Source organism: Streptomyces typhae, from assembly GCF_009755605.1.
Taxonomy (GTDB): Bacteria; Actinomycetota; Actinomycetes; order Streptomycetales; family Streptomycetaceae; genus Streptomyces; species Streptomyces typhae.
In genome coordinates this window covers 514817-572487 of record NZ_WPNZ01000001.1, presented here as the reverse complement: position 1 = coordinate 572487, position 57671 = coordinate 514817, and the positions used below count along the sequence as shown (strand labels likewise).

At 72.7% G+C, this 57671-nt stretch carries 43 protein-coding genes and 1 riboswitch (1 of these 44 cut by a window edge); of the genes, 30 read left to right on the top strand and 13 right to left on the bottom strand.

Going from position 1 to position 57671, the window contains the following annotated elements; translation table 11 throughout:
- Positions 1-515 precede the first annotated feature (515 nt).
- A complete protein-coding gene (gene guaA, locus GPA10_RS02445; RefSeq protein WP_343040214.1) occupies positions 516-2096 on the top strand; it encodes a glutamine-hydrolyzing GMP synthase in 1581 nt (526 codons plus the stop codon).
- 77 nt (positions 2097-2173) lie between these two features.
- On the opposite strand, the gene GPA10_RS02440 is transcribed toward guaA, so the two are convergent.
- Positions 2174-2653 carry a pyridoxamine 5'-phosphate oxidase family protein gene (locus GPA10_RS02440; RefSeq protein WP_157163987.1) on the bottom strand — a complete coding sequence of 160 codons (480 nt, stop codon included), beginning with the start codon at positions 2651-2653 and terminating at the stop codon, positions 2174-2176.
- Between the two features lie 235 nt (positions 2654-2888).
- Between GPA10_RS02440 and GPA10_RS02435 the strand changes: the two genes are divergently transcribed.
- The 3 genes from GPA10_RS02435 (at position 2889) to GPA10_RS02425 (ending at position 5922) form a co-directional block, all read left to right on the top strand.
- Positions 2889-3683 (top strand): class II aldolase/adducin family protein, encoded by a 795-nt coding sequence (locus GPA10_RS02435; protein ID WP_157163986.1) that lies wholly within the window; start codon positions 2889-2891, stop codon positions 3681-3683.
- A 220-nt stretch (positions 3684-3903) separates the two neighbouring features.
- Positions 3904-5175 carry a hypothetical protein gene (locus tag GPA10_RS02430; RefSeq protein ID WP_343040213.1) on the top strand — a complete coding sequence of 424 codons (1272 nt, stop codon included), beginning with the start codon at positions 3904-3906 and terminating at the stop codon, positions 5173-5175.
- A gap of 219 nt (positions 5176-5394) precedes the next feature.
- Positions 5395-5922, top strand: a complete 528-nt coding sequence (locus GPA10_RS02425) for a DoxX family protein (RefSeq protein ID WP_157163985.1) — start codon at positions 5395-5397, stop codon at positions 5920-5922.
- Between the two features lie 514 nt (positions 5923-6436).
- Here GPA10_RS02425 and GPA10_RS02420 read toward each other — a convergent pair.
- Entirely contained in the window at positions 6437-7792 is a 1356-nt protein-coding gene (locus GPA10_RS02420; RefSeq protein WP_157163984.1) for a PspC domain-containing protein, read from the bottom strand.
- Positions 7793-8147: 355 nt separating this feature from the next.
- Between GPA10_RS02420 and GPA10_RS02415 the strand changes: the two genes are divergently transcribed.
- Complete coding sequence (locus tag GPA10_RS02415; RefSeq protein WP_157163983.1) at positions 8148-9440, top strand: ATP-binding protein; 1293 nt, start codon at positions 8148-8150, stop codon at positions 9438-9440.
- Complete coding sequence (locus GPA10_RS02410; RefSeq protein WP_157163982.1) at positions 9437-10273, top strand: LuxR C-terminal-related transcriptional regulator; 837 nt, start codon at positions 9437-9439, stop codon at positions 10271-10273. Before GPA10_RS02415 ends, GPA10_RS02410 begins: the two co-directional genes overlap by 4 nt.
- A gap of 82 nt (positions 10274-10355) precedes the next feature.
- On the opposite strand, the gene GPA10_RS02405 is transcribed toward GPA10_RS02410, so the two are convergent.
- Positions 10356-10727 (bottom strand): ATP-binding protein, encoded by a 372-nt coding sequence (locus GPA10_RS02405; protein ID WP_246258622.1) that lies wholly within the window; start codon positions 10725-10727, stop codon positions 10356-10358.
- 222 nt (positions 10728-10949) lie between these two features.
- On the opposite strand from GPA10_RS02405, the gene GPA10_RS02400 reads away from it, so the two are divergent.
- Positions 10950-11759 (top strand): helix-turn-helix domain-containing protein, encoded by an 810-nt coding sequence (locus GPA10_RS02400; RefSeq protein ID WP_343040212.1) that lies wholly within the window; start codon positions 10950-10952, stop codon positions 11757-11759.
- Positions 11756-11938 (top strand): DUF397 domain-containing protein, encoded by a 183-nt coding sequence (locus GPA10_RS02395; RefSeq protein ID WP_157163980.1) that lies wholly within the window; start codon positions 11756-11758, stop codon positions 11936-11938. Before GPA10_RS02400 ends, GPA10_RS02395 begins: the two co-directional genes overlap by 4 nt.
- Positions 11939-13067: 1129 nt before the next feature.
- On the opposite strand, the gene GPA10_RS02385 is transcribed toward GPA10_RS02395, so the two are convergent.
- A complete protein-coding gene (locus tag GPA10_RS02385) occupies positions 13068-14156 on the bottom strand; it encodes a C40 family peptidase (RefSeq protein ID WP_343040211.1) in 1089 nt (362 codons plus the stop codon).
- A gap of 464 nt (positions 14157-14620) precedes the next feature.
- On the opposite strand from GPA10_RS02385, the gene GPA10_RS02380 reads away from it, so the two are divergent.
- A complete protein-coding gene (locus GPA10_RS02380) occupies positions 14621-14974 on the top strand; it encodes a hypothetical protein (protein WP_157163979.1) in 354 nt (117 codons plus the stop codon).
- Positions 14975-15031: 57 nt separating this feature from the next.
- Here GPA10_RS02380 and GPA10_RS02375 read toward each other — a convergent pair whose 3' ends face one another.
- Positions 15032-16297 carry a C40 family peptidase gene (locus GPA10_RS02375; RefSeq protein ID WP_157163978.1) on the bottom strand — a complete coding sequence of 422 codons (1266 nt, stop codon included), beginning with the start codon at positions 16295-16297 and terminating at the stop codon, positions 15032-15034.
- A gap of 8 nt (positions 16298-16305) precedes the next feature.
- Positions 16306-16467, bottom strand: a riboswitch (cyclic di-AMP (ydaO/yuaA leader).
- 330 nt (positions 16468-16797) lie between these two features.
- Here GPA10_RS02375 and GPA10_RS02370 point away from each other — a divergent pair.
- Entirely contained in the window at positions 16798-19359 is a 2562-nt protein-coding gene (locus GPA10_RS02370) for an ATP-dependent DNA helicase (RefSeq protein WP_157163977.1), read from the top strand.
- A gap of 112 nt (positions 19360-19471) precedes the next feature.
- Here the strand turns inward: GPA10_RS02370 and GPA10_RS02365 are convergent, their stop codons facing one another.
- Positions 19472-21163, bottom strand: coding sequence for a M23 family metallopeptidase (locus tag GPA10_RS02365; RefSeq protein WP_343040210.1), 1692 nt, complete (start codon positions 21161-21163; stop codon positions 19472-19474).
- 314 nt (positions 21164-21477) lie between these two features.
- The gene (locus GPA10_RS02360; protein ID WP_157163975.1) at positions 21478-22332 is read right to left on the bottom strand and encodes an esterase/lipase family protein; all 855 of its coding nucleotides are present in this window, start codon (positions 22330-22332) and stop codon (positions 21478-21480) included.
- Between the two features lie 474 nt (positions 22333-22806).
- Here GPA10_RS02360 and icmB point away from each other — a divergent pair, with 474 nt between their 5' ends.
- A complete protein-coding gene (gene icmB, locus GPA10_RS02355) occupies positions 22807-23223 on the top strand; it encodes a coenzyme B12-dependent isobutyryl CoA mutase small subunit (RefSeq protein WP_058848182.1) in 417 nt (138 codons plus the stop codon).
- 573 nt (positions 23224-23796) lie between these two features.
- On the opposite strand, the gene GPA10_RS02350 is transcribed toward icmB, so the two are convergent.
- Positions 23797-25425 carry a DUF5691 domain-containing protein gene (locus tag GPA10_RS02350; protein WP_058848183.1) on the bottom strand — a complete coding sequence of 543 codons (1629 nt, stop codon included), beginning with the start codon at positions 25423-25425 and terminating at the stop codon, positions 23797-23799.
- A gap of 112 nt (positions 25426-25537) precedes the next feature.
- On the bottom strand, positions 25538-26923 hold the full coding sequence (locus GPA10_RS02345; RefSeq protein ID WP_157163974.1) for an SWIM zinc finger family protein: 1386 nt from the start codon (positions 26921-26923) through the stop codon (positions 25538-25540).
- A 222-nt stretch (positions 26924-27145) separates the two neighbouring features.
- Between GPA10_RS02345 and GPA10_RS02340 the strand changes: the two genes are divergently transcribed.
- The 5 genes from GPA10_RS02340 (at position 27146) to sucD (ending at position 35303) form a co-directional block, all read left to right on the top strand.
- The gene (locus GPA10_RS02340; protein ID WP_241845009.1) at positions 27146-28333 is read left to right on the top strand and encodes an ATP-binding protein; all 1188 of its coding nucleotides are present in this window, start codon (positions 27146-27148) and stop codon (positions 28331-28333) included.
- Positions 28330-30864, top strand: a complete 2535-nt coding sequence (locus tag GPA10_RS02335) for a DUF5682 family protein (protein WP_157163972.1) — start codon at positions 28330-28332, stop codon at positions 30862-30864. Before GPA10_RS02340 ends, GPA10_RS02335 begins: the two co-directional genes overlap by 4 nt.
- Before the next feature lie 734 nt (positions 30865-31598).
- On the top strand, positions 31599-32741 hold the full coding sequence (locus tag GPA10_RS42050; protein ID WP_157164205.1) for a VWA domain-containing protein: 1143 nt from the start codon (positions 31599-31601) through the stop codon (positions 32739-32741).
- A 472-nt stretch (positions 32742-33213) separates the two neighbouring features.
- A complete protein-coding gene (gene sucC / locus GPA10_RS02325) occupies positions 33214-34395 on the top strand; it encodes an ADP-forming succinate--CoA ligase subunit beta (protein WP_058848187.1) in 1182 nt (393 codons plus the stop codon).
- 23 nt (positions 34396-34418) lie between these two features.
- The gene (gene sucD / locus GPA10_RS02320) at positions 34419-35303 is read left to right on the top strand and encodes a succinate--CoA ligase subunit alpha (protein ID WP_058848188.1); all 885 of its coding nucleotides are present in this window, start codon (positions 34419-34421) and stop codon (positions 35301-35303) included.
- Between the two features lie 182 nt (positions 35304-35485).
- Here the strand turns inward: sucD and GPA10_RS02315 are convergent, their stop codons facing one another.
- On the bottom strand, positions 35486-36874 hold the full coding sequence (locus GPA10_RS02315) for a helix-turn-helix domain-containing protein (protein ID WP_157163971.1): 1389 nt from the start codon (positions 36872-36874) through the stop codon (positions 35486-35488).
- Positions 36875-36993: 119 nt separating this feature from the next.
- Here GPA10_RS02315 and GPA10_RS02310 point away from each other — a divergent pair, with 119 nt between their 5' ends.
- Positions 36994-38844 (top strand): cell division protein PerM, encoded by a 1851-nt coding sequence (locus GPA10_RS02310; RefSeq protein ID WP_198351483.1) that lies wholly within the window; start codon positions 36994-36996, stop codon positions 38842-38844.
- Positions 38845-39159: 315 nt separating this feature from the next.
- Here the strand turns inward: GPA10_RS02310 and GPA10_RS02305 are convergent, their stop codons facing one another.
- Complete coding sequence (locus tag GPA10_RS02305; RefSeq protein WP_157163970.1) at positions 39160-40170, bottom strand: hypothetical protein; 1011 nt, start codon at positions 40168-40170, stop codon at positions 39160-39162.
- A gap of 248 nt (positions 40171-40418) precedes the next feature.
- Between GPA10_RS02305 and purN the strand changes: the two genes are divergently transcribed.
- Positions 40419-41078, top strand: coding sequence for a phosphoribosylglycinamide formyltransferase (gene purN, locus GPA10_RS02300; RefSeq protein ID WP_058848191.1), 660 nt, complete (start codon positions 40419-40421; stop codon positions 41076-41078).
- Positions 41075-42694, top strand: coding sequence for a bifunctional phosphoribosylaminoimidazolecarboxamide formyltransferase/IMP cyclohydrolase (gene purH / locus GPA10_RS02295; protein WP_343040209.1), 1620 nt, complete (start codon positions 41075-41077; stop codon positions 42692-42694). Before purN ends, purH begins: the two co-directional genes overlap by 4 nt.
- Positions 42695-42769: 75 nt before the next feature.
- Here the strand turns inward: purH and GPA10_RS02290 are convergent, their stop codons facing one another.
- Positions 42770-43477, bottom strand: coding sequence for an RDD family protein (locus tag GPA10_RS02290; protein ID WP_157163969.1), 708 nt, complete (start codon positions 43475-43477; stop codon positions 42770-42772).
- Positions 43478-43724: 247 nt separating this feature from the next.
- Between GPA10_RS02290 and GPA10_RS02285 the strand changes: the two genes are divergently transcribed.
- From GPA10_RS02285 to GPA10_RS02245, 9 genes are all read left to right on the top strand, one after another.
- Positions 43725-44579 (top strand): bifunctional methylenetetrahydrofolate dehydrogenase/methenyltetrahydrofolate cyclohydrolase, encoded by an 855-nt coding sequence (locus tag GPA10_RS02285; RefSeq protein WP_157163968.1) that lies wholly within the window; start codon positions 43725-43727, stop codon positions 44577-44579.
- 253 nt (positions 44580-44832) lie between these two features.
- Positions 44833-45429: a DUF3017 domain-containing protein gene (locus tag GPA10_RS42155; protein WP_425505660.1), complete on the top strand. Its 597-nt coding sequence runs from the start codon at positions 44833-44835 to the stop codon at positions 45427-45429.
- A gap of 443 nt (positions 45430-45872) precedes the next feature.
- Complete coding sequence (locus GPA10_RS02275; protein WP_058848195.1) at positions 45873-47042, top strand: sensor histidine kinase; 1170 nt, start codon at positions 45873-45875, stop codon at positions 47040-47042.
- The gene (locus tag GPA10_RS02270; RefSeq protein WP_107450243.1) at positions 47039-47734 is read left to right on the top strand and encodes a response regulator; all 696 of its coding nucleotides are present in this window, start codon (positions 47039-47041) and stop codon (positions 47732-47734) included. The genes GPA10_RS02275 and GPA10_RS02270 overlap by 4 nt, the downstream gene beginning before the upstream one ends.
- Positions 47735-48211: 477 nt before the next feature.
- A complete protein-coding gene (locus GPA10_RS02265) occupies positions 48212-49585 on the top strand; it encodes an XRE family transcriptional regulator (protein WP_157163967.1) in 1374 nt (457 codons plus the stop codon).
- 392 nt (positions 49586-49977) lie between these two features.
- On the top strand, positions 49978-50967 hold the full coding sequence (locus GPA10_RS02260; protein ID WP_157163966.1) for a malate dehydrogenase: 990 nt from the start codon (positions 49978-49980) through the stop codon (positions 50965-50967).
- Between the two features lie 187 nt (positions 50968-51154).
- A complete protein-coding gene (locus GPA10_RS02255; RefSeq protein WP_157163965.1) occupies positions 51155-53059 on the top strand; it encodes a hypothetical protein in 1905 nt (634 codons plus the stop codon).
- A gap of 50 nt (positions 53060-53109) precedes the next feature.
- Positions 53110-53490 carry a hypothetical protein gene (locus tag GPA10_RS02250; protein WP_058848200.1) on the top strand — a complete coding sequence of 127 codons (381 nt, stop codon included), beginning with the start codon at positions 53110-53112 and terminating at the stop codon, positions 53488-53490.
- Between the two features lie 2 nt (positions 53491-53492).
- On the top strand, positions 53493-54296 hold the full coding sequence (locus GPA10_RS02245; RefSeq protein ID WP_157163964.1) for a hypothetical protein: 804 nt from the start codon (positions 53493-53495) through the stop codon (positions 54294-54296).
- Between the two features lie 6 nt (positions 54297-54302).
- Here the strand turns inward: GPA10_RS02245 and GPA10_RS02240 are convergent, their stop codons facing one another.
- On the bottom strand, positions 54303-55796 hold the full coding sequence (locus GPA10_RS02240) for an MFS transporter (RefSeq protein ID WP_157163963.1): 1494 nt from the start codon (positions 55794-55796) through the stop codon (positions 54303-54305).
- Positions 55797-55892: 96 nt separating this feature from the next.
- Here GPA10_RS02240 and GPA10_RS02235 point away from each other — a divergent pair, with 96 nt between their 5' ends.
- Positions 55893-56945 (top strand): LysR family transcriptional regulator, encoded by a 1053-nt coding sequence (locus tag GPA10_RS02235; protein ID WP_425505643.1) that lies wholly within the window; start codon positions 55893-55895, stop codon positions 56943-56945.
- 108 nt (positions 56946-57053) lie between these two features.
- A protein-coding gene (locus tag GPA10_RS02230; protein WP_157163962.1) for an aldehyde dehydrogenase family protein crosses the window boundary here: on the top strand, positions 57054-57671 show its 5' portion. Its footprint extends 912 nt past the window's final position; the window shows 618 of its 1530 coding nt (coding positions 1-618); its start codon is at positions 57054-57056; its stop codon lies off the right edge, out of view.

Here is a 57671-nt window from a genome sequence, read left to right as displayed (position 1 = left end):
GCTCCTCGATCGGTTCGCGGGGCCCCGGAGCGGCGACTGTGCCCGGAAACGACAGGACGCCCCGGGCCTTGTCGGCCCGGGGCGCCTGGGAAGTCGCTTGTCGTTACGTCAAGCAGCTCGACCATGGCAGCCGGCGGGCCGGGTGCCATAGGTAAAGACGGAGGTCGAGTGCGTACGCATGGCGGGGAGTGTACTCCAGGGGCCGCCTCCCGGGGGTCGGGAGCCCGACGGCACGGTCCGTGAGCCCGCCTGCAAGGGCCGTGAGCCCGCCCGCAGGGTCCGGAAGCCCGCCCGCAAGGGCTGGAAGCTTTTCCGTAGGCTCCGTGAGCCAGCCCGCAAGGCCCGCGACCCCACCCGCACCGGCCCCCGGGAGCGCTGCGGGCACCCTCCGCCCGGCGCCTGGGAGCGCTGCGGGCACCCTCCGCCCGGCGCCTGGGAGCGCTGCGGGCACCCCCCGCCCGGCCCCCGTTAGAATCGGAACCACATACCCCTTGCTCACCGCCGGAAGGCAAACCGTGCCAGTAGCGCCGCCCGCCGCCCCCGACACCGTCCTGGTCGTCGACTTCGGAGCGCAGTACGCCCAGCTCATCGCCCGTCGCGTCCGTGAGGCCCGGGTCTACAGCGAGATCGTGCCGAGCACCATGCCGGTTGCCGAGATGCTCGCCAAGAACCCCGCGGCGATCGTCCTCTCCGGCGGCCCCTCCTCGGTGTACGCCGAGCACGCCCCGACGGTGGACCGCGCCCTCTTCGAGGCAGGCGTCCCCGTCTTCGGCATGTGCTACGGCTTCCAGCTGATGGCGACGACCCTCGGCGGCACGGTCGACAACACCGGCGCCCGTGAGTACGGCCGTACGCCGCTGCACGTGTCCAAGTCCGGCTCCACCCTCTTCGAGGGCACCCCCGACGAGCAGTCCGTGTGGATGTCCCACGGCGACGCGTGCAGCGCCGCCCCCGAGGGCTTCACCGTCACGGCCTCCACGGACGTCGTCCCGGTCGCCGCCTTCGAGAACGACGAGAAGAAGCTCTACGGCGTCCAGTACCACCCCGAGGTCATGCACTCCACGCACGGCCAGCAGGTCCTGGAGCACTTCCTCTACCGCGGCGCGGGCCTCACCCCTGACTGGACGACGGGCAACGTGATCGACGAACAGGTCGCCGCCATCCGTGACCAGGTCGGCACCAAGCGTGCCATCTGCGGCCTGTCCGGCGGCGTGGACTCCGCGGTCGCCGCCGCCCTCGTACAGAAGGCCATCGGCTCGCAGCTGACCTGCGTGTACGTCGACCACGGCCTGATGCGCAAGGGCGAGACCGAGCAGGTCGAGAAGGACTTCGTGGCCGCCACCGGCGTGCAGCTGAAGGTCGTCGACGCCCAGGAGCGGTTCCTCGCCGCGCTCGCCGGGGTGTCCGACCCCGAGGAGAAGCGGAAGATCATCGGCCGCGAGTTCATCCGCGTCTTCGAGCAGGCCCAGGCCGAGATCGTCGCCGAGGCCCCGGGCGACCAGCCGGTGGAGTTCCTGGTCCAGGGCACCCTGTACCCGGACGTGGTCGAGTCCGGTGGCGGCACCGGCACCGCCAACATCAAGTCCCACCACAACGTGGGCGGCCTCCCCGAGGACCTCGAGTTCCAGCTCATCGAGCCGCTGCGCAAGCTCTTCAAGGACGAGGTGCGCATGGTCGGCCAGGAGCTCGGCCTGCCCGACGAGATCGTCCAGCGCCAGCCCTTCCCGGGCCCCGGCCTCGGCATCCGCATCGTCGGCGAGGTCACCAAGGACCGCCTCGACCTGCTCCGCGAAGCCGACGCCATCGCCCGCGAGGAACTGACCGCGGCCGGCCTCGACCGCGACATCTGGCAGTGCCCCGTCGTCCTGCTCGCCGACGTCCGCTCCGTCGGCGTCCAGGGCGACGGCCGCACCTACGGCCACCCGATCGTGCTGCGCCCCGTCTCCTCCGAGGACGCCATGACGGCCGACTGGTCCCGCCTGCCGTACGACGTCCTGGCCCGCATCTCCACCCGCATCACCAACGAGGTCGCCGACGTCAACCGCGTCGTCCTCGACGTCACGAGCAAGCCGCCGGGCACCATCGAGTGGGAGTAGTCCCCACGGCCGGGGCCTGCTCCTCGGCCTGAACGCCGGTGCCGCCGGCCCCGATGCGGGCGGCGGCACCGGCGTTCTCACGTCCGCCTGGTCTTCTTCAGCGGCCGCCCCGGTCGCCAGAGCTGCACCGCCAGATACTTCTCCTCCTCGATGTACGTCCGCACGACCTCCGTCAGCTCCGTGCGGAACAGGTGGAACGCCTCCGGCTCCGGCGGCCGCACCTCGTCCGTGTACGACGCGACCGTCTCCCGGTCCCGCACCTCCACCGCCCGCCCCGCGATCCGCACGTCGCCGCCCGCCATGCCCGTGCCCGCCCCCGGATTCGCCTGCAACGCGAACCGGCCGTCGCGGCGCAGATCCAGTGCCTTCAGCGAACCCGGCATCATCCCGAGCCACAGCTCCCCGTTCAGGAACCGCACTTCCAGGCCCGTCGTACGCGGCGACCCGTCCTTGCGCAGCGTCGCCAGGACATGGTGCGTGAACTGTCCGAACCGGTCCTCCACGGTCCGCGCCAGCTCCGGTTCCGCGGCCGAGAAAGCCGCCCAGTTGTTCGTCATACGGCAACCGTGACAGCGAAACCAGACACCCACTGGCCCCATTTCCGCACCGTCCCCGCCGCGGCACCCGCCCCGCACCCGTCCCGCCCCGGTTCCTGGCTCCTGTCCCGCGAGGTCCCCTTACTCCTGTCCCGGGCGACCCCTTTGCTCCTGTCCCAGGAGACCCCTGTTGCCCTGCACTGACCGGCGGTAACTTCCGCTCCGTACGACCAGGGATGCCAGAGACGGAGGACCCATGCAGGCGCCCACACCGATACCCGTCGAGCGGTTGCAGTTCGCGATGCCGCCGGTGCACGAGACGCCGGAGGACGAACGGCGCCACCGCAAGGAGCGGCTCGCCGGTGCCCTCAGGATCTTCGGGCGCCTCGGGTACGAGGACGGCGTCTCCGGGCACATCACCGCCCGCGATCCCGAGTACGACGACTGCTTCTGGGTGAACCCGTTCGGCATGCCCTTCCGGCACGTCACCGTCGGCGACCTCGTCCTCGCCAACGGCGACGGCCAGGTCGTCGAGGGCCGCCACCACGTCAACCAGGCCGCCTTCACCGTGCACGCCCAGGTGCACCGCGCCCGGCCCGACGCCGTCGCCGTCGCACACTGCCACTCCACCTACGGCCGCGCCCTCGCCGCCCTCGGCGAACTCCTCGAACCGATCACCCAGGAGTCCTGCGCCTTCTACCAGAGCCACGCCCTGTACGACGCCTACACCGGCGTCACCGTCGACGCCGAGGAGAGCCGCCGCGTCGCCGCCGCCCTCGGCGACCACGACGGCCACAAGGCCCTGGTCCTGCGCAACCACGGGCTGCTCACCATCGGGGGCTCCGTCGACGCCGCCGCCTGGTGGTTCATCTCCATGGAGCGCTCCTGCCGGGTCCAGCTCGCCGCACGCGCCGCCGGCCGCCCCGTCCTCATCGGCCACAAGGACGCCGTCGAGACCCGCGAACAGCTCGGCAGCGACCTCGTGGCCTGGATCAACTACCAGTCCCTGTGGCAGGACATCAGCCGCAGCGAACCCGACCTGCTGACCTGAACCGCCTCCCGCCGCCGCACGCGCGTACCACACCGGCCCCCTCGTCAACCAGCGGATCGCCGGACCACCCGCGCTGACCTGACCCGTGGAACACGCACAGGCGTCCGTGCGGCACAATTCCCAGACATCGCAAGGAAGTTCACGGACGCGCGCCCGAACGGAGATCCGGACGCGCATCCCGCGGTGACTTCGGTCAAGGGTGGGGAAGGCGGCGTACGCGGTGGCGGTGCAGGAAGCCAGGCAGGGGGCCGGGGTGCACGGGGGTGGTTGCGCGTGCGGTGGCAGCCCGCACGGGGCGCGCGAGGGGCACCGGCGCGCCGTCTCCGAATTCCTCGCCAAACGGGACGAGTTGGCAGCCGGGCAAGGGGTGCCCGCGGCCGTCGTGCACTCCGCGGGCGCGTCCCGCCAGTGGGTGTCGGACGAACTGACCCAGTCCGCGCGGGTCGTCGCCGAACGCAGCCGTGCCGAGGGCGACGCCTGGCTCGCCCGCCTGTGGCCGCGCACACTCGCCGTCGTCTGGGCCGCCGTCGTCGGCCTCCTGCTCGTCCAGTCCCTCACCGCCATCGGCACGGGCTGGACCCCGGCGCGCACGGCCGGACTGCTCGCCGCCCTCCTCGTGGGCATCGCCCTCAGCGGCGCCGCGTACCTGCACCGCGCTCGCGGCGGCGTCCTCGCTCCCGTGATCGGCGAGGACAACCGGCTCTCCACCTCCCGTGCCGTGGCCGCCTGCTGGGTGCTGTTCGTCGTCTTCGCCGTGCTCGTCCTCGCCTGCGAGCTCGCCGCTGCCTCTGGCCACGGCGCCCGCGACGAACTCGTCGACGGGCTCCGGCTCGGCCGCGCCGCGGGGCTCGTGACCGTCCTCGCCGTCGTCTGCGGCGTCGCCGTCCTCGTGCGCCGCGTCGTCGGCCTGCGCGTCCTCGGCCAGCGGCTCCAGAAGGTGCGCGCCGACCGGCCGCGCGCCGCCGACCTGCTCACCGACGACGCGGGCCGCGGCCACTTCGCCGACATCCAGTACGTCCTCGTCAGCGCCGTCGCCGTGGTCTTCGTCGCCGTCCGGCTCGCGCGCCGCCCCGAGCAGCTGCCGGACCTGCCCTGGGGCCTCGCCCTGCTGGTACTCGTGTCCGCCGCCACATACCTGGCCGGCAAATACGCCGAGGGCGGCCGACCCGTCATCCTCTCCGTCGTCCGCTCCCGCGAGGCCGGGGACCTGGACGCGCCGATCCGCACCGGCGATGACATCGAGATCCGCGGCGCCGGCTTCGTCCCACCCGGTGCCGGCAGCGCCGACCGCCTGGCCAAGATGGCCGTCCGCATCGGCACCGTCCACGTCCACGTGCCCCTGGTACCCGTCCCCGGCGGCTTCACCAACCCGACGGACTCCGTCCTGACCGTGCCCGTCCCCGTCGACGTCGAACCCGGCCGCGTCGACGTCCAAGTGATCACCGCGGCCGGCGCCGAGACCAACCGCTGCACCATTGACGTCACCGACTGACCGAACCGCACCCCTGCCCGCACCACAGTCCCCACCGCGCCAAATGGACGCATGCCCTCCCCCCTCCCTGCGCTCCCGAACTCCCTGGACCCGTCACGGCCTCGTGAAAGCCGCCGAGGAAACCGCCGCACACCACTGAGCGGCGGCACCCTCCCCTCCGTATCGTCAGTTGACCAGGCAACGGCCGAGGCACGGACAGCGGAGAGGCGGCGGACAGCGATGGCTCACGGCATGCGCACGGACAGCCACAGCAACTACGTCAGGCGGAACGACTGGCGGGAGAACGCCACCCGCTACGCCCTGCTCCCGCTGAGGATCTTCCTCGGCGTCACCTTCATCTACGCGGGCCTCGACAAGATCACCGACAGTGCCTTCATGAAGGCGAACGGCACCGGTTCCCTCGGCGAGACCATGCGCGGCGTCCGCGACCTCGCCGCCTTCCCCGAACTCGTCGACCTCGGCCTGAAGAGCCCCGTCGGCTTCGGCTACGCCATCGCCTTCGGTGAACTCGCCGTCGGCATCGGCATCCTGATCGGCCTGTTCGCCCGCATCGCCGCACTCGGCGGCGCTCTGATCTCCCTCAGCCTCTGGCTCACCATGAGCTGGCACGAAGAGCCCTACTACTACGGCAACGACCTCCCTTACCTGATGGCCTGGCTGCCCCTGATCCTCGCCGGAGCGTCCTATCTGTCCGTCGACGCCTGGCTCGCGGAGCGCCGCAACTCCAGGGGCCTCGGCCTGGGCTAGCCCGCCTCGGCCTGCGCCCGGCTGCCTCGGCCTGCGCCCGGCTGCCTCGGCCTCCGTCCGGTCGACCCGACCGCCTCGGCCTCCGGTCGACTCGGACTGCGTCGAGCTGCCTGGGTCCCCGCCAGGGCCTGGGCCCGAGTGCCGTTAGCCCGCGCCCGGACCGGCTGTCGGCGCTCTGCCCGGCCCCTCCGGGGGTATCACCGCGTCCTCCGGTCCATCCGGGGGTCTCACCGAGCCCCCTGCCTCCGAGTCAGCCGTCGAGTCGGGCGTCGAGCCAGCCGTCGAGTCGGCCCGGGTCCCGTCCTGGGAGCCCGCCCGGGGCCCGGACCGGGGACCACGGCCTCTGCGTATGAGGTGGGCCGTGGCCGCCGCCATCGCCGCGAGGAACATACCTCCCGCCACCATCGGGATGATCGCGAACCAAGGGGTGTCCCACAGGCCACCTGCGTCTCCCGCGTACACCAGGCCGGTCAGGGCCAGGGCGACACCCGCGACCAGCCTGCCGGGCTGGAACTCATGACGCAGCACGTGCCACCTCCACCTGTCCGACGCCGACTTCGAGCCGCAGCTCGATCGTGCCGCCGTCCTTCGTGCCCCGTGGCGGGGCGAGGGTCTTCGTCTCCGTCCGACCGGGGGAGACGTCCACGTCCTCGCTCCTGTCGTCAGGAAGCTGGATGTCACCGACGCCCACCTCGGCCCGCAGCCTCACCTCGGCGTCCTTCGGGACGATCACCTTCAGCTTGCCCGCACCGACCTCGACCCCCGTCTTCAGCGTCTGGCCCTTGCGCAGGTCGATCCGGCCCAGGTCCAGCGTGCCCACGCCCGTCCCCAGCTCGTACTTCGGGCGGACGTCCGCCGTGGCCGCCGGACGCCAGTCCGTGCGTATCCAGTCCGTGGTGATGCTCTTCGGCAGGGCCGCGGAGCAGGCGACCAGGGCGGCGACGATCAGTGCGAGCACGATCGAGCCCGCCCCCGTACGCCCGAGGAAGGAACTGATCATCAGGCCGACGCCGAGTACGGCGAGCCCACAGGCCAAGCCCATCTGCAGACTCGTGCCGAGCGGCTGGTCCTCCCAGGTCAGGGCCGTGCCGAGCGCGATCGCGAGCACCATCGCGAGGAACACCCAGCCGCCGATCCAGCGGGGGCCGCGCGGCCTGCGCGGTCCCGGTGGGCCGGTGGGCACCGGCCCCGGGGTCCACCGGCCCACGGGGGCGTGTGGCGCGTCCGGCTGATACTCCACCGCGACCGGCGCCGGACCCCAGAAGTAGTTCGGCACCCCTTCGTGCGAGCCGCCCTTGGTGAGGGGGTCGCGCCACCAGGACGGGGCGCCCGCCACCGGTGGGGCCAACGTCTCCGGCGGCGCGTCCGCCACGGCTTGGGCGGCCACCGGGTCCGGGTCGGGGGTGCCGCGCTGCTGCGACCAATAGCCCGCGCCTGCGAGCAGGAGGGCGAGGACGGCGGCGAAGGTCAGGGCGCTGCTGTTGTTCAGCAAAGTCAGGAAGACGCCGCAGCCCACTAGGGAGAACAGCACGGCCGTCAGCGCGTGGCCGTCCACGCGGCCGGTCAGCAGGCGGCGCGCCTCGTTCTCCTCCTCTTCCTCGTACGGGATGAACAGCCACGCGAAGCCGTAGAACACCAAGCCCAGGCCGCTGGTGACCGCGAGGACCGCGAGGCCGATGCGGAAGATCACCGGGTCCATGTCGCAGTGCCGACCGAGGCCCGCGCACACGCCGCCCAGCTTGCGGTGCCGGCGGTCGCGGCGGAACTTGCGCTCGCGCACGGCCTCCGGCCCGCCCGGCTCCTCGGCCGGGGCGGAGAGATGGTCGCGCGGCGGGGCCTGCGGGCCCGGCGCGGGCTGCTGATCTGTCATGACTCCATGGTGACCGCCGACGGCGCCCCGCGGCAGGCGGGACGACCCTGGCCGAACCCTGAAATCACCCCTGACCGTCCCGGAGCGCCTGCCCCGATCAGGCCCGGACCAGGCCGCCGACCAAGACCCCGGTGCGGCCTCGGTCCGGCTGCGATCCGGATCCGAGACCAAGCCCGGGCCAGGCCGCCGACCAAGGCCCCGGCGCGGCCTCAAACCGGATCCGCTCCGGCTCCGATCCGGGGCCGATCCGGCTCCGATCCGGCCCACGGCGCCCGCGAGGCAGACGCGGAGATCAGGGGAGTCTCGGGGCTCGACCCTGATGCCCCCGCCTGCGCCCACGTGTGAATATCGGAGCATGCCGGAAGCCGCAGCTGTACCCATCGAAGACGAGCGGCCGCTGCGGAAGCTCTATCGCAGCGGCGAGGGCCGCCTGCTCGGCGGGGTCACACGTGGCCTCGCCGGGCACCTGGGCCTGCCCGTCATCTGGGTGCGGATCATCTTCATCGGCCTGTTCCTCGCCAACGGCCTCGGCGCCCTGCTGTACGCCGCGTTCTGGTTCTTCGTCCCGCTGGGCGTGGGCGGCGTCGGCTCGGCGGCCCAGCGGCAGAACGTGGTGACGACGGAGACGGCGCCGGACGGCCGCCGCAGGCTCGTCGCACGCAAGCCGGACAAGGGCCAGATAGTCGCGCTCCTCGCGATGGTCGTCGTCGCCGTGGTCTTCGTCGGCAGCGTGGACCTGGGCGGCCCGACGCAGGCGTATCTGTGGCCCACCTTGTTCGTCGCCGCGGGCGTCGCGCTCGTCTGGCGGCAGGCGGACAACGCACGGCGCGCCCGCTGGATGGAGGTCGGCCGAAGACGCCGCACGCTGAACATCGCGCGCACCGCCGCCGGTGTGCTCCTCGTCGGTGTCGGCGTCTCCGGCATCTTCGTCCTGCGCGGCTCCGCCTCCGACCTCGGGGCCGCACTCCAGGCCGCGCTCGCCGTCCTCGTCGGTATCGCGCTGCTCGCGGGCCCCTATCTCGTCCGCATGACCCAGGACCTCTCCGAGGAGCGGCTGATGCGTATCCGAGCGCAGGAGCGCGCGGAAGTCGCCGCGCACGTGCACGACTCGGTGCTGCACACCCTCACGCTGATCCAGCGCAACGCGGACAGCGCCGGGGAGGTGCGCCGCCTCGCCCGTGCCCAGGAGCGCGACCTGCGCGCCTGGCTGTACAAGCCGGAGGGCACCGGCAAGGACGAGGCGGAGGAGCCCGACACCCTCGCCGAGGCGGTCCGGCACAACGCCGCGGAGGTGGAGGACAAGCACGGCGTTCCCATCGAGGTGGTCGTCGTCGGGGACTGCCCGCTCGACGACAGACTGACGGCGCAGATGCAGGCCGCGCGGGAAGCGATGGTGAACGCCGCCAAGTACGGTGGCGAGGGCGGCGCGGTGCAGGTCTTCGCCGAGGTCGAGGGGGAGACGGTCTTCGTGTCCGTGCGCGACCGCGGGCCGGGGTTCGATCTGGATTCCGTGCCCGACGACCGCATGGGCGTACGAGAATCGATCATCGGCCGTATGCAGCGCAACGGCGGTACGGCGCGGTTGCGCGCGGTGCCGGGCGGCGGCACGGAAGTCGAGCTGGAGATGGAGAGGACGGCGGCGACATGAGCGACGCGACCGAAGCGGGTGGGTCCGCCGGAGCGGGCGGGACCGCGGAGCCGACGGGGACGGCGGGCGCGGTGGACCCGGCTGCCGGAGCCGGTGCGGTTGCCGGGGCGAGTGGTGCTGCCGGGGTGAGCGGTGCTGCCGGGGCCAGCGGGGCCGTCGAGGGCGGGCCGGGGCGGCTGGTGAAGGTGGTGCTGGTCGACGACCACCGGATGTTCCGCACGGGAGTGCAGGCGGAGATCGGCCAGACGGCACGCACCGGTGTCGAGGTGATCGGGGAGGCCGCCGACGTGGACCAGGCGGTCACGGTCATCACGGCGACGCGCCCCGAGGTGGTGCTGCTCGACGTGCATCTCCCGGGCGGCGGCGGGGTCGAGGTGCTCCGCAGGTGCGCGCCGTTGATGGCGGACGCGGAGAGCCCGGTGCGGTTCCTCGCGCTGTCGGTGTCGGACGCGGCCGAGGACGTCATCGGAGTCATCCGGGGCGGCGCCCGCGGCTATGTCACCAAGACGATCACCGGCACCGACCTGGTGGACTCGATCTTCCGGGTCCAGGAGGGCGACGCCGTGTTCTCGCCGCGGCTCGCCGGTTTCGTCCTGGACGCCTTCGCCTCCACGGACGCGGCGCCGGTGGACGAGGACCTGGACCGCCTCACACAGCGCGAGCGCGAGGTGCTCCGCCTCATCGCGCGCGGGTACGCGTACAAGGAGATCGCCAAGCAGCTCTACATCTCCGTCAAGACGGTCGAGTCGCATGTGTCGGCGGTCCTGCGGAAGCTCCAGCTGTCGAACCGGCACGAGCTGACGAGGTGGGCGACGGCACGGCGCCTGGTCTGACCGCAGCGCCACGTCCTTGGCGTGACGGCAGCGCCCCGTCCCCGGCGTAACGGCAGAGTACGTCCCTGGCGTGACGGCAGAGCTACGTCCCCGTTGTGGTCCCCGGTGCGACGGACAGTTCGAACCAGACCGTCTTGCCGATGCCCTCCGGGCGAGGTTCCGCGCCCCAGTCGTCCGACAGGGCTGCCACCAGGGTCAGGCCTCGGCCCGTCTCGTCCTCCGGGGAGGCTTGCCTCGGCGTGGGCAGCGCCGCGTTCGCGTCCGTCACCGCGATGTGCAGGCGGCCCGCCTTCAGTACGCAGCGCGTCCAGATCTCCCTGCCCGGGGGGACCGTCGCGTGACGGTACGCGTTCGTCATCAGCTCGCTCAGGAGGAGGGTTGCCGTTTCCGTGGTGTCGGGTGCCAGTTCCCATGACGTCGCCTGTTCCCGCAGGAGCGTTCTGGCCCTGCTCATGCTCCTCGCGTGGCGTGGCAGGCGCCATTCGATGTCCCGGGGGAGCGGGTCGGGGCGGGGCGTGACCCCTCGTGACGGCGTCGGCATGCGCGGCTCGTTCCTTGCGTGTGAGCTTTCGTCGTTTGCACAGTTCACAGTGGCCGCTCGCGCGTAGCCTCGGGGGTATCGGCGCGGGTACAGAGGGTAGTTGTACCTGGCGGGAACCCAGGTGAGGTGGGCTCTGTGAGCGAGACGAACTGCCAGCCGCCGGCCGCGTGGCGGTACTGCGGCAGCCAGATCAAGCTGTGGCGCGCGGAGGCGAGCGTCTCGCGGGCGGCGCTTGCCGATGAGGCCGGGTACGACTGTGAGTACGTCAAGTCGATGGAGAATGGGCGGCGGCGGCCGACGTTGCGGTTGTTGCAGGTGGCGGACCAGATGTGTGGTGCACGCGGGAAGCTGACCTCTGCGCAGGAGTACCTGAAGCCCGAGAAGTTCCTCTCGTACTCCGAGGACTTCATGCGGTACGAGGCGGAGGCCATCGTTCTGAGCTCCTACCAGTCCCTGCTGATTCCAGGTCTGTTGCAGACCCCGGGCACAGTGCGGGCCTACCTCAACGCGCATTATCCGCCGCTGGATGACGAGACCTTGGAGGAGCGCCTCGCGGGCCGCCTTGAGCGGCAGTTGTTGCTGGAGCAGCGAACCAGGGCGTTCAGCTTCGTGATCGGTGAGACTGTGCTGAGGAACCAGGTCGGCACAGTAAAGGAGTGGCGGGAGCAACTGTCCCGCCTCTTGGAGGTAGGAAGCGCCCGCAACGTCACCATTCAAGTGTTGCCGCTTTGCGGGGCTGGGCCGGAACTCGACGGGCCATTTGTGCTGCTGGAGACCGCCGAACATGAAGTGCTCGTCTTCGAGGAGGGGCAGGCGACAGGCAGGTTGTATGCAGACACGGATAAGGTCAGCTCCGTAGCCCAGCGCCATGCCATGATCCTCCGCAAGGCGCTGAACCCCGAGGGTTCGGCCCGTCTCATCGGTAAGTTGACGGAGGAGCTATGACCGCCCAGCTGATGTGGTTGAAGTCCAGTTACAGCAGCACGGGCGGCGGCGAGTGCATCGAAGTCGCCGCCTGCACCCACTCCATACGCGTCCGGGACTCGAAGCTCGGGTCCCGGAGCCCCCAGCTTCGGCTCCCCGCCGACGCCTGGGCCCGCTTCGTCGCGTACGCGCGGAGCTGAGCCCCGGGCTTCGGAGTTCGAGGGTCGGGAGTCGAGCGCCTTCTGTAGGGATTGGGGGTTGGTACCTGCCAACCACCCTCCCTCCCCAACTGCCGCTCACCGCACCGCGCGTGACGTTTCGTGACCGGCTTGCCACGCGGGGTCGCCAACCTCTAGGTTCGCGGCAACAAGCAAACGACCCCGACCGGGTGCTACCAACACCCGCCGGGGTCTCACCCCAAGATCGGAACGAGATCTCGTGGCTTACGAAAACTCTAACGTCGCCCTGCCCGCCTCCGCACACCCCATGGCCAAGCCTGGGTACGGCAAGCGCTCCGCGCGCGGGCAAGCGCCGATCCCGGCCCGCGACTTCGCGCACCTCCGCCCCCGCGAGGCCTACCTCGCCGCCTTCGTCGACCGGCTTCCCGAAGGCGCCGCCATAGACGCCAAGACCCTCGCCAAAGTGCAGCCCCTCTACGGCCAGCAAGCCGTCCGTACCGCCCTCAACGAGCTGTCCCGCACCGGGCACCTGCGGCGCGTACGGCGACTCCTCACCGGCGTGGGCGACGCCACCACCGGTACGCGCTGGGTGTTCCGCACCTACTGGTCCCGTACCGCACAGGACGACGAGTGGTGGAACCAGTACCTCGACGGTGACGCGGACGGTCGCGACGGCGCGCGCGACGACGTGCGCGACGGCGCACCGGACGTACGAGAGGCGCGCGCGACGGGCCCCACGCCGCCCCCGCCACCCGCGTACGGCACGTCACCCACGTACGGCACGTCACCCGCGTACGACACCCTCGCCCTCCTCGGCCACCGCACCCCGGAGCTGACCCTCTCCGCCGCCGACTGCGCCGCCCTGGAGGGCCTGGCCGCCGCGTGGCTCGACAGGGGCGTCACCACCGATCACCTCACGCGCGCCCTCACCACGGGACTCCCCGGCCAAGTCCACGCCCCCCGCGCCTTCCTCCAGCGGCGGCTCCTCGACAAGATGCCGCCGACGCTTCCACCGCCGGTGCCGGAGCCGGAGCCGCGCACGCGTCGCGCGATCATGGAATGCACGGACTGCGGGGTACCGGGCCGCCCGGAGGCCCTGCCCGGCGGGCTCTGTCGCGCTTGCCGCAACCCGGTCGGCGAACAGCCGGGCTCACGCGACCCGCGCGGCCCCCGCGAACGGCATCTCGTCGATCGGGGCGAGACGTACGGGCGCGCTCGGGTTCGGGGCGTGGATCATTTTGCCGTCGCCGACGTACAGGCCGACGTGGCTGATGCCCGAGTAGAAGAACACCAGGTCACCGGGGCGTAGCTCGGTGCGCGAGACGCGTCGGCCCGTGTCGATCTGGGCGTAGGTCGTGCGGGGCAGGGAGACGCCCGCGGCGCGGTAGGCGGCCTGGGTGAGGCCGGAGCAGTCGAAGGCGTTGGGGCCGGTGGCGCCCCAGACGTAGGGGCTGCCGAGGGCGTTGTAGGCGTAGGAGACGGCCGCTGCGGCACGGGAGCCGGGCGCCTTGGTGCCGCCGGGGGCACCGTCGGGCGCGGTGCCGCGGGCAGCCGCGCGTGACGCCCTGGCGGCTTCCGCGGCCGCTCCCGTCGAGCCGTCCCGCCCGCTGCCGGTCACGCGGGCGCGCTCCTTCTCGGTCAGGCGGGCGAGCAGCCGCTTGGCCTCGCCCAGCTTCCCGGTCACGGTCTTCTTGTGCTTCCTCAGGTCCGCTTGGCGGGACTTGAGGTCCGTGAGGGTGTCGTCGGCCTCGGTGCGGAGCTGGTCGAGGGCCCGCATCTGCTGCCGTACGCCGGTGATCTGGGCGGCTTGGCGGTGCCCGGCGCGGTCCGCGCGGGAGGCCCGGTCGAGGTAGGTGTCGGGGTCGGAGGAGAGCACGAGCTGCATGGACGGGTCGATGGCGCCCGTGCGGTACTGCGCGGTGGCGAGGGAGCCGAGTCCCTGGCGCGCGGTGTTGAGCCGGTCCGTCTTGCGGGCGGCTTCGTCGCGGAGGTCATCCAGAGCCGTTTCGGCGCGGTCGGCCTTCTCCTTGGCGCCGTTGTACTTCTCGGTGGCGACCTCCGCCTCGCGGTAGAGCTGGTCGACCTTGGCCTTCACCTCGCCGGGAGTGGGGCGGGGGTCCGCGTGTCCGGTGCCTTCGAAGGCGGTCGCGGTGGCGGCCGACGCGAGGGCGAGGGTGGCGGCCGTACGGGCCGTATTGCCGCTGAGCGAGCGCTGCTTGGGCTTACGGTGCGCTGCCACGGAGGCTCCACGTCCTTCCTTGCGGGGCGGGGCCGTCGTGGGCCCGGCCCGTCCTTGGTGGCCGGGGTCCGGTACTGGTCCGGCGGCGTCCGGTACCGGTCCGGCGACGTCCGCACAGGGGAGACGGGACGCCGCCGGACTTTCTCGGCGGAGGCGGCCGGCTGCCGTCCCTGGTCCGGACGGCGGTGGGGAGCCGGTCACCTGGCAGAGGACGTTAAACTCGCTGTCACCTCATCGTGACCCGTTGTGCGCTAACGGCAGATGTGGCGCACGGGCTGAACGGATACGAGCGGCCTGCCCCGGTTTCCCGGACGGGTTACGTGATGAGCGTGACCGATGCGGCGCTTGTGGTCCGCTGGTCGCTGGGGCCGTGGTACCTGAGCCGTGACACCGGACTGAGGCCGCCTCGTGAGCGAGCTGCCCCGCGCGTCCCGTCCCGCGGGGCGAGAATTAGGCTCCGCCTCATGGACGTACTCATCCATCTCTTCGTCGGCCTGCACATCATCGGCATCGCTTCGCTCCTGGGCGGCTTCCTGACCCAGATGAAGGCGATGGGCGAAGGCACGGCCCGGTTCAGCCCCGCGATGCTGCACGGCGCATTGACCATGTTGATCACAGGCGTCGCTCTGGTCGGGCTCAATCAAGCTGACGACAACACGGTCAACAACGTCAAGATCGGCATCAAGCTTGCAGTGTTGATCGTGATTCTCGGTCTTGTGTACGTGAAGCGGGACGAGGAGAAGGTGGACAAGACGATGTTCGCCACCGTCGGTGCGTTGACGGTGGCGAACATCTTCATCGCTGTCCTGTGGACGTAGCCGTCCTGTGGATAGCCGTCCTGTGGGTGTAGCCGTCCTGCGGACGCGGGGGGACTTCTATGCCGGGCGCACCACACTGTGGATCGGCATGTAGTAGATCGACTCGATCCGGACGTTCGCACCGGGCTTGGGGGCGTGGATCATCTTGCCGTTGCCGATGTAGATGCCGACGTGGCTGATGTCGTCGTAGAAGAAGACCAGGTCACCGCGTTTGGCGTTCGACGTCGAGACGGTCGTGCCCGACTTCACCTGGTCCCAGGTGGTGCGCGGCAGGGAGATGCCCGCCGTCTTCCAGGCGGCCTGTGTGAGGCCGGAGCAGTCGTAGGAGTCGGGGCCCGTGGCGCCCCACACGTAGGGCTTGCCCATCTGCTGCTCCGCGAAGGCGATCACCTTCTCGGCCTTCGTCGCGTAGCTGCCGTCGGTGCTCCCCGAGCCCGAACCGGAACCGGTCCCCGAGCCCGACCCCGTACCCGAGCCGGTGTCCGCGCCGGGACCCGAGCCCGCACCGGACCCGGACCCCTGGTCCTGGTCACGGTCCTGGTCCTGTCCCTGCTCCCGTTCCCGCTCGCGCCGCTCCGCGGCCTCCTCCGCCTTCCGCTCCCGCTCCGCCTCCGCCTGCTTGCGCGCGAGCTCGGCGGCCTTGCGCTTGGCGGCCTCCTTCTTCCGCTTCTCGATCGCGGCGAGGCGCGCCTTCTCCTCGGCGGTCAGCTTCGACAGGAGTGAGCGTGCCTCGGTGAGCTTGGTCTGGACGGTCCGCTTGCTCGCCTGTAGGTCGTCGCGGGAGTCCTGAAGCGTCCGCAGGCTCTTGGCGGCCTTCGCGCGCTGCTTGGTCGCGGAGACCTGCTGCGTCTGGTAGTCGTCGACCGCCTTCTTCTGGCGGTTGGTGAGCCGGTCCGCGAGGTGGTTCTGGTCGAAGAAGCCCTTCGGGTCGTCGGCGAGCAGCATCGTGGCGGTCTCGGAGACGGCTCCGGTCCGGTACTGCGCGGCGGCGAAGGAGCCGAGCTCCCGGCGGGCCTCGTTCAGGCGGTCCGTGCGCTTGGCCACGTCGTCCAGGAGACGGTCGACCTTCTTGCGCTGCTTGTCGGTGCTCTCCTTGGCGGAGTTGTACTTCTGCGTGGCCACACCGGCCTGGTGGTAGAGGTCGTCGACCTTCTTCTGCACCTCTTCGAGGCTCGGCTTGCCGGGCGCGGCGGGGGCGGACGGCGCGGCGTGCGCGCTCTGCGAGAGCAGGGCCACCGACGTCAGGGCGGCCGTGGTGATGCCGAGTGCGGGGGTCGTGCGGATGCGGGCCGGTCGGCTGCGCGGCTTGCGGTGCGACGCCAAGACTGGCGACTCCTTCCGTGGACCGCCTACCGGGTTAGCTGTCGGGTTCGGGCGGATGATCCGGAAGGCTGCCCTACGGTTCCGTACCGGGTGTGTACGGGACCGATTCACCCCAAGAGATCGTGGTGGGTCCCCGGCTCCGAACGTGTCGGACTCGGCGGAGGCCGCGCGTACCCGGCGGGGATCGCCGGTGGGGGGACGTGCGGCCCGCGCAGCACGCTAGCCAACCTGTGTGGTGAGAGGGAAGGTTGGTGCGCGATATGCCCGATACATTTTCGTGACTTGACGAGGCGTGCCCGCAGCTTCACCAGGAGTGTCCGCGACACCGTGAGGCGGGCCCGAGGCTTCGCGCGGCGGGCCCAAGGCTTCGCGCGGCGTGCCCGCGACGTCGCGCGGCGTGTGCGAGGCTTCGCGCGGCGTGCGCGGCGGATGGCCGGAACCGGGCGGCCTCGTGGAACCCGGGGCGGGTTGTCAGTGGGGCCGCCTAGACTCGGGTGGCGATGAGCAGCCTCTTTGACGACAGCTTCCTGGCGGACCTCAAGCCCTCGCAGGGCCACGAGGAGGAACCCCCGCCGCCGCCCGAGGACAGCGCTCCGGAACCCGTTCCGGACGACCTGTTCGACGGGAAGTTCGACGCGCCCGTCCCCCGGGACGCGTACTACAGGGGCGGCGCCCACCGTCCGGCGATCGACCCGGCGGCGCTGCTCGACGGCCTGAACGAGAACCAGCGCGCGGCCGTCGTGCACGCCGGGGCGCCCCTGCTCATCGTCGCCGGCGCCGGTTCCGGCAAGACGCGCGTGCTCACGCACCGCATCGCGTACCTCCTCGCGGAGCGCGGCGCCCACCCCGGCCAGATCCTCGCGATCACGTTCACGAACAAGGCCGCGGGCGAGATGAAGGAGCGCGTCGAGCAGCTCGTCGGCCCCCGCGCGGGCGCCATGTGGGTGTCGACGTTCCACAGCGCGTGCGTGCGCATCCTCCGCCGCGAGTACAAGAAGCTGGGCTTCACGTCCTCGTTCTCGATCTACGACGCCGCGGACTCCAAGCGCCTCATGGCCCTGGTCTGCCGGGACCTGGACCTGGACCCGAAGAAGTTCCCGCCGAAGTCCTTCAGCGCCAAGATCTCGAACCTGAAGAACGAGCTGATCGACGAGGAGGACTTCGCCGCCCAGGCCGCCGACGGCTTCGAGAAGACCCTCTCCCAGGCGTACGCGATGTACCAGTCGCGGCTGCGCGAGGCCAACGCCCTCGACTTCGACGACCTGATCATGACGACGGTGAACCTCCTGCGCGCCTTCCCGGACGTCGCCGAGCACTACCGCCGCCGCTTCCGGCACGTGATGGTCGACGAGTACCAGGACACCAACCACGCGCAGTACGCCCTCGTACGCGAGCTGGTCGGCCCCTCCGGAGAGGGCGAGGAGCCGGGGGAGCTGTGCGTCGTCGGTGACGCCGACCAGTCCATCTACGCCTTCCGCGGCGCCACGATCCGCAACATCCTCCAGTTCGAGGAGGACTACCCGGACGCGACCACGATCCTCCTCGAGCAGAACTACCGCTCCACCCAGACGATCCTGACCGCGGCCAACGCGGTCATCGAGCGCAACGAGAGCCGCCGCCCCAAGAACCTGTGGACCAACGCGGGCGCGGGCGCACGCATCACCGGATACGTCGCCGACACCGAGCACGACGAGGCCCAGTTCGTCGCCGACGAGATCGACCGCCTGACCGACGCCGGTGACGCCAAGGCCGGTGACGTGGCGATCTTCTACCGTACGAACGCCCAGTCACGTGTCTTCGAAGAGATCTTCATCCGCGTCGGCCTGCCCTACAAGGTCGTCGGCGGCGTCCGCTTCTACGAGCGCAAAGAAGTCCGCGACGTCCTCGCCTATCTGCGGGTCCTCGCCAACCCCGAGGACTCGGTGCCGCTGCGCCGCATCCTGAACGTGCCCAAGCGCGGCATCGGTGACCGCGCCGAAGCGATGATCGACGCCCTCGCGCAGCGCGAGAAGATCTCCTTCCCGCAGGCGCTGCGCCGCGTCGACGAGGCGTACGGCATGGCGGCCCGCTCGGCGAACGCCGTGAAGCGCTTCAACACGCTCATGGAGGAGCTGCGCACGATCGTCGAGTCCGGTGCGGGCCCGGCCGTCGTCCTGGAGGCCGTCCTTGAGCGGACCGGGTATCTCGCGGAACTCCAGTCCTCCACCGACCCGCAGGACGAGACACGCATCGAGAACCTCCAGGAGCTTGCCGCCGTGGCCCTGGAGTTCGAGCAGGACCGCGGCACGGCCGCCGGTGCCGCCGCCCCCGGCACCGCTCCGGCCACCGACACCGCTCCGGCCACCGACACCGCACCGGACACCGCTCCCGCGGAGGAGGCGGACGAGGAGGCGGCGCCGGCCCCCGCGGGCACGCTCTCGGACTTCCTGGAGCAGGTCGCGCTCGTCGCGGACTCCGACCAGATCCCCGACGAGGAGGACGACGGCTCCGGCGTCATCACGCTCATGACGCTGCACACCGCCAAGGGCCTGGAGTTCCCCGTCGTGTTCCTGACCGGCATGGAGGACGGCGTGTTCCCGCACATGCGCGCCCTCGGGCAGGTCAAGGAGCTGGAGGAGGAGCGGCGCCTGGCCTACGTGGGGATCACGCGCGCGCGGGAGCGGCTGTATCTGACCCGGTCCTCCATGCGCAGCGCCTGGGGCCAGCCGTCGTACAACCCGCCCTCACGCTTCCTGGAGGAGATCCCGGAAGCCCATCTGGACTGGAAGCGGACCGGTTCCGTCGGCGCCCCCGCCTCGTCGGGGCCCGCGGGCGGAGTGGCCGCCGCGCTGTCGTCGTCGCGCTCGCGCTCGGGCGGCGCACAGGGCTTCGCCACCCGCAGGGCGACGGAGAAGCCGGTGGTCGCGCTGGCGGTCGGCGACCGTGTGACGCACGACCAGTTCGGCCTCGGCACGGTGGTCGGTGTGAAGGGCACGGGAGCGAACGCGGAGGCCACGGTGGACTTCGGCGAGGAGAAGCCGAAGCGGCTGCTGCTGCGGTACGCGCCGGTGGAAAAGCTGTAGCACTCGCCCTGGGCCACGGGGGACACTTGACGGGTGCAACTCCAGCGACGGGGGCTGGAGTTGCACTTCGTGGAGCCGCACTTCGTGGAGTCGCGCTCGAGCAGTCGGCTGCCTACGTCGGGTCGAGCCCGTGGCTGCGCAGCCACGGCAGGGGGTCGATGGCGGAGCCACCGCCGGGCCGGACCTCGAAGTGCAGGTGCGGGCCGGTGGAGTTGCCGGAGTTGCCGGAGAAGGCGATGGTGTCACCGGCCTTCACGGGACCGCTCGCGATCTTGTGCGTGGAGAGGTGGCAGTACCAGGTCTCCGTGCCGTCCTTGGCGGTGACGATCGCCATGTTGCCGTACGCGCTGTTGTACTTCGTGGAGACCGTACCGTCGGTCGCGGCCCGGACCTCCGTGCCGTAGGACACGGGGAAGTCGATGCCGGAGTGCGCCGACATCCAGTTGATGCCCGCCTGCCCGTAGTAGGCGCTCAGGCCGTGCTGGGCGACCGGCAGTGCGAACTTCGGCCGCAGCCGTTCCTTGCGCGCGGCGTCCGCGGCGGCCTTCTTCTGCGCGGCCACCTTCTGGGCCTTGAGGTCGATGCGCTCCTGCGTGCGGCTCGCACGGTCGGCGAAGTCACCCGCGTCCGCGGAGAGGTTGGCGAGCTGGGTGTCCAGCTTGTTGTTGGCGGTGGACGGCTGCACAGTTGCCGGGTCCGGGGCCGATGCCCGCGCGTCCCTGTCGTCGTCGCCCCCGCCGAGGTCACCGACGGACGCGGCGGCCACTCCGGCGACACCCATCACACAGGCCGACGGCACGGCCACGGTGAACAGCGCGGAGCGCTTCGCGGGGGAGCGGCGCGAACGGCCGCGGCCCCGGGAAGCGGTGGACCGTGCGGAGCGGGAACGTTCCTGGCGACTCGTCGGCGCGTGCTCCGCGAGGTCGGCGGCGTCGTCCGCGCCCGGGGTGATCCCGCCGAGCTGGTCGGCGGGCCCCTCGTCGGGCGTGAAGGAGTGCGCCGCCGCCACGGTTTCGTACGCGCCGGTGTCGGCGTCGTCGTACGCGGTGGTTCCGGTGATGTCGGCCGTGTCGTACGCGCCGGTGTCGTGGGCGTCGCCGTCGTGGGCGTCGTCGTCGTAGGAGTCGCCGTCGTAGGAGTCGCTCGCGTACGCCGCCCCGCCGGATCCGTACCCGTCGGAGTCCGCAGGTGCCTCGGCCTCGTACGGATCCTGTGTGGCGTATCCGTTCTGCAGGTCGTAAGCGGAGTCGGCGGCCTCGTATGTCTCGTGGCCGCCGGAGTTCCACGCGGTGGCGTCGTAGGCGCCGCTGTCGAAGACCTGGGTGGCCCACTGGCCGGTGGCGGGGCCGTCGTTCCAGGCGGTGGCGTCCCAGGTGGCACCGGAAGGGGTGCCCGGCTGGGACGGGATGTCCGCGAGCGGCTGGAACCCGGTGTCCCACACGGCCGTGGTGTCGTGGCTGCCGGTGTCGAAACCGGGCTGGGCGGCATACGCGTCGTACGTGAGGGTCTGCTGCTGCCCCGTCGTGGCCCACTGGCCCGTGTCGTGGTCGCCCGGCAGGTCGCCGAAGAGCGGATCGCCGGGGAAACCCGAGGTGGGCACGGAGAAACCGGAACCGGAAGTGTCGAAACCGCCCGTTGCGTCATAGCCGCCGGGGGCGTTGAAACCGGTGGCGGAGAAGGTACCGGTGGCATAGCCGTCGTACCCGGTGTAGCCGGCCTGCTGGTCGTAGGACCCATAGGGCGTGTAGTCGGCGTCGGGTGCCGGAGCCGGAGTGGGGGGCCCCGGCGGGTGACGGTCGTTCACCAACTTCTCTTTCGCCTCGACAGCATGGGCTGGCAGAGCAGTGCCGCGACTGTACCCGGCGGTACGCAGGCACGACAATCTTCGCCGGGTTTCCCGCTCGCAGGAAACGGGCATTCGGCCGTCTTTCGGCGGTCCCCGGGCACAGCCTTGGCTTTGTGTTCGAGATCCGTTCGACTGGGAGAAGCGGAATCCGGAGTCGGGTGGGGGTGTGCCGGGCCGTACGAGGGTGATCGTCGGCCCGCGGAGACGCGTCCCTCGGACGGACCGTGCTCGGGCGACCGGCGGTCCGCGGTCAGGCGGCCGGCGGTCCGCGGTCAGGCGACTGTCAGGCCGCCGGCGGGCGCCGGGGTGTCGGCTGCCGGTGCCGCGAGGTCCAGGGCCTGGCGGATGGCGCTCGCCACCGCGGGGTGCACCGGCAGGGCGAGATGGCCGATGCCCGAGACGCGTACGTTCTGCGCCATCAGGTCGGGGTGGTCGACGCAGGCCGTCTCCACCGGGTCCATCAGCTGGTCCAGTTCGCTCCAGAAGCTCACGAACTGCGTACGGCAGCCCGGCGCGGGCTCGCACAGCTCCCGCACCACGTCCGAACCCGGGCGCATCTGCCGCACGATCGGATGCGCGTCCGCGAGCGGCACGACGCGGGTGCCGCTGTGCGGCGTGCCGAGTGTGACGAGGGTGCGTAGGCGGGCGTCGCCGCCGAGCCGCTGCGCGTAGTAGCGGGCGATGAGGCCGCCGAGGCTGTGGCCGACGATGTCGACACGGGAGTGGCCCGTGCGTTCGCATATCTCTTCCACATGGCGGCCGAGCAACTCGGCAGCCCTGCGGATGTCGCAGGTCAGCGGCGAGTAGTTGAGGGACTCCAGATGCTGCCTGCCGTGCTGGGCGAGATTGCGGCGCAGCAGCACGAACACGGAACGGTTGTCGATGAAGCCGTGCAGGAGCAGGACCGGTGGTTTGTCCTGCGCGGGCAGCCGCGGGGCGTCCGGTGGCGGTGGTGGGGGGACTGCGCGGCGTTCCTGGGCGATGCCCGAGGGGTACAGCAGGAGGTGTCCGGCGAGGATCGCGAGTTCGAGTGCGGTCGCCTTCAGCAGTGCCAGTGGCAGGCCCGCCAGGCTGGCGGGGAGCAGGGTGCTGCAGCGACGAAAGGGCTGGACCCTCGTTTCCGTCATGTCGACCTCCCGGTCGGCACGCGGAAGACACCTCTGTCCCCCGTGTGCCTCTCATGGGAAACCGGAAGTGAGGCGTGTCCTTCCCGTGGTGCGGCGCTCCGCCCGACGGCGCGCTTGTGGGCGACGCGCCGCCACCGTGTCGTGCGGCTCACGACGTGGTGGTGCGGCGACCTCGCGGCGGCTCCCCTTGCGCAACCCCCGACCGCGGCCCGGCGGTGGGGTGCGGGATACGGCCCGGGTGCCCTGGGCTGATCCGGCCCCTGTGCCGGGTGATCACGGGAGCGGCGCGCAGCGAACGTGTCCCACCGTGTGATTTCCCCCTCCCTCTCCACCACGAAACTGCGGGCTGCGCGATCCTGGAGATAACGTTCGTTCACCTACCCGGCCGGTGCGGCGCGGGGTGTCCGGGCCGGCGTCGCCGGTCGGCCGGGCACGTGGGATTCCGCAGTCGGCTTTCTGTACATGGAGGCAGTGATGGGTGTGGCAGCCGGTCCGATCCGCGTGGTGGTCGCCAAGCCGGGGCTCGACGGCCACGATCGCGGGGCCAAGGTGATCGCGCGGGCGCTGCGTGACGCCGGCATGGAGGTCATCTACACCGGCCTGCACCAGACTCCGGAGCAGGTCGTCGACACCGCGATCCAGGAGGACGCCGACGCGATCGGCCTGTCCATCCTGTCCGGCGCGCACAACACCCTCTTCGCCCGGGTCATCGAACTCCTCAAGGAGCGCGACGCGGAGGACATCAAGGTCTTCGGCGGCGGGATCATTCCCGAGGAGGACATTCCGCTCCTGAAGGAGAAGGGGGTCGCTGAGCTCTTCACGCCGGGGGCGACGACGACGGAGATCGTGGAGTGGGTACGGGAGAACGTGCGGGAGTCGACCGAGGCCTAGTTCTCGCGGGGCGCGGGTTGCGGGGTTCTGCGGCGCCGGTGGGCGCCGCTCGCCCTGCGTGCCGCCCGCCTGGCGTGCCGCTTACCCGTCCTGCGTGCCGGTGGGCCAGCCGGTTCCGCTCGTCCTGCGTGCCGTTCGGTCGGTCGGCCGGTTCCGCTTGCTCGTCCTGCGTGCGGCTCGTTCGTCCTGCGTGCCGGTGGGCTGGCCGGTTCCGCTCGCCCGGCGTGCCGCTCGGTTGGTCGGCCGGTTCCGCTTGCTCGTCCTGCGTGCCGGTGGGCTGGCCGGTTCCGCTCGCCCGGCGTGCCGCTCGGTTGGTCGGCCGGTTCCGCTTGCCCGTCCTACTCCCGCCCGCTCGTCCTGCGTGCCGCACGCTCGGCTGGCCGGTTCCGCTTGCCCGTCTCGCTCCCGCTCGCCCGTCCTGCTCCCGCCCGCCCGTCCTGTGTCGCGCTCGGCCGGCCGGGTCCGCTGGTCTGCGGGTTCCACCGGGTCCGGGGACCACTGGTGCTGCGGTCTTCACGGGACGGGACGGGGCGGAGCCGGTGGCCGGGGGCAGCCCGGTCCGCCCCGCTCGTGTCACGCGTCCAGTTCCTCCCGCATCGCCGCGCGCAGGCGCAACGTCGTGACCAGGCGCTGGAAGGCCTCCGACCAGTAGCCGCCCGCCCCGGGGGAGGCGTCCTCGCGTTCGTCGGGGACGGCTGTCAGGGCGTCCAGGCGTATCGCCTCCGCCGGGTCGAGGCAGCGTTCCGCCAGGCCCATCACGCCGCTGAAGCTCCAGGGGTAGCTGCCCGCGTCACGGGCGATGTTGAGGGCGTCCACCACCGCGCGCCCCAGCGTGGGCGCCCACGGCACCGCGCACACGCCGAGCAGTTGGAACGCCTCCGAGAGGCCGTGCGCGTCGATGAAACCCGCGACCCAGTCGGCCCGTTCCGTCGCGGGCAGCGTGGTGAGGAGCTTGGCGCGCTCCGCGAGGGACACCGCGCCGGGGCCCGCGGCGTCCGGTGACGACGGGACGCCGAGCAGTGCCCTCGCCCAGGTGGCGTCCCGCTGCCGGACGGCGGCGCGGCACCAGGCCGCGTGCAGTTCGCCCCGCCAGTCGTCGGTCACGGGAAGCGCCACGATCCCGGCGGGCGAACGGCCGCCGAGCCGGGCCTGCCAGACGGCCAGGGGCGCGGCCTCCACCAGCTGCCCCAGCCACCAGGAGCGTTCGCCCCGCCCCGCGGGCGGCTTCGGCGCCACGCCGTCCCGCTCCATGCCCGCGTCGCACTCGTGCGGTGCCTCGACGGTGAGCGCCGGTATGCGCGAGGTGCGGTCGAGGGCCACGCACGAGGCGGCACGGTCCGCCATACGGGCGGCGAGCGCGGAGCGCGGCAGGGTCGACAACAGCTCCGCCGCCGTAGCCCGGACGTTGCGGCTGCGGTCGCCGAGCGCCTGCTCAAGGAACGGCTCGTCGGCCTCGGAAAGGCCCGTGCGCAGCGAGTCGAGGAACATCAGCCGGTCTTCTGCCCGCTCCGTCGTCCAGGTGCTCATGAGCAACTCGCGGGCGGCTGCCGGGTCGTGGGCCCGGAGCGAAGCGAGCAGGGCGACGCGTTCGGCGAACAAGCCCTCCTGCCAGCGCCGTTCCCTCTCGGCCCGGTCGGCGTCCCGCAGTCCCGGCGCCGGGGCGCCGCCCTGGGCCGTGCGCAGCGCGAACTTCCAGTCCGGGTTGAGCCGGGCCAGCCACTGGGCGCGGGGACCCGCGAAGGCCAGGGCCTGCGGGCGCAGGTCGGTGCGTCCACGGGCCGCGTTCAGGAGGGCGGGCAGGAGTTCCGGTGGTGGTGCGTAGCCCCGGTCGTTGGCCAGGGCGAGCCACTGGGGGAGCAGTTCCATCAGGTCGGGCGAGGTGCCGCGGCGACCGCCGCCGGAGTGGGGATGGTCGGCGAGCAGGGCCGCGAGGCGGTGCCGGGCCGCCGCGGGAACCACGGGGCGGGTGTCGTCGGGCGCGGGAGCCGGACGCTCGGCGGCGGGAGCGGGGCGCAGGCCCGCCCGGCGCCGCACGGTCTGCACGGCGGCGGCGTCCAGGAGCGCCGCCGGGGCCTCCCGGCCGGGGGCCGTGACCGGCGGGGTGCGCCGGTCCGTGCCCAGGAGGGCCGCCGTGACCAACTCCTCCCAGGAGGTACGGGCGAGCCGCCCGGCTGCTTCCGCGGGGGCGGTGGACGAAGCCATCTCCCCTCCTTCCTCTTCCTCTGCTTTTCTCTTTCCTGCTTCTTCCGCTGCTTCATGCGCGTTGCGCTGCTTCATGCGCGCGTCGGTCCTGCCCGCGCCCCGGGGCCCGAGGTCACAGCCGCACCGTCTCCGCCCGGTCGTGCGCCCACGCCGCGAGGGGCGTGAAGCCGCGGTGGCCGCATTCGCCGAAGACCGTGAGCGGGGCGCCGCCGGAGAGGGCCACCAGGCGCCACAGGCCGGAGCGGGACGCGGCGGTCGGGGCGACGGGCAGGGCCAGGTCGCCGTCCGCGTCGGCCAGTTGCCAGTCCGTGCCGCGCGGGACGGGGACGACCCGGTCCAGGGCGACGGGCCACGAGTCGAGCCAGGGGTCGTCGCGCAGCGCGTCGCCGTACCGGGCGGCCGCCTCCGCGGGACGTGTCCCCCGCGGGTGGCCCGTGCTGGGCACGGGCGCCGTGAACTGCTCGCCGAGGTCCGCGCGGAGCTGCCGGGACCCGGGATCGGCGGCGTACGGGGACAGCTCGGCGTCCAGGGTGAGGCCGACCGGCAGGGACAGGGCGGGGGCCCGGCCGGCCGCGCCGTACGACAGGAGCAGGGCCGTGTGCCCGGACCGCTCGCCGTGCACCCATATGCGGCGCGTGGTCAGCTTGCTGTCCGCCGTGTCGTACTGCGCGAGGACCTGCCAGTTGTCGCGGAGCGGCGCGCCGTGTGCGGGAGCGGGCAGGCCCGCGCGGGAACGGACCGTCGCCGCCAGGGGCTCGGGCAGCGCGTCGCGGCGCAGCCAGCCCGACGTGAGCAGATGCAGCAGCGCGCACTCCTCCAGGAGACGGGCGGGCCAGCCTGGCCCCGAGGCCGGTATGGCGCCCAACTCCCGCACCCGGGCGGCGAAACCGGGGGCCTGGGCGTCCACCATGCGGGCCGCCGTCTCGTCCCACTGTCCGTACCCCGCCTGCTCGGCGGCCGCCATGCCGCCGCGCAGCAGGTCGGAGAGGCGCCGTTCGAGTTCCGTGGCGCCCGCCGTCACCCGCTCCGCCCTGCGCTCGGCACGTCTGCGGGCCGCTTCCGGGTCGGCGGGGGCCGCGGCGCCCCCCGTCTCAGCGGCCGAACTCCGCTTAGCCTCGGCCTTCTTGCTCCGCGCGTCCAGCCACTCCCGCGCCCAGTCGGGCGGCGCCGCCCCGTCCGGCACCGCCGCCCCGCCGCCTCCCGCACCGGGCTCCGCGGCCCAGAGCAGCAGCAGGCCGAGCGCGTGCTTGCACGGGAACTTGCGGCTCGGGCAACTGCACTTGTACGCCGGGCCCGCCGCGTCCGCCGTGGCGATCACCGTCTGATACGGCTTGCTGCCGCTGCCCTTGCACAGCCCCCACACCGCCCCCTCGCCCGAACTGCCCGTCTCCGACCACGGCCCGGCGACGCCGAGCTTGCTTCCCGCCTTTTGTGACGACGCGTCAGGTGCCAGTGCCAGCACCTGGTCCGCCGTCCAGCGAACCCCCTGCTGAGTCATGTTGCGAAGGTAGGCCCCGGCACTGACAATCCCCCGTGCACCAGCAATCTATGCAGGTCAGAGCCGTGTCAGGGGCGATTGTCAGTGGCGTGGTGCACGGTGGAACACATCACGGCCGAGCCCGTCGGAAAGGCGGCTCGGACTGTTGATCGTTGCTGCCGCATGCCCGCGTCGCGGCCCCGCCGTGACGCCGCCGCATGCATGAGCTGGAGGGGGATCACCATGTCTGTTTCCGTCGAGAACGCCGGATCTGCCGGATCTGCCGGCCCGGCCGCCGTGGCCGCGCAGGCCCCGGACGCTCCAGGGGGCACGGAAGCCGCGGAGGAGACCGCGCAGGCGCTCAGGCCGCACGCCGAGGACGCCTTCGCCGCCGAACTGGCCGCACTCGCCGCGCACGACGACCGGCCGCGCCCCGCCCGCTGGCTGCTCTCGCCCTGGGCCGTGGCGACATATCTGCTGGGCGGCACGCTGCCCGACGGCACCGTGATCACACCGAAGTACGTGGGGCCGCGCCGCATCGTCGAGGTCGCCGTCACCACGCTCGCCACCGACCGGGCCCTGCTCCTGCTCGGAGTGCCGGGCACCGCCAAGACCTGGGTGTCCGAGCACCTGGCCGCCGCGGTCAGCGGCGACTCGACGCTCCTGGTGCAGGGCACCGCGGGCACCCCCGAGGAGGCCATCCGGTACGGGTGGAACTACGCGCAGCTCCTCGCGCACGGCCCGAGCCGCGACGCGCTGGTGCCGAGTCCGGTGATGCGGGCCATGTCCGAGGGCATGACGGCACGCGTCGAGGAGCTCACCCGCATCCCGGCCGACGTACAGGACACGCTCATCACGATCCTGTCGGAGAAGACCCTGCCCATACCTGAGCTGGGCCAGGAGGTGCAGGCCGTCCGCGGCTTCAACCTCATCGCCACGGCCAACGACCGCGACCGCGGCGTCAACGACCTGTCCAGCGCCCTGCGCCGCCGCTTCAACACCGTCGTGCTGCCGCTGCCCGAGAGCGCCGACGCCGAGGTCGACATCGTCTCGCGCCGCGTCGACCAGATCGGACGCTCCCTGGACCTGCCCGCCGGACCCGAGGGGATCGACGAGATCCGCCGCGTCGTCACCGTGTTCCGCGAGCTGCGCGCGGGCGTCACCGCGGACGGCCGTACGAAGGTGAAGTCCCCCAGCGGGACGCTGTCGACGGCCGAGGCGATCTCCGTGGTCACCAACGGCCTGGCCCTGGCGGCGCACTTCGGGGACGGCGTGCTGCGCCCCGGCGACGTCGCCGCGGGCATCCTCGGAGCGGTCGTGCGGGATCCAGCGGCGGACCGTGTGATCTGGCAGGAGTATCTGGAGGCGGTCGTGCGCGAGCGCGACGGGTGGAAGGACTTCTACCGGGCGTGCCGCGAGGTGAGCGCATGACGGCGGCCACGCGGGGGACCGCGGGAGCCGGTTCCCGGACGGAAGGGCCGCTGCTGCTCGGTGTGCGGCACCACGGGCCGGGATCCGCGCGGGCGGTGCGCGCGGCGCTCGACGCGGCGCAGCCGCGGGTGCTCCTCGTCGAAGGGCCGCCGGAGGCGGACGGCCTGGTGGAGCTCGCCGCCGAGGACGGGATGAGGCCGCCGGTCGCGCTGCTCGCCCACGTCGTGGACGAGCCGGGCCGCTCGGCGTTCTGGCCGCTCGCCGAGTTCTCGCCGGAGTGGGTGGCGATCCGGTGGGCAGTGCGGCGCGGGGTGCCGGTGCGCTTCATGGACCTGCCGGCCGCACACACGCTGGCGCTGGGCCGCGAGGAGCCGGGGGACGGGACCGAAGCCGCGCCGGGGGCACCGGGGCTGGCGGGGGCACCGGAGTCGGCGGAGGCGGCGGAGGGGAGTGTGCGGATCGATCCGCTGGGGGCGCTCGCCGAGGCCGCCGGGTACGACGACCCGGAGCGCTGGTGGGAGGACGTCGTCGAACACCGCGCGGGCGGCGACGACGCGTACGCCCCGTTCGAGGCGCTCGGTGACGCCATGGGGGCGCTGCGCGAGACGTACGGCAGCGGCGGGCACGACCGGGACCTGCTGCGTGAGGCGTACATGCGGCTCCAGGTGCGGGCGGCGCAGCGGGAGTTCGGGGCGGCGGACGTCGCCGTGGTGTGCGGGGCCTGGCACGTCCCCGCGCTGCGGCAGAAGACCTCCGTCAGCGCCGACCGGGCGCTGCTGAAGGGGCTGCCGAAGGTCAAGGTCGACATGACGTGGGTGCCGTGGACGCACCGCCGCCTCTCGCGGCACAGCGGCTACGGGGCGGGTATCGACTCGCCCGGCTGGTACGGCCATCTGTTCGGGGCGCCCGACCGGCCCGTCGAGCGCTGGCTGACGAAGGTCGCCCGGCTGCTCAGGGAGGAGGACCGGATCGTGTCGTCCGCGCATGTCATCGAGGCGGTGCGGCTCGCCGACACGCTCGCCGTGATGCGCGGGCGGCCGCTGCCCGGACTCACCGAGACGATGGACGCGGTGCGGGCCGTGCTGTGCGAGGGCTCGGACGTGCCGCTCGCCCTGGTGCACGACCGGCTCGTCGTCGGGGACGTGCTCGGCGAGGTGCCGGAGTCCGCGCCCGCCGTGCCGCTCCAGCGCGATCTCACCCGGGCCCAGCGCAGGCTCCGCCTCAAGCCGGAGGCGCTGGAGCGGGAGGTCGAGCTCGACCTGCGCAAGGACACGGACGCGGCCCGCAGCCGGCTGCTGCACCGGTTGCGGCTGCTCGGGGTGGCCTGGGGGGAGCCGGTCGCGTCGCGCGGGAGCACGGGCACGTTCCGGGAGACCTGGCGGCTGCGGTGGGAGCCCGAGCTCTCGGTGCGGGTCGCCGAGGCCGGGGTGTGGGGCACGACGGTCCTCGGCGCCGCCACCGCCAAGGCGGCGGCCGACGCGGCGGAGGCGCCCGCGCTCGCCGATGTCACCGCGCTGGCCGAGCGGTGCCTGCTCGCCGAGCTGCCCGAGGCGCTGCCGGTGGTGATGCGGGTGCTCGCCGACCGCGCCGCGCTCGACGCCGACGTCGGCCATCTGGCGCAGGCACTGCCCGCGCTGGTGCGGTCGATGCGGTACGGGGACGTGCGGGGGACGGACACCGGGGCGCTGGGGGAGGTGGCGCGCGGGCTCGCCGAGCGGGTGTTCGTCGGGCTGCCGCCGGCGTGTGCGGGGCTCGACGCGGACGCCGCGGCGGCCATGCGGGGCCATATCGACGCGGTGCATGTGGCGGTGGGCCTGCTGGGCGACCTCAGTGTCCGGGGCGAGGGGGACGGACCGGGGGGCGCGGACCCCGACGACGGGGACACGGGGTGGGGCGGCCGGTCGCGGTGGGCGCGGGTGCTGCGGGGGCTCGTCGAGGGGGAGCGGGTCGCCGGGGCGGTCCGAGGCCGGTGCGCCCGCCTCCTGATGGACGACGGGAGCCTGGAGGAGGGGGAGGCCGCGCGGTTCATGAGGCTCGCCCTGTCGCCCGGGACCGAACCGGCCGAGGCCGCCGCGTGGATCGAGGGGTTCGTCGGGGGCGGCGCCGGGGGCGGGATGCTGCTGGTGCACGACGAACGCCTCCTCGGGCTCGTCGACCAGTGGCTGACGCGGGTGTCGGGGGACGCCTTCGTCGACGTACTCCCGCTCCTGCGGCGCACGTTCGCGGCGTATGAGCCGGGCGTGCGCCGCACCTTGGGCGAGCTGGTGCGCAGAGGCCCGGGTCGGCCCGGCGCGGCGCCATCGGCCTCGGGCACGCCTGGTTTCGCGGCAGACCTCGACCGCGACCGCGCGGACGCGGTGCTGCCGATGCTCGGCCTGCTTCTCGGCCTCGGTGACCACCTGGCCGACGGACCCGCCGAGAAGAGCGGCGCGGGTGGGGCCGGGCCGACCGGCCGGGGGGCGGCCGGGCAGGACGGCGCCGTGGACGGCGGGGCCGGGCGGAACGGGAACTGGCTGGTGGGGGCGGCGTGAGGGCGAGCAGGGAGGTGGCGGTGAACGGGGTTGCGGGCGTGAGTGGGGCTTCCGGGAGGCGTGGGGCCGCAGAGGTGAGGAGGGCTGCGGACGTGGGCAGGGCGACCGGGGCGAGTGCCGCGGTGCACGTCAACGCTCCGGCGGGCGTGCGTGGGGCGACGATCGTGCGTGCTGCGGCTGACGGGAGCGCTCCGGCGGACCGGCGCGAGGTGGCCGACACCGGTGGGTCGGCCGGTGTCCATGGGTCGGCCGGTGTCCATGGGTCGGCCGGTGTCCGTGGGGAGGCCGGTGTCCGTGGGGAGGCCGGTGTCCGTGGGGAGGCCGGTGTCCGTGGGGAGGCCGGTGTCCGTGGGGAGGCCGGTGTCCGTGGGGAGGCCGGTGTCCGTGGGGAGGCCCGTGTCCGTGGGGTGACCCGTGCCCGTGGGGTGGCCGACATCAGGGCGGACAGTGTCAGCAGGGCGGACAGTGTCAGCAGGGCGGGCAGTGTCAGCAGGGCGGGCAGTGCCAGCAGGGCGGACAGTGCCAGCAGGGCGGACAGTGCCAGCAGGGCGGACAGTGCCAGCAGGGCGGACAGTGCCAGCAGGGCGGACAGTGTGAGCGGGGCGGGCAGTGTGGGCAGCGGTGTGGACAGTGTCAGCGGGGCGGGCAGTGTGAGCAGCGGGGTGGACAGTGACAGCGGGGCGGGCAGTGTGGGCGGCGGGGTGGACGGAGGCCGTGGGGGTGGCGATGAGCGGATGCGGCGGTGGCGGTTGGTCCTCGGTGGGGACGCGGCGGACAGTACGGGGTGTGCGCTGAGCGGGCGGGACGTGGCGATGGACGGGGCGCTCGCGTCGCTGTACGGGGGAGACGGAGAAGGGAAGAAGGACCGCGGGCGGGGGCGGTCGGCGGGGCTCGGGGCCTCGGCGCCGTCGGTCGCGCGATGGCTCGGGGACATCCGGACGTACTTCCCGACGTCCGTGGTCCAGGTCATGCAGCGCGACGCCATCGACCGCCTCGGGCTCTCCGCGCTGCTCCTGGAGCCGGAGATGCTGGCGGCCGTCGAGGCGGACGTCCACCTCGTCGGCACTCTGCTCTCCCTCAACAAGGCGATGCCCGAGACGACGAAGGAGACCGCGCGGGCCGTCGTGCGCAAGGTGGTCGAGGACCTGGAGAAGCGGCTGGCGTCCCGCACCCGCGCCACACTCACCGGCGCGCTCGACCGCAGCGCACGCGTCAGCAGGCCGCGCCACCGCGACATCGACTGGAACCGCACCATCGCGGCCAACCTCAAGAACTACCTGCCCGAGTACCGGACAGTGGTCCCCGAGCGGCTCATCGGGTACGGCAGGGCGGCGCAGTCCGTGAAGAAGGACGTCATCCTCTGCATCGACCAGTCAGGGTCGATGGCGGCGTCCGTCGTGTACGCGTCCGTCTTCGGCGCGGTGCTCGCCTCGATGCGCTCCATCAGCACCCGGCTCGTCGTGTTCGACACGAACATCGTGGACCTGACGGACCAGATCGACGACCCCGTGGACGTCCTGTTCGGTACGCAGCTCGGCGGCGGCACCGACATCAACAGGGCACTCGCCTACTGCCAGGCGCAGATCAGCCGCCCCGCGGACACCGTCGTCGTGCTGATCTCCGACCTCTACGAAGGCGGCATACGGAACGAGATGCTGAAGCGGGCCGCGGCGATGAAGGCGTCGGGCGTGCAGTTCGTGACGCTGCTCGCGCTGTCCGACGAGGGGACACCCGCGTACGACCGCGAGCACGCCGCGGCGCTCTCCGCCCTGGACGCGCCGGCCTTCGCCTGTACGCCGGACCTGTTCCCCGAGGTGATGGCGGCGGCGATCGAGCGGCGGCCCCTGCCCATACCGGACACGCCCGCGCAGCGGTGACCCGTGCAGCGGTGACCCGTGCAGCGGTGACCCGTACAGCGGTGACCCGTACAGCGGTGACCCGCGCAGCGGTGACCCGTGCAGCGGTGACGTGAGCAAAGACGAGCAAACGGGCGGGCCCGCGCACTCCCCGGAGACCGGTCCGCCGTCCTCTCCGGAGAACGGGCCCGCGGCCCTCCCCGGAAACGGGCCCGCCCACGCGTCCGGGACCCCCGGCGCACCCGCTCGCCGACCCCGTGCCCACGATCTGTGACCGTCATCACCGCGCAAATGTGACCTGCGATTTAGGGACGCACGGCCCACGGCGATAACCTGCGAGACGGACATGCCGCGTACCGGACTTCCGTCTACGCCTCCCTAGTGACAGCGCAGTCACGTTGCCCTTCGCGGCACGCCCACGCAGAGCACGCAGAGACTGAAGCCGCTGCACTAGCGACAGCGGCGCGAGATCACTGAAAAGGGACGGACGCGCGTGGACCTGTTCGAGTACCAGGCGAGGGACCTCTTCGCCAAGCACGGTGTACCGGTGCTGGCCGGTGAAGTCATCGACACGCCTGAGGCGGCGCGCGCGGCGACTGATCGCCTTGGCGGCAAGTCGGTAGTGAAGGCGCAGGTGAAGGTCGGTGGCCGCGGCAAGGCCGGCGGCGTGAAGCTGGCGGCGACGCCGGACGAGGCCGTCGCCCGCGCGACGGACATCCTCGGGATGGACATCAAGGGCCACACGGTCCACAAGGTGATGATCGCCGAGCTGTCCCCGGAGATCGAGGCGGAGTACTACGTCTCGTATCTCCTCGACCGCACCAACCGCACCTTCCTGGCCATGGCCTCGGTGCAGGGCGGCATGGACATCGAGGAGGTCGCCGAGAAGACCCCCGAGGCGCTCGCCAAGGTCCCGGTCGACTCCAACGAGGGCGTCACCATCGAGAAGGCCCGCGAGATCGTCGCGCAGGCGAAGTTCCCGGCCGAGGTCGCCGAGAAGGTCGCCGAGGTCATGGTGACCCTGTGGGACACCTTCGTCGCCGAGGACGCGCTCCTCGTCGAGGTGAACCCGCTGGTCAAGACCAAGGACGGCAAGATCCTGGCCCTGGACGGCAAGGTGTCCCTGGACGCCAACGCCGACTTCCGCCAGCCGGAGCACGAGGCGCTCGAGGACAAGGACGCAGCCAACCCGCTCGAGGCTGCCGCCAAGGCCAAGAACCTCAACTACGTCAAGCTCGACGGCGAGGTCGGCATCATCGGCAACGGCGCGGGGCTCGTCATGAGCACCCTGGACGTCGTCGCGTACGCCGGTGAGGCGCACGGCAGCGTGAAGCCCGCCAACTTCCTCGACATCGGTGGCGGCGCCTCCGCCGAGGTCATGGCGAACGGCCTGGAGATCATCCTCGGCGACCCGGACGTGAAGTCCGTCTTCGTCAACGTCTTCGGCGGCATCACTGCCTGCGACGAGGTCGCCAACGGCATCGTGCAGGCCCTGGAGCTCCTCAAGACCAAGGGCGAGGACGTCACCAAGCCGCTGGTCGTGCGCCTCGACGGCAACAACGCGGAGCTGGGTCGCAAGATCCTGTCCGACGCGAACCACCCGCTGGTGCAGCGTGTGGACACCATGGACGGCGCGGCCGACAAGGCCGCCGAGCTCGCCGCGGCTGCGAAGTAAGGGATAGAGGGACTCAGACCACCATGGCTATCTTCCTCAACAAGGACTCCAAGGTCATCGTCCAGGGCATGACCGGTGCCACGGGCATGAAGCACACCAAGCTCATGCTCGGTGACGGCACCAACATCGTCGGTGGCGTGAACCCCCGCAAGGCGGGCACGTCCGTCGACATCGACGGCAACGACATCCCGGTCTTCGGCACGGTCGCCGAGGCGATGGAGAAGACGGGCGCCAACGTCTCCGTCCTCTTCGTGCCGCCTGCCTTCGCCAAGGCCGCCGTCGTCGAGGCCATCGACGCCGAGATCCCGCTCGCGGTCGTCATCACCGAGGGCATCGCCGTCCACGACTCCGCCGCCTTCTGGGCGTACGCGAAGTCGAAGGGCAACAAGACCCGCATCATCGGCCCGAACTGTCCCGGTCTGATCACGCCGGGCCAGTCGAACGCCGGCATCATCCCGGGCGACATCACGAAGCCGGGCCGTATCGGCCTGGTCTCGAAGTCCGGCACGCTGACGTACCAGATGATGTACGAGCTGCGCGACATCGGCTTCTCCTCGGCCGTCGGCATCGGTGGCGACCCGGTCATCGGTACGACGCACATCGACGCGCTCGCCGCGTTCGAGGCCGACCCCGACACCGACCTGATCGTGATGATCGGTGAGATCGGTGGCGACGCGGAGGAGCGTGCCGCGGACTTCATCAAGGAGAACGTGACGAAGCCCGTCGTCGGCTACGTCGCGGGCTTCACCGCGCCCGAGGGCAAGACGATGGGCCACGCCGGTGCCATCGTCTCCGGTTCCTCCGGTACGGCTGCCGCGAAGAAGGAGGCCCTTGAGGCCGCCGGTGTGAAGGTCGGCAAGACGCCGACCGAGACGGCGAAGCTGGCCCGCGCCATTCTTGCCGGCTAGGACCGGCACTTCCGGGTTGCTGAACGCGGGCCCGTATCCCTGCTGCGTGGGGTACGGGCCCGCGTTCGTGTTGCCCCCGGGGGCGGTGGGGCTGATGCTCACTGGCGGGTTGCCCGGGGTCGGGGTGCTGCGCCCACCCGTGCCGCCCTGCGGCACGATTGCCCGCAGCAGGCGAGTTTCGGCTAGCGGGGCAGTGGGGTCAGTCTCGCTGGGGTGTTGCCGGGCTCCTTGCGGAGTTTCTGGCGCAGGGACTCCTCGTCGTACGAGAGGGGGCCGGGACCCATGCGCGGGGGCACGCCGCTGATGGCCCTGCCGGGGGACTGGGGCGGCTCGTAGTGGTTGGGGGCGGTGCGCACCGTGAGGGCCGTGGCGCCGATGATCAGGGCGGTGAAGGCGATCGCCGCCCGGGTCCAGACCCGGGCCCGCCGCTCGCTTCCGATCCGCACCCGGGCGGGTCGCGGCAGCCGCAGCCGCTCGGTACGGCCGAGGGCGTCGAGGCTCCGGTGCAGTTCGTCGGGGCGGCCCGCCGTCGCGGGCAGCTGTTCGGCGACGGCATCCCGCGCGTTCATGAGGCGGTGCGCGGCGGCGGGCGTGCTCGCCTCCGTCTCCGCCGCCGTCTCCGGCAGGTCGAGGCCGACGCCGTCGTACAGGAGCAGCGTGCGGCGCTGAGCGGGGGACAGGCTGAGGAGTACGCGGAGCAGGGCGCGGTCCGCCTCCTCGGCGGGCGGTACGTCGGGATGGCGGTAGGCGGGGCGGAACCGGTGCCAGGGGGACAGCGCGTACTCGTGGGCGACCGCCCGTACCCAGCCCGCCGGGTCCCGGTCCACCGCCACCTCGGGCCACCGCTGCCAGGCCTGCTGGAAGGCACGCTCGACGGACTCCTCGGCCAGGGCGCGCCGCCCGGTCAGGGCGTACGCCTGCCGTACGAGAGCGGGAGCCGTGCCCGCGCAGAGCGCGTCGAAGGCATCCTCGGGACCTCGGGGGGCACCCCTAGAGGCCGCCGTGCCGCGGACGCCGCTCCCCGTGTCGCGGGCGTCGGCATCCGTCGCGTGGACGCCGTCCTCGGTGTCGCGGGCCTCGGTATCCGTCGCGCGGACGTCGTCCCCCGGGTCGCGGGCCTCGTCCCCCGTCGCATGGGTGGCGTCCCCCGCCTCACGGGGCTCGTCCCCCGCCTCACGGGGCTCGTCCCCCGCCTCACGGGGCTTGTCCCCCGCCGCGCGGGCGGCGTCTCCGGTGTCCGGGAGCGTCTGCCGGGCACCGCTCCCGTCCGGCCCGTTCCCCGTCCCGGGGGCTCCGGGAACGCCAGGGCCCGGGACCCCCGAGGCCCGCTCCGCCGCGATGTCCGCGAGAAAGCGCGCGTACGCGACCCGGCGCCGCCCGCTGGGCTGGGTGCGGCCCGTCTCCCAGCCGCGGACGGTGGCGCGGGAGACCCCCAGTTCCGCGGCGACCTGGGCCTGGCTCAGGGACTTCGCCTCGCGCAGTCTGCGGCGCTCCTTGGGGGCCGGCAGCGAGGGGGCGTTCCCGGGCCCGGACGAGGCCGGGCGCTTGGGGGCCGCGGGGCTCTGGGACATGGCTAGCCGATCCGCCCTTCGATCCGCCCTTCGAAAAAGTACATAAACGTATATTCAGCGACACATCCGGTATTCGCCCGTTACACGAAGAATGCGCGTGTCGTTGGCAGCATGACCATGTGACCCATACGACCGACTCCGGCTCTCTGACGCTCTACCGGAAGCAGACGGCACCGGGCCTCGGCACCTGCGTGATCGGCGGTGCGATCGCCGCGGGGCTCGGACTCGGCGTGTTCGCGGTCCTGGTGATGGGGCTGTGGATCAGCTCGCCGTACCCGGACAGCGGACCCGACGGCGCGCTGCACGTGGCGGCGACGCTGTGGCTCCTCGCGCACGGTACGGAACTCGTCCGCACCGAGACGCTGTCCGGTGTGCCCGCACCGGTGGGCATCACCCCGCTGCTGCTGCTCGCGCTGCCCGCCTGGCTGGTGCACCGTGCGGCGCGGGACGCGGCCGACCCCGAGGAACGGGCCCTCGGCGTGCGCACCGCTTGGACGGGAGTGGTGCTCGGCTATGTCCTGGTGGGGACGGCGGCCACGGTGTACGCGGCGGGCGGCGGCCTCCGCCCCTCCTGGCTGAGCGCGGCGGCACACGTGCCGCTCCTCGCCGTGGCGGCGGCAGGGTTCGGCGTGTGGACGGCACAGGGCCGACCGCACGGACCGCTGCCGGGCGCACTGCGGCGCGCGGCGGACGCGCTGCCGGTGCCCGGTGTGCTGCGCCGCTTCTTCGACCCCGAAGGCACGCTCGCCATGGGGCGGGCGGCGAGCGCGGGCGCGGCGGCCCTCGTCGCCGGGGGAGCGCTGCTCGTGGCGCTGTCGGTGGTGCTGCACGGGGGCCCGGTGCGGGAGTCGTTCCTCGATGTCACCACGGTGTGGTCGGGACGGTTCGCGGTGCTCCTGCTCGCGCTCGCGCTGGTGCCGAACGCGGCGGTGTGGGGCGCCGCGTACGGGCTCGGGCCGGGCTTCGTCCTCGGGACGGGGACGGTGGTGTCGCCGCTCGGCGCCTCGGCGGCACCGCTGCTGCCGCCGTTCCCGCTGCTCGCGGCGGTCCCCGAGGAGGGGCCCGGTTCGCCGCTCACCTGGGCGGTGGGGGTGGTGCCCGTCCTCGCGGGGTGGACGCTCGGATGGTTCCTGGCGCGGGCGGCGACAGCCGGGGGTTCGTCCTGGCCGGTGGGGCGTACGGCACTCGGCGCCACCTTCGCGGCGGTGCTGTGCGGGGTCCTGAGCGCGGTGCTCGCCGGCCTTGCCGGGGGGCCGATGGGGGTGTGGTTGCTCGCCGATTTCGGGCCGGTGTGGTGGCTCACGGGTGCGGTGGCGACGGGGTGGACGCTGTTGGCTGGGGTGCCGGTGGCACTGGTGGTGCGCTGGTGGCGTACGCGGTCACGGATCCGGGCGGAGGCGGCGCGGCTGGAGGCGGCGGTGGCGCAGGCGCTTCGGGTGGCGGCTCCGACTCCGCCGCCCGCTCCGGCTCCGGCTCCGGCTTCGGCTTCGGCCCCGGTGGCCGGGGGAGCGGCGGCTTCCGGAGCGGCGAACCCCGAGACCGCCGGGCGCAGACACCGGCTGCGCCTCTGGGGGCGACGGCTGATCCGCTCCGGGGCGACACCCCGCTCCGGGGCGGAACTCCGGTCCGGGGCGGAACCCCGGCCCCTGCTGAACCCCCGGTCCGAGGCGCAGCCCCGATCCCTGCTGAACCCCCGCTCCTGGGCGAAACCCCGCTCCGAGGCCCGCCCCCGCCCCTGGGCGAGACTTCGCCTCCGGGCCCGCCCGCGCCCGGAACCCAGGACCCGCACCCGGTCACTCGCCGGGACCTGGTCCTCGGCCCGCCCCGGGACCTGGTCCTGGGCCCGCCCCGGTTCCTGGTCCTGGCCCCGGCTACGACGATGGCGGCACCAAGAGCCCGTCGCGCCCATCGTCGACGCGAAACGGGAGCCGGACACACGCCCCGAGCCCGACGCACCCCCCGACGCATGACCCGAACGACGCCCGGCCCGACCGGCGCACAACCCGACGCGGTTTCAGAAACACCGGTTCCTCGTGTACGATCATGGACGTAACTTCGGTGCACAGCACGGAAGTACACACATCACGCGTCTGTGGTCCAAGGAAAGACGCCCATCATCCGATGGGAAATGTAGGTGCAAGGCCTGCCGGGCGCTCCAAGAACGAAGGTCCCCTCACTCACCGGTGAGGGGACCTTCGTCGTTGTACGCGAACACCGTGCACCGACACCCGCCCCGCCCCGCCCCGAGAGGAGCGAGGGGCGGGACGGAACGCGGCGCGCGGGCGTCAGTCGCGGTCGGTGAGGAGCGGCCGCAGCTCCTTGGGCAGCAGGTCCTCGCAGGACTGCTGGGACGCGTTGGTCAGGGCGTCGTCACGGCACGTGTAGTAGTCCCGGTAGATGAGCTGCGCGGCGAACGTCGCGAGCACCATGACCAGCGCGAGCGAGGCCGTCACGAGTCCGCTGATCGCCGCCGTCGTCTGCGGCCGCGAGCCGCTCCCGGACTTCTTCGGGGCACCGGAGGGCGCGGAGCCGCCAGGGCCACCGGGACCGTCGGAGCCACCGGCCCCGGAAGCCCCCGCCCCCGCGGACGCCGCCGGGACGGAGGCCGGAGTCGTCGGGTCCGGCGTCCGCGGCTTGGCCCGCAGCGCGCTGATCGCCCAGTGGAGACCGAGCGCGCCGAGCAGCAGCGCCACGTACCGCCAGCCGAAGAGCGCGAAGAAGAACGCCCACATGCCGGAGAGCAGGGCGTAGCGCGCGCGGCGCTGGGCCGGGTCGGTCGGGTCCCAGCGGAGCCCGCCGCCCGATCCGCCGGAGCCGCCGGAGTTGTCGGGCCCCTGTGCCTGGCCGCGCGGCCGGTCGCCGAAGCCGCCGTCCGAGGACCGTCCGGGCTGCTGGTCGCTCCACTGGCTGCCCCAGGGCGAGTCGCCGCGGCCGCCGGAGCCGTCCTGGCCGCCGTCGCCTTCGGACCCCTGCCCGCCGGTGGGCCGCCGCGGCTGCCAGGGCTGCTCGGGCGTGCCCTCGGGCGGCGGCGCGAAGGGATTGTCCTCGGACGGGCTCCCGGAACCCCCGGAACCCCCGGAGCCCCCGGAACCTCCAGGCCTCCCAGAACCCCCAGAACCCCCGGAGTCACCCGACCCATCGGCCCCCCGAGGCGGCGAAGAGGGCCGCCCGCCGTCCCGCAGCAGTGTCGTCCCGTCCCGCCCGGCGCGTGTCGGGGCGCCCGCGCCGGGTGCGCGGGACGGGCCGGCCGCGGCAGGCGCGAGCGTCGGTGGGAGGCGGAGGCTGCGGTCCGGCATCAGGTGTGCGTCTTCCCCTTGGTAGAGCTCGGCCTAGGTGGAGCTCGGCTTGGTGGAACCCGCCGGCTCGGCGGAGCCGGCAACTCGGCGGTGGAGCTTGGCAACCGGCTGTTCGGGCGGCTGCCCCCACAGACGCTACCTTCCGGCCGCGCCCCCGTCCCGTGAGGGGCGGTCCGGTGTGCCGGTATCGTTGCTGACGGTCGGCCGCTTCGTAGAGTTCCCCGTATCGGGGAGTGCGAAGCCTTCGTATGACCGTACAAAGAGAACTCCCGAGAAAGGGCCCCGCCGTGGCCAAGGCCAAGCGCCTCGTCGTGCTGGTCTCCGGATCAGGTACGAATCTGCAGGCCCTGCTCGACGCCGTCGCGGAGCACGGGGCGGCCGCGTACGGCGCCGAGGTCGTGGCCGTCGGCGCCGACCGCACCGGCATCGTGGGCCTGGAGCGCGCCGAGCGCGCGGGCCTGCCGACGTTCGTGTGCCGGGTGCGGGACCACGCGACCCGCGAGGAGTGGGACCGCGCGCTCGCCGACGCCACCGCGGCGTACGAGCCCGACCTGGTGATCTCCGCCGGGTTCATGAAGATCGTCGGCAAGGAGTTCCTGGCCAGGTTCGGCGGGCGCACGGTGAACACGCACCCGGCGCTGCTGCCCAGTTTTCCGGGGGCCCACGGCGTGCGCGACGCACTCGCGTACGGCGCGAAGGTCACCGGCTGCACCGTCCACTTCGTCGACGACGGCGTCGACACCGGCCCGATCATCGCGCAGGGCGTGGTGGAGATCAGGGCCGAGGACGACGAGAGCGCGCTGCACGAGCGCATCAAGGAAGTCGAGCGAGCACTGCTCGTCGAAGTCGTCGGGCGTCTGGCCCGGGACGGCTTCTCGATCGAGGGACGAAAGGTAGTTATCCCGTGACCGCCGAAGGTACGGCCACCGCCGGAAGTACGGCCACCGCCGAAGGTACGCAGCGCCCCGTCAAGCGCGCGCTCATCAGCGTCTACGACAAGACCGGGCTCGAGGATCTCGCGCGCGGCCTGCACGAGGCCGGTGTGGAGCTGGTGTCGACCGGCTCCACCGCCGGGCGGATCGCCGCCGCGGGCGTGCCGGTCACCAAGGTCGAGGAGCTGACCGGCTTCCCCGAGTGCCTGGACGGCCGCGTCAAGACGCTGCACCCACGCGTGCACGCCGGCATCCTCGCCGACCTGCGCCTGGAGGACCACCGGCGGCAGCTCTCCGAGCTGGGCGTGGAGCCGTTCCAGCTCGTCGTCGTGAACCTCTACCCGTTCAAGGAGACCGTCGCCTCCGGTGCGACGCCCGACGAGTGCGTGGAGCAGATCGACATCGGCGGCCCCTCGATGGTCCGCGCCGCCGCGAAGAACCACCCGTCCGTGGCGGTCGTCACCAGTCCCGCCCGGTACGGCGCCGTGCTCGCCGCGGTCCGCGACGGCGGCTTCGACCTGACGGCGCGCAAGCGGCTCGCGGGCGAGGCGTTCCAGCACACGGCCGCGTACGACGTGGCGGTGGCGTCCTGGTTCGCGGAGGACTACGCCGCCGACGCCGCGTCCGACAGCGGCTCCGCCGCGGGCGGCTTCCCCGAGTTCATCGGCTCGACCCACACCCGCAAGAACGTGCTGCGCTACGGCGAGAACCCGCACCAGGGCGCCGCGCTCTACACGGACGGCCACGGCGGCCTCGCCGAGGCCGAGCAGCTGCACGGCAAGGAGATGTCGTACAACAACTTCACCGACACGGACGCCGCGCGCCGTGCCGCGTACGACCACGACGACCCGTGCGTGGCGATCATCAAGCACGCCAACCCGTGCGGCATCGCCATCGGCGGCAACGTCGCCGAGGCGCACCGCAAGGCGCACGCCTGTGACCCGCTGTCCGCGTTCGGCGGCGTCATCGCCGTGAACAGGCCGGTCACCAAGGAGATGGCGGAGCAGGTCGCCGACGTCTTCACCGAGGTGATCGTCGCGCCCGACTACGAGGACGGCGCGCTCGAAGCCCTCACCAAGAAGAAGAACATCCGCGTCCTGCGCGTCCCGCAGGCGCCCGCCGCCCCCGTCGAGGTCAAGCCCGTCGACGGCGGTGTGCTGCTCCAGGTCACCGACCGGCTCCAGGCCGACGGCGACAACCCGGCCAACTGGACCCTCGCCACCGGCGACGCCCTCTCCCCGGGCGAACTCGCCGAGCTGTCCTTCGCCTGGCGCGCCTGCCGTGCCGTGAAGTCCAACGCGATCCTGCTGGCCAAGGACGGGGCGTCCGTCGGCGTCGGCATGGGCCAGGTCAACCGCGTCGACTCCGCGAAGCTCGCCGTCGAGCGGGCCGGTGCGGAGCGGGCCCACGGGGCCTTCGCCGCCTCCGACGCGTTCTTCCCCTTCCCCGACGGCCTGGAGGTCCTCACCGCCGCGGGCGTCAAGGCCGTCGTCCAGCCCGGCGGTTCGGTCCGCGACGAACTCGTCGTCGAGGCCGCCAAGAAGGCGGGCGTGACGATGTACTTCACGGGGACGCGGCACTTCTTCCACTGAGCCGCACCACGCCGGGACGTAAAGCGGGCGCCGCACCCCCGAGGGTGCGGCGCCCGCTTCACGTACGGCGGAAGGTCAGTTGTTGGACCGCTGCACGACCATCGTCTTGGCGACCGTGTCGTGCCAGCCCTGCTGCTTGCCCGACTTGTCCCAGAAGGGGGACAGATAGACGAGGAGCTGACCGATCCCGCAGGCGATCGAGCCCACCATCGGGATGATCCAGCGGAGGAACGAGGGGCCGATGCCCGGCTTCTGTCCGTTCTCCTCGTTCACGACGCGGATGCCGACGGCCAGCTTGCCGAGCGTGCCGCCCGCGAGGCTCGTCATCAGCCACTCGTAGAGCAGGCTGATGACGGCGAAGGTGCCGAGCACGGCGCCGAACTGCGCCGCGAAGTCGGACCCCGCGTCGTTCATGCACGCGTCGTACCCCGCGGTGCCCGGCTCGCAGTCGCTCGCCTTGTCGAAGGCGCTGATCGCGCCGCCGAGGATGAGGAAGGTGAAGATCACGCTGAACACCACGCCGTCGATGACGCGCGCGCCGAAGCGGCGGCCCATGGAGGCCACCGTCGGGCCGGGGCCGCCCGGGTAGCCGTAGCCGCCGGGCTGCTGCGGATAGGCGCCGTAGGGCTGGGCGCCCTGCTGCGGGTACGGGGCGTAACCCTGCCCCGGGTAGCCGCCCTGCTGGGGCGGTACGCCCTGGGGGGCCTGCTGCGGATAGCCGTAGCCGGGGCCGTAGCCCGGCTGGTCGGGCTGCTGGGGCGGCGGCCCGTAGGGGTTGCTCATGGCGGGGTTCCTCCGTCGTGGAGCGTGCGGGGACGACGCGGCACGCGCGGAGGAGAAACGTTCACGGATGCGTCGGTCCCCCCGACACCGGCCGCGGTACTGCGGCTCATATCGTTCTTCAGCGCTGCCGTGTTTGTCCAGCCACGTCCCCGTCTGTTGTGCGAGTGCAATCATCACGGGCGCGCGGCCCCCGGGCGGGTGCCCCCGGATTGGTACGCGGGCGGGCTCATCCGCGAGGATGGGGGGCATGACCGCCCAGATTCTCGATGGCAAGGCCACCGCAGCAGCGATCAAGTCCGAACTGACCGCCCGCGTGGCGGCTCTGAAGGAGAAGGGCGTGACGCCCGGCCTCGGTACCGTCCTGGTCGGAGACGACCCCGGCAGCCAGAAGTACGTCGCGGGCAAGCACCGCGACTGCGCGCAGGTGGGCATCGCCTCCATCCAGCGCGAACTGCCCGCCACGGCCTCGCAGGAGGAGATCGAGGCCGTGGTGCGGGAGCTGAACGACGACCCGGCCTGCACCGGCTACATCGTGCAACTGCCGCTGCCCAAGGGCATCGACGAGAACCGCATCCTGGAACTCATGGATCCGGCCAAGGACGCGGACGGCCTGCACCCGACCAACCTGGGCCGCCTGGTCCTGAACGAGCCGGCGCCGCTGCCCTGCACCCCGTACGGCATCATCCGGCTGCTGCGCCGGCACGACGTCGAGATCAAGGGCGCGGAGGTCGTGGTCGTGGGGCGCGGGGTGACCATCGGACGGCCGATGCCGCTCCTCCTCACCCGCAGGTCGGAGAACGCGACGGTCACGCAGTGCCACACCGGCACCCGTGACCTCTCCTCCCATCTGCGGCGCGCCGACATCATCGTGGCGGCGGCCGGCGTACCGCACCTCATCAAGCCCGAGGACGTGAAGCCGGGGGCCGCGGTGCTCGACGTCGGCGTCTCCCGGGACGACAGCGGGAAGATCGTCGGCGATGTGCACCCGGGCGTCGCCGAGGTCGCCGGGTGGATCTCGCCCAACCCCGGCGGCGTGGGCCCGATGACACGCGCCCAGCTCCTGGTCAACGTCGTCGAGGCCGCGGAACGCCGCGCGGGCTGAGCAAGGGAAGGGCTAGCCCATGAACGCAGGGCCGAGGGGCAGTTCCCGGGCCGCGGACCCGGACGCCGGTACGGGCCCGGGGACGGCCGCGGCCCCGGGGACAGCAGCGGGTCCGGGGACGGACGCAGGCCTGGGCGCGGACGCACCCGGCGAAGCAGGCCCGCCCGAGGGCGCGGACGCGGGCGCGGAGCCGGGCGTGGACAGGGCCGAGGGCGCGGCCGAGGGTGCCGCTCCCGCGGCGGGTACCGGCCGTGTGGATGTGCCCGAGGGTGCCGCTCCCGCGGCGGGTACCGGCCGTGTGGATGTGCCCGAGGGTGCCGCTCCCGCGGCGGGTACCGGCCGCGCCGACGCGGCCGAGGGCGTCACCCCCGCGGCAGACACCGGCGGTGACCCCGACGACGGCGGTCAGCCCACCGCCAAGGGCGCCGTCAGCGCTCCCGGGCCGGACGGCGAACCCGTCAAGGTGTCGCGGCGGTTCCCGCTGTTCACCCGGGACACCGCGCGGCCCGAGGGCGGCGGACGGGCGGCGTCCGGGGACGCGCCCGCGCCGGCGCGCCAGTGGCCGCTCCTGTGCGTCGTGTCCCTGGTGGGGCTCGGCCTGCTCCTGACCGCCTTCGACGTGTTCCGCGTCGGCACGATACTGATCGGGCTCGCCCTGCTCGCGGGCGCCGTGATGCGCTGGTGGCTGCCGGGCGTCGGCATGCTGGCGGTGCGCTCGCGGTTCACCGACATGGTGACGTACGGCAGCATCGGCCTGGTCATCGTGCTGCTCGCGCTGATGGCGCAGCCGAACCCCTGGCTGCGGATCCCGTTCCTCGACGACGCGCTGCACTTCACGATCAGCAGCTAGCCGGACGCCCCGTACGGCACATCCCGTACGGCAGGCGCCGGACGGCACACACCAACGGCCCGTACTCGCCAGGAGAGTACGGGCCGTTGGCCGTGGGGGCAGGGGGTGGTGCCTACGGCCGCGGGCCCGTTCCTTCGTGCGCCCCCGCACGAAGCCGCGTACCTCAGTGGTCCAAGTGTCCCGGGGTTGTGGGGCGCAGGCCTGGTCCCCCGTGCAAACCCCCGTTTGCGGCCCGCGCCCCCTTCCCCCGACGCGCCGTGTTCTTCAGGCGGCGCGGGTGGTGGTGCTGAGGCAAGAACCTACGCGGCGCCGGTGCGTCCCGTCGTCCTGTGCCGGGTTGACGTTCGTCTACCACCTTCGGAGTAGACAGGGGCCGTCTACAACTTCCGCGGTACGGCGACCGGTGGACGTGTCTCCTCCCGCACGCGGGCTACGCTGCGGCGATGCGCCTCCCCCCGTTCGCCGTCGACGTGCTGCTCGCCATCGGGCAAGCGGTTCTGGTCGTGATGCTGGGGCCGGAGGCCCACGTCGTGGGCTGGTCGACGCTGGACGGCCGCGGCTATCTGCTGGCGCTCCTGGTGATCGTGCCGACCATGTTCCGGTGGAAGGCGCCCCTCCTGGTCTGCCTGCTCACCTACGCGCTGTGGACCCTGTACGTGGCCGTCGGCTACTGGCCGGTGGTGACGTCCTTCGGACCCATGCTGTGTCTCTACACGGTGGCCCTCCAGAAGTCCACGAAGGTGACCGGCCTGTGTGCCGGACTGCTCGCCGCCATCTGGGTCTACGGCGGGCTCGTGAGCGAGGACAACGTCTCCATGCCGTCGCCGCTGACCGTGGCCTCGCAGGCCATCGGCATCAACGCCCTGGTGTGGCGGATGGGATACCTGGCCCGGCGCTCCGCGGAACTCGCCCGCAAGACCCACGCCGAACAGCACGAGAGGGCCCGGCGCGCGGTCGCGCAGGAACGCGGCCGGATAGCCAGGGAGCTGCACGACGTCGTCGCCCACCACATGTCGGTGATCTCCGTCCAGGCGGGGCTCGCCAAGTTCGTCTTCGACTCCGACGCCCGGACCGCGCGCACCGCGCTCGGCACCATCTCCGGCACCAGCACCGAGGCCCTTGAGGAGATGCGCCGCATGCTGCGGGTGCTGCGGGCGCAGGAGGACGACGGGGTGGTGCCGGACGCGCCGATGCCGGGGCTCGCCCGCATCGAGGACATGACGGACCGGGTCAGGGCGGGCGGTGTGCCCGTGGAGTTCCGCGTCACCGGGACGCCGCGGCCGATCGCGCCCGGCGTCGAGCTGTGCGCGTACCGCGTGGTGCAGGAAGCCCTCACCAACGTCCTCAAGCATGCCCGCCACGCCAGCGCGACCGTGGAACTCCATTACCACCGCGACCGCATCGAGGTGTCGGTCACCGACGATGGGGAGGGGGTGATTCCGGACAGAGTGAGGAGTGATGGTGGACATGGGTTGATCGGTATGCGTGAACGAGCGAAGCTCTATGGCGGAACGATCAGCATCGGGCCGCGCAGCGCGGGAGGGTTCGCCGTCAGGCTGACCCTGCCCACGTCGGCACGGGCCGCACCGCCGGGAGACGATGTCACCGAATGACCCCAAGCCACACCAAGGTGCTCGTCGTGGACGACCAGTTCCTCATCCGCGCCGGGCTCGTCGGTGTGCTGCGGGCGGCGCCCGGGATCGAGGTCGTCGGCGAGGCCGGTGACGGCGCGGAAGCCGTGGAACTCGCCGCGGCCACACACCCCGACGTGATCCTGATGGACATCCGCATGCCCGGCATGAACGGCATCACCGCCACCGAGCGCATCCTCGCCGCGGCCCCCGAGCCGCTGCCGCGCGTCCTCGTCCTCACCACCTTCGACCTCGACGAGTACGTGTACGGGGCGCTTCGCGCGGGCGCGGCCGGCTTCCTCCTCAAGGACTCGGGGCCGGAACGGCTCCTTGCCGCGGTGGCCGCGGTGGCCAGCGGCGACGCCCTGTTCGCACCGAGCGTCACCCGGCGCCTGGTGGAGGCCTTCGCGGTGCGCTCCGGCGGCGCCCCCGCCCCGGCGGGCGCGCCGCCCGCCGACCTCGCCGCGCTCACCGGACGCGAGTTGGAGGTCCTGAAGCTGATCGCGCAGGGCCTCTCCAACGGGGAGATAGCGGACCGCCTGTACATCAGCGAGGCGACCGTGAAGACGCACCTCAACCGCACCATGAACAAGCTGGACCTGGACACCAGGGCCCAGGCCGTGGTGATCGCCTACGAGACGGGTCTCGTGATCCCGGGCGGATCGAATCTCTGAAACGCAGCTCCGATAACGCAGCTCCGAGATGTGGAGCCGCACAGGGACAACGCCCGTCCTCTCCCCCGTGGGAGGACGGGCGTCGTCGTTCTGCGGGGCGAGCCCCCGTGCTCGCCGTGGCTCAAGCGTCATGGACGCGCCATCGGGGCTACAAGTCAGGACTGCCCCCTGTGGCACGGAAGTGACCATTCCGCAACGGTGTTCCGGGGCCGCTACGGATGAGGAACGACCTGGTCGAACGGCATATCCAGGAAGATCATCCGAGGACCGTGAAGAGCGGCTCGGGTTCCGCGTTGTGCGGCGTGGCGACGGTGGGACACTGGGCCGTGGGACCACGGGGCGCGCAGCAGGGCACACGATGCCCCCATCGCGCCGACGCGCTCCCGTTCCGGGAACTGACGTCCCGGCTTCGCGCATCCCTCTGGGTAGTTCACGCGCGGGGGAAGACAGGCACGTACGGGGGGAATAGGGGGAGCAATGCCTCGTTGGAAGGCGCTACCGGATGATCTCGACCCTCAGGTCAGGGAGTTCGCGAGTCAGTTGCGCAGGCTGGTCGACCGCAGCGGGCTCAGCATCGCCGCGGTGTCGGACAGGACCGGCTACAGCAAGACGTCGTGGGAGCGCTATCTGAACGGGCGGCTGCTCGCCCCCAAGGGCGCGATCGTCGCGCTCGCCGAAGTCACCGGTACGCCACCGGTGCACCTCATCACCATGTGGGAGCTCGCGGAGCGCGCCTGGAGCCGCTCCGAGATGCGGCACGACATGACGATGCAGGCCATACGCATCTCGCAGGCGCGCGCCGCGCTCGGCGAACTCGCCTCGAAGCCGGAGGGGAGTTCGAAGGGGGCCAAGGGCGGCAAGGGCGCCAAGGGCGGCAGCGGTGCCAAGAGCGCCAAGGACTCCTCGGAGGCCAAGGGGGCCTCGGGCTCCGCGAGTGCCGCGAGTGCCGTGAATTCCACGGGTTCCCCGGGCTCCGCTGCGGCCGCGGCGGCCGCAGCGGGCACGGCCCCCCACGCCACCGACACCCCCGACGTCCCCAAGGGGAGCGGTCCCGGGCGGGCGTCGCGGGGCGGCGTCGGGACCGTGACCGGAGTGGCCGGGCCCGCCGGGGTCTCGCCGACGGTGCCGCCGGTGCCGCGGCAGCAGCCCGCCGACCGGGAGCCCGAGACCGTGCGGTACGGGGTCCAGCCGCGGCCGCTGCCGGGGGCCCCCGCGGGACCGGCAGGGGCGGCCACGCCCGCCTCGCGGTCGTACGAGGCGTCGGCGCCGCCCGGCTCGGTGGTCCCGACGGCTTCGGTGCCGCCGGTGCACCCGGGCGGGGGGCCGGGGGCCGGCGGCAAGTCGCCCGACGGGGAGCGGCGCAAGCGGAAGCTGACGATGTTCCTCGCCGGTGTGCTGGGGGCGCTCGTGGTGATCGCGGCGGCCGTGTTCCTCACGGACCTGGGCAAGGGCGACGACGACAAGAAGGCGAAGCCGTCCGCCGCGCCGTCGACGTCCACGGCGAAGCTGCCCCCCGGGGTCAAGTGCAGCGGGGCCGCCTGCGCCGGGAAGGACCCCGAGAACATGGGGTGCGGCGGGGAGCTCGCCCGGACCACGTCCCGGGCGACCGTCGGCGCGAGGACGCTCGTCGAGGTGCGGTACAGCAAGACGTGCGGGGCCGCCTGGGCGCGGGTCACGCTGGCCGCGCCCGGGGACGAGGTGCGGATCACCGGGGGCGGCGCGGGGGCGGGGGCGCAGCGCGGGACCGTCGACGGGGTCGACGGGTACACGCCCATGGTGGCCGTGCGGGACGCCGCCGCAGCCAAGGCGTGCGTGACGCTCGCCTCCGGCCGGACCGGCTGCACGCAGTGACTGGCGCAGCGGAGACGTTGAAAGTTGTTGGGAGTGGAGGCGCATGCCGGGGGGATCCCAGGGCAGACGGAAGCTACCCCCACGGGAGTGGTCACACCCCCACGCGGCCGCTGCCTCCTCCCCCCCCCCCGAGGCGGCGGCCGCCCTCCCCGTGCGGCGGGGGCGTCCTCCCCGTGCGGCGGGGGATACCCCTCAAAGGCCCAGGGACCAGGCCCTGTGGGGTGGTCCACAGGGCCCCATCGTCCCCGGTGCGGGACGGCGCGGTAACCTGACGCCGGATCTCTCTTGATGCCAAGAGATCGATCATCGAGAGGCGATCGACGAGGGTGTCGGCAGGGGATCCAGCACAAGGGGCAGGGACCCCCACCGCCAGCTGTCTTACGGAGATCGCCATGACCCGCACTCCCGTGAATGTCACCGTCACCGGCGCAGCCGGCCAGATCGGCTACGCGCTGCTGTTCCGCATCGCCTCCGGCCACCTGCTCGGCCCGGACGTGCCGGTCAACCTGCGCCTCCTGGAGATCACGCCCGCGCTGAAGGCCGCCGAGGGCACCGCCATGGAGCTCGACGACTGCGCCTTCCCGCTGCTCAAGGGCATCGAGATCAGCGACGACCCGAACGTCGCCTTCGACGGCGCCAACGTCGCCCTCCTCGTCGGCGCCCGCCCCCGCACCAAGGGCATGGAGCGCGGCGACCTCCTGGAGGCCAACGGCGGCATCTTCAAGCCGCAGGGCAAGGCCATCAACGACCACGCCGCGGACGACATCAAGGTCCTCGTCGTCGGCAACCCGGCCAACACCAACGCGCTCATCGCGCAGGCCGCCGCCCCGGACGTACCGGCCGAGCGCTTCACCGCCATGACGCGCCTCGACCACAACCGCGCGCTCTCGCAGCTCGCGAAGAAGACCGGCACCTCGGTCTCCGACATCAAGCGCCTGACCATCTGGGGCAACCACTCGGCGACCCAGTACCCGGACATCTTCCACGCGGAGATCGCCGGCAAGAACGCCGCCGAGGTCGTGAACGACGAGCAGTGGCTCGCCGACACCTTCATCCCGACCGTCGCCAAGCGCGGCGCCGCGATCATCGAGGCCCGTGGCGCGTCCTCCGCCGCCTCCGCCGCCAACGCCGCCATCGACCACGTGCACACGTGGGTCAACGGCACGGCCGCCGGCGACTGGACCTCCATGGGCATCCCGTCCGACGGTTCGTACGGAGTGCCGGAGGGCCTCATCTCCTCCTTCCCCGTCACCGCCAAGGACGGCAAGTACGAGATCGTCCAGGGCCTGGACGTCAACGACTTCTCCCGTGCCCGCATCGACGCCTCCGTCAAGGAGCTCGAGGAGGAGCGCGAGGCGGTCCGCGGCCTCGGCCTCATCTAGTCCACCAGTACGTACGGGTACGTACGGGAGAGCCCCCGACGCGGTACGGCGTCGGGGGCTCTCCCGTACGCGGAATCTTTCGGGGGACAGTTGTCCCATTCCCCGGACACCCACCGCCCGCTCCGCTAACTTGCGCCGCATGCAAGCCGATTCGCCGCGGCGGCCGTCCCGACGGCAGCGTCGCCGGGTGCCCCGCCAGTACGCGCACACCGAGGCCACCCGGCTGCTCAGCGCGGGCACACACGTCAACGCGGCGTTCCGCAGACGCGTCGTCGAGGAGCTGGTCGGGCACGCGGAACGGCCGGTGGCGCCGCCGCTCGGCGCCGACGTCCTTCCGGTGCTCGCGCACGCGCTGCGCGCCCGCCGCGACGAGCTGGTGACGGCGCTGCTGCTGCTCGCCGTCTGGGTCGGGTTCCTGGTCACGGACGCCGTGCTCCTCTGGGACGACCTGGAGGACCGCGCGGGCGGCGACGCGGGGCTCTCCGCCGCCGACATCGCCTGGCTCCCGTTCGGCAGGGAGGCCTCCGGCGCGGGCGACGCGGAGCCCGGCGGCGGCCTCGGCGGCATGGTGCCGGGCGGCTGGGCCCTGGCGTACGCCCTCGTGGTGGTGCTGCTGTGGTGCGCGCGGAGCGTGGCGGGCCGGGACACGGGCGTCGGGGAGCCGCTGCGGCCGGTGCCGCTGCCCGCGCCCCTCGCCTGGCTGCGGCGGCGCTTCGGCTGGCTGCTGACGTACACGGCCTGGTCGGCCGCGCTCGCGTACGCGGTGGCCGCGCTCGACGGGATCACCGACACCCCGTACCCGGTGATCTTCCCGCTCCTGATCGCGGCCGTCGTCTGGCGCCACACCACCGTGCGGGCCCGGACACTGCGCGCGCAGCTGGCCCGGCAGACCTTCGCCGAGACCGAGCAGCCGCGCCTGCCCGCCTGGTACGGCCGCATCGAGCGGTGCATCCGCCGCGAGCAGGACGCCTCCCTCACCCTCTACGACGTCAACCGTCCCTTCGTCGGCGCCGGAACGCCCCGCAAGCCCTGGTCCGTCGTCCTGGAACTGAAGCGTGCCGCCGCCGAGGGCGACGGAACCGGGGCCGACGGCGCCGGGCCCGGCCCCGCCGGGGCGAACGGCGGTGTGCCCCGGCAGCAGACCGCTCCCGTGACGCTCACCGCGAACGACGTCATCGCGATGATCGAGCCCCGCCTGGAGGCCCTGCGCACCTCGGCGGCGGCCACCAGCAGGGACCGGCTGCGGCAGCTGGAGATCGAGGAGTTCGTCTACCTCCCCGCGGGCGTCGGCCGCGACGAGGAGGTGTACACGGGCGAGGGCACGCGGCAGGCCCTCGTGTACGCGCGGGACCAGGCGGACCGGCACCTCGACGAGTCCGCGGGCGAGGGCGGCGAGGCCCGCCGCCACTTCCTGCGCATCCGCGTCGGCGCCTGGAACGAGCAGGTCGTCGTCACGCTCCTGGTCCGGGTGCACACGCAAGGAGGCATGCTCGTCCTGGAAGTGGTGCCGCACGTGCTCGGCCCGGTCAGGTCCGAGTTCCGGGCCGTCGACGCGCTCGTGGCGGGTGAGCCGGACGGGCCGCTGCGCGACGCGGCCCGCGCCGTCGTCGCCGCCCCCGTGCACTCGGTGGCCCTCGGCATCACGGCCCTGCGCTGGCTGCCCTCGCTCGGCGGCGCGCTGCGGCTGTGGCTGACGGCGCCCGCGGCCGACCGCCGCCACGCGCCCCGCCCGGCCGGCACGGCGGGGGCCCTGCGGAGCCTCGGGCGGCTGCTGCGCGCCGGGGCCGCCCGCCTCTGGCCGGAGCCCGGCCGCGCCCCCGACGCCCCGCTGGTCTCGCTGCGCCAGGTCGCAGCCACCGACGACCTCTCGCTGTTCCAGGAGATGGACGTCGCCCGCTACACCCGCACGCTTCAGGACCGCATCGGTGAGGGAGTGCGCGACGCGCTCAAGGAGGGCGGCTACCGCACGGACCGCCTGGAGCAGCACATCACGCAGATCAACAGCGGTGTCTACATCAAGGAGATGTCCGGCGGCGCCCTCGCCACCGGCACTCACGGCCAGGCCACCCACATGGACAAGACCTCCGCGTGAGCGGACCCCGGCCCCCTTCTTGCTTCATTGCCCCTTACGGGAGGAACCTCATGAGCAGTGACGACCAGCCCGCGGGCGGCGGCGCGAGCGTCCACATCGGCGCCGTCCACGGCGGCTCCCTGGCCTTCGGCGACCACGGCAAGGCCGAGTCCACCAACTACACGACGGTGGTCTCCGACCGGGCGCGCGGCGACCTCCTGACCGCCGTCCGCACGCTCCGCCGGGAGCTGGGCGAGGGCGCGCGCACGCCCGAGGACGACGAGATCGCGGCCCGCCTCGACGACATCGAGGGCGAGCTGAGCCGCGCAGGACGCGCGGAGCGAGGCGTCCTCGTCCGCCTTCGCGACCGCCTCACGGAGTACGCGCCCGCCGCCACGACGGCCGCGTCCGTGACGGCCTTCCTCCAGGCCGTCGCCGGCGTCCTGGGCTGACCGTGCGGATCTACGATAAGGACCGGCAGGAGTGGGTCGGCCCCGAACAGGAGCGGGCGATCGCGGCGCTCCACGACCGGGACGCCGGGCGGCAGCGCACCGCCCTGCGCGGCGCGGTCGCGGTGCTCGCGGTGTGCGGCCTCGCCTTCGGCACCTGGGCCCTCGGCTGGAAGGACGAGCCGAAGCCGACGGCGTACCTGACGCAGCCCCAGCCCCGACCCGAGCCGGGCACCGGCACGGACGGCTCCGGAGGCGACTCGGACACGACCGGCACGGAGGACGCCGCGCAGCCCTCCCCGGACGGCGGCCCGCCGTCCGGCTACGAATCCGTCGACGACGACGAGGGCTTCAGGACCGCGGTGCCCGAGGGCTGGCGCCGCAGCGGGCAGCAGGCCCAGAGCGGCACGTCCATGGACATCGTCAACTACCGCAGCGACGACGGCAGTCGGCGGCTCCAGGTGTACGAGGTGAGCGAGCCGTCCCCGATGGCCTCGTTGCAGGTGTACCTCGACGACACGCAGGTCCCGAAGTCCAGCGGCTTCGAGCAGCTCTCCCTCACCAGCCCGGACGCCCCCCGCCCCGCCGCCCGCCTCACCTACCGCACCGACAAGATCACGGACGAGCCGGACATCGGCACCTGGTACGTGATCGACCACCGCTTCGAGGCGGAGGACGGCAAGATCTACGCCCTCGCCGCGTACGGGGCTGAGGCGGACGGCACCCAGGACGAGAAGGAGTTGGTCGCGACCGCCCTGAAGTGGTTCTGCCCACCGCTCACTTACTGCCCGCAGCCGGACGGGAGCTAGCGGGAGCTAGACCGGGATCTTCTCGCCGCCCCGGTCCCGCCCGGAGAAGCCCGCCCACACCACCGCCGCCGCGACGATCACCACGATCCCGACCACGCGCAGCGCCGCCGCCATCCCGGATGTGAAGTCCGCGGCGCCGCCCGCGTGGCCCGTGCCGGTGTGGTCGGCGAGCACCGTGCCGGTGACGGCGACACCGAGGGCGGCGCCGATCTCCCGTGCGGAGGTGCCGAGCCCGGAGCCGAGGCCCGCCTGGCGCGGAGGCAGCGCGGAGACCACGCTCATCGTCAGGGCGGGCATGCACAGCCCCGTACCGGCGGAGATGACGAGCAGCCAGCAGGCGTACACCGCGTACGGAGTGCCCGCGCCGACCGTCGAGGTGGCGAGCAGCCCCGCCCCGACGAGCAGCAGACCGCCGCCCGCCACGGGCCTCGGCGACGCGGCCCAGCGCGCCGCGAACCGGGGCACGAGGGCCATGCCCACGGTGAGCGGCAGGATGGCGAATCCGGCGCGCGCCGCCCCGTACCCCTGCACGTACTGCAAGTACTGGGAGTTGACGTAGAACAGGGCGAACAGGCCGAAGAACCCGGCCGCCGTGCCGAGGGTCGCCGCGCGCAGCCGCGCGGAGCGGAAGACCCGCGGGTCGACCAGCGGGGCGGGGGAGCGCAGCGCGTGGGCCGTGAACAGGGCGAGCAGCACGGCTCCAGCCGCGAAGGCCCCCAGGATCCTCGCGGAGGCCCACCCGTGCATCGGGCTCTCGATGATGCCGAAGAGGACGGCGACCAGGCCCGCCGTGAGCAGCAGCGTGCCCACGGGGTCGAGGGCCGGGGCGGCCGGGGTGCCCGCCGAGTGGTCCGTGCGGGGCACCGCGCGGGCCGCGGCGAGGGCGAGGACCGCGGCGAGCGGCACCATCACCCAGAACAGCGCGCGCCACGACAGGTACTCGCCGACCAGACCGCCCCCGGCGTTCCCGGCGAAGCCGCCGAGGCCGACCGCGAGGGTCCAGGAGGCGAGGGCGCGCGGCCGCTGCTCGGGCGGCGCCACCCGCATCAGGATCGACATGGTCGCGGGCATGATCAGCGCGGCGCCGGCACCGGAGACGCCGCGGCCCGCGATGAGCAGGGCCGCTGAACCGGCGAGCGCGCTCACCGCGGCGCCCGCGGCGAACAGGCCGATCCCCGCGAGCAGTGCGCCCTTGCGGCCGTAGCGGTCGCCGAGCGCGCCCGCCGGTATGAGCAGACCCGCGAAGACGATGACGTAGGCGTCGACGGTCCACAGGAGTTCGCTGGCGGAGAGGTCGAGACCGGACGCGCTGAGCTGCGGGAGCAGCAGATTGATGGCGGCGACCATGCCCTGGGCGACGAGGACGCAGGCGCACAGGACGAGGAGAGCGGAGCGCTTGAGAGGGCCCGGGGGTCGCGGGGCTCCCGGGGCTCCCGGGTCCCCGGGGGAGGGCGGTGTGGCGGCGCGGCGGGTGGACGGAGAGTGGGCAGGCGCGGGCAAGGCTCCTCCTCGGGGAGCGGCGTGGTGGGGATGGAGCCACCGTAGGCTCGCCGCATACCTGCTTTCCAGTGCAACTTGTGCAAGGGATGATTGCGTGTGACGCAAGGAGAAGTACGACCTGATGAGGGCATGGACGGCCCCTACGGGGGCGATGCGGGCGTGGACGGCCCCTATGGGGGCGGTGCGGGCGTCGACGGCGCGGACCGCGTGGACCGCGCCTACGGGGACGTGAGCGGCGTCGATCTCAATCTGCTGCTCGCCCTCGACGTGCTGCTCGACGAGCGCAGCGTGCGCGGTGCCGCTGCCCGGCTGCATCTGTCGGAGCCCGCGACGAGCCGCACCCTCGGCCGGGTCCGCAAGGCACTCGGCGACCCCGTCCTGGTGCGCGCGGGCCGTCAGATGGTGCCCACGCCGTACGCGCTCGCCGTACAGGCGGAGGTGAGCGCGGTCGTCGAGCGGGCGCGGGCCGTGTTCGCGGGCCCCGGCGCGCAGGACCTGCGGGCGCTCTCGCGCACCCTCACCGTGGTCGGCCAGGACGCGTTCGCCGCGGCGTGGGCGCCCCGACTGTTCGCCCGCGCGGCGGCCCAGGCCCCGGGGGTGCGCCTCCGCTTCCTGCCGGAGAGCCATCTGTCCGCGCCCGTGCTCCGCGACGGCACCGCCGACCTGGAGGTCGGCGTGATCGACACGGTCGCGCCCGAGGTACGGGTCGAGCACCTCCGCGACGACGTGATGATGGGGGTCGTACGCCCCGGGCATCCGCTCCTGGACGCCGAGGTGACACCGGAGCGGTTCGCCGCCGGTGACCACCTGGCCGTGTCCCGGAAGGGGCGGATGAGCGGACCCGTGGACGCGGCCCTCGCGGAACTCGGCCTGCGCCGCAAGGTCGTGGGGAACGTGGGGACGTACCCCGCCTCCCTCTTCATCCTGCTCCACACCGACCTCGTCGGTCTCTCCATGTCCTGGGCCCGCCCCCTGACCGACACCCTCGGCCTGGTCACCTTCCCGCTGCCCCTGGAACTGCCGCCGCTCACCCTCGGCATGGCCTGGCACCCCCGCAACGACGCGGACCCGGCGCACGCGTGGCTGCGGGGGTGCGTGCGGGAACTGCTGCCCAGGCCGGGAGGTGACACGTATCCACGAGGCGAGTGACACACCGCACTTCCGGCCGTCGAATGTGCATGCTTTCCCCGGAGAGGGGCAGGTGCTCCCGGCTACCACGAGTGATCAGGTGGGGCAAAAGGCAGCGAATGCCGAAGAATGCCAGGAACGGAAGGCAGCAGGGACGTGTCCGCACAACAGACCATCCACGTGGCGGGAGAGTGGCTGAGCGCCGCTTCCGGCGCCACCCGCGAGATCATCGACCCCGCGGATGCCAAGCCGTTCGCGGTCATCGCCGAAGGCGGCACGGACGACGCCGACGCGGCGATCGCCGCCGCGCGCCGCGCCTTCGACGAGGGCCCCTGGCCGGGCACGCCGGTCGCCGAGCGTGCCGCGCTGCTGCGCCGCGTCGCCGACCTGCTCGTCCGCGACCGCGAGAAGATCGGCCTCCTGGAGAGCCGGGACGCGGGCAAGACCGTCGAGGAGGGCCGCGTCGACGTCGACTGCGTGGCCGACGCCTTCCGGTACTTCGCCGACCTCGTGATCGGCGAGGGCGCGGGACGTGTCGTCGACGCCGGGTCCGACGACATCCACAGCGTCGTCGTGCACGAGCCCATCGGCGTCTGCACGATGATCACTCCCTGGAACTACCCGCTGCTCCAGGCCAGCTGGAAGATCGCGCCCGCCCTCGCGGCCGGCAACACCTTCGTCATCAAGCCGAGCGAGATCACGCCCCTGACGACGGTCGCCCTGATCGAGCTGCTCGTCGAGGCCGGA

Bases quoted from the DNA above. Each gene is read 5' to 3' on its own strand.
- GPA10_RS02440 (WP_157163987.1), bottom strand. From the start codon at position 2,653: ATGACGAACAACTGGGCGGCTTTCTCGGCCGCGGAACCGGAGCTGGCG.
- GPA10_RS02435 (WP_157163986.1), top strand. From the start codon at position 2,889: ATGCAGGCGCCCACACCGATACCCGTCGAGCGGTTGCAGTTCGCGATG.
- GPA10_RS02425 (WP_157163985.1), top strand. From the start codon at position 5,395: ATGGCTCACGGCATGCGCACGGACAGCCACAGCAACTACGTCAGGCGG.
- GPA10_RS02420 (WP_157163984.1), bottom strand. From the start codon at position 7,792: ATGACAGATCAGCAGCCCGCGCCGGGCCCGCAGGCCCCGCCGCGCGAC.
- GPA10_RS02415 (WP_157163983.1), top strand. From the start codon at position 8,148: ATGCCGGAAGCCGCAGCTGTACCCATCGAAGACGAGCGGCCGCTGCGG.
- GPA10_RS02410 (WP_157163982.1), top strand. From the start codon at position 9,437: ATGAGCGACGCGACCGAAGCGGGTGGGTCCGCCGGAGCGGGCGGGACC.
- GPA10_RS02405 (WP_246258622.1), bottom strand. From the start codon at position 10,727: ATGAGCAGGGCCAGAACGCTCCTGCGGGAACAGGCGACGTCATGGGAA.
- GPA10_RS02395 (WP_157163980.1), top strand. From the start codon at position 11,756: ATGACCGCCCAGCTGATGTGGTTGAAGTCCAGTTACAGCAGCACGGGC.
- GPA10_RS02380 (WP_157163979.1), top strand. From the start codon at position 14,621: ATGGACGTACTCATCCATCTCTTCGTCGGCCTGCACATCATCGGCATC.
- GPA10_RS02370 (WP_157163977.1), top strand. From the start codon at position 16,798: ATGAGCAGCCTCTTTGACGACAGCTTCCTGGCGGACCTCAAGCCCTCG.
- GPA10_RS02360 (WP_157163975.1), bottom strand. From the start codon at position 22,332: ATGACGGAAACGAGGGTCCAGCCCTTTCGTCGCTGCAGCACCCTGCTC.
- icmB (WP_058848182.1), top strand. From the start codon at position 22,807: ATGGGTGTGGCAGCCGGTCCGATCCGCGTGGTGGTCGCCAAGCCGGGG.
- GPA10_RS02350 (WP_058848183.1), bottom strand. From the start codon at position 25,425: ATGGCTTCGTCCACCGCCCCCGCGGAAGCAGCCGGGCGGCTCGCCCGT.
- GPA10_RS02345 (WP_157163974.1), bottom strand. From the start codon at position 26,923: ATGACTCAGCAGGGGGTTCGCTGGACGGCGGACCAGGTGCTGGCACTG.
- GPA10_RS02340 (WP_241845009.1), top strand. From the start codon at position 27,146: ATGTCTGTTTCCGTCGAGAACGCCGGATCTGCCGGATCTGCCGGCCCG.
- GPA10_RS02335 (WP_157163972.1), top strand. From the start codon at position 28,330: ATGACGGCGGCCACGCGGGGGACCGCGGGAGCCGGTTCCCGGACGGAA.
- GPA10_RS42050 (WP_157164205.1), top strand. From the start codon at position 31,599: ATGCGGCGGTGGCGGTTGGTCCTCGGTGGGGACGCGGCGGACAGTACG.
- sucD (WP_058848188.1), top strand. From the start codon at position 34,419: ATGGCTATCTTCCTCAACAAGGACTCCAAGGTCATCGTCCAGGGCATG.
- GPA10_RS02315 (WP_157163971.1), bottom strand. From the start codon at position 36,874: ATGTCCCAGAGCCCCGCGGCCCCCAAGCGCCCGGCCTCGTCCGGGCCC.
- GPA10_RS02305 (WP_157163970.1), bottom strand. From the start codon at position 40,170: ATGCCGGACCGCAGCCTCCGCCTCCCACCGACGCTCGCGCCTGCCGCG.
- purN (WP_058848191.1), top strand. From the start codon at position 40,419: ATGACCGTACAAAGAGAACTCCCGAGAAAGGGCCCCGCCGTGGCCAAG.
- GPA10_RS02290 (WP_157163969.1), bottom strand. From the start codon at position 43,477: ATGAGCAACCCCTACGGGCCGCCGCCCCAGCAGCCCGACCAGCCGGGC.
- GPA10_RS02285 (WP_157163968.1), top strand. From the start codon at position 43,725: ATGACCGCCCAGATTCTCGATGGCAAGGCCACCGCAGCAGCGATCAAG.
- GPA10_RS02275 (WP_058848195.1), top strand. From the start codon at position 45,873: ATGCGCCTCCCCCCGTTCGCCGTCGACGTGCTGCTCGCCATCGGGCAA.
- GPA10_RS02270 (WP_107450243.1), top strand. From the start codon at position 47,039: ATGACCCCAAGCCACACCAAGGTGCTCGTCGTGGACGACCAGTTCCTC.
- GPA10_RS02265 (WP_157163967.1), top strand. From the start codon at position 48,212: ATGCCTCGTTGGAAGGCGCTACCGGATGATCTCGACCCTCAGGTCAGG.
- GPA10_RS02260 (WP_157163966.1), top strand. From the start codon at position 49,978: ATGACCCGCACTCCCGTGAATGTCACCGTCACCGGCGCAGCCGGCCAG.
- GPA10_RS02250 (WP_058848200.1), top strand. From the start codon at position 53,110: ATGAGCAGTGACGACCAGCCCGCGGGCGGCGGCGCGAGCGTCCACATC.